Raw genomic sequence first — 43,337 nt, forward strand, 5'->3', positions numbered from 1 at the left:
AAGGAACGCAGACAAACATAACCTGCCCCTGCACAGGGGCAGAGTTACGAATCCTGGGTAACCTCAAGCGGAACTGCAAACAACGTAATGGGGCTATTTTCGCTTTCTAGGAAGCTTCAGCCTTACAGCTCGTCGGTGTTCGTGCTGCTCGGCGTTTTCGTCGGCGGTTTCGCTCTGCCCACCGAGCGCCTGGCGGTGGGATTCGGGAAGCTGCGGCAGGGCGGCCCGTGAGGGCATCGACCAGGTGATGAGGATCAGGCGCCCGAGGAGCTCCCCGTCCGACACGCCCACGACTCGGCGTAGCGGCCGCCCTTCGCCAGCAATTCATCGTGCGTGCCCCGTTCTGCGACCGTCCCGTCCTCCGAAAGCACGACGATGAGGTCGGCATCGCGGACGGTGTGCAGGCGATGGGCGACGACGATCACGGTGCGATCGCCGCGCAACGCCTCCATCGTGCCGACGATCGCCCGCTCAGTGGCCGCATCCAGCGAGGACGTCGGCTCGTCGAGAAGCACCACCGGGGAATCCTTCAGAAGCGCCCGGGCGATGGCGAGGCGCTGCCGCTCGCCTCCCGACAGCAGCGTCCCCTCCTCCCCCACCGGGGTATCCCACCCGGAAGGCAGCAGCTCCACGATGCGGTCCACCCCGGAACGCCGAGCGGCCTCGCGCAAGCGGTCCCCGTCACCGGGCCCGGAACCGAATTCGGGGTCGGCGAAGACCACGTTGTCCCGCACGGACGCGTCGAAAAGGAACGTCTCCTGGAACACCGGGGTCACCAGCGAGTTCACGCCGTCGGTGCCGATCCGAGGCAAGGGCACCCCGCCGATGAGGATCTCCCCCGAGTCCGGATCATGAAAACGCGACAGCAGCCGCATGACCGTCGTCTTGCCCGCCCCCGACGGTCCCACTACAGCAACCAGCGCTCCCTGAGGTGCACGGAAGCTGACGCCGTCGAGAACCTTCTTATCCCCGTACCCGAAGCTCACGCCGCGGAACTCCACGTCATGCCCGTTGGGCAGCTCCGGTGCGGTCGGTTCGGGAAGGGCGGGGATCGCCCGCAGGTCACGCAACGCAGCCAACGTGTTGCGGCCCGCACCGAAACCGCCGGACAACGCTCCCGCCGTGGTGATCGGTCCGGTGAACTGGACGACCACGATGAGCATTGGCGCCAACTGCGCCGGCGCCATCCCGCCCGTCGCGGCGACTGCTACGGCGACGATTACCGCCGCCGTGAACACCGCATGGACGACCGAACTCAACCGTCCGATGGCCGCCCCCTGCGTCGACGTCGCCTTCGCGAACGTATCGTGTTGGGCCCGGATCGCCTCATCCACCATCGCGTCCGCCGCCGAACCGTCGCTCGCGGCGCGAATCGCCTGCTGGCAGCGGGTGAACTCGATCAGCCTGCCGGAGACGGCAGCGACGGCGTCAGCATGCGCTTCGTCCGACTCCCCGCCGACCCGGCCAATGGCCCGGTAGGCGAAGAAGAGCACCGGCGCCGACGCGACGAGAACCAAACCGACGCGCCAATCCACCGCCAGAATTCCGAAGGCGATGACGGTCGGCGCAACCACCGCGGCGATGACGGGCCGCAGGATCACGTGCGGCACGGACGCCGCGAACGCGATACCCGACGACGCCATCTCCGAAAAGCGGCCGGCCGTGGACTTGGTGACGTACCCGAGTGGCAACGTCAGCACGCGTTTGCCCAGGGAACGCAGCAGGGACGACAGCACCGCTGCGGAATTCGCCCTGCCGACCGTCCCCGCGGCGAGGGACAGCACCGCATGGGCGACCGCGAGGCCGGCGATGACGCCGGTGAAACGCCACGCCGTCGCATCATCTCCCTCGGCCAGAGCCGACAGCAGCGGCAGCAGCGCGACGAACGCCGCTCCCTGGGCCAGCGAGGCAAGCGCGGCCAACGCAATGAGCCACGCCAGCGTCATTCTCGAGCGCCGATCCGTCATCGACCACAAGTCCCGAATCATCGGTTCCCCGCCTTTTCATCGTCTGATTCAGTGCCCCGCGGAGCGGATGGTTCGTCGTCGAGCGCGAACGCGCGCCACAAATCCCGGTAGCGGCCACCGCGCGCAAGCAACTCGTCGTGGGTACCCGCCTCCGCGACCGCTCCCCCATCGAGAACGAGGATGCGGTCGGCGTTGCGGATCGTGCTCAACCTGTGCGCGATCACAATCACCGTCCGCGAACGGGCCAAACGCTCGATTGCGGACTGGATGAGGGCCTCGGAAGCCGGATCCGCATAAGCGGTTGCCTCATCGAAGATGAGCACCGGCGCGTCCGTGACGATCGACCTCGCGATGGCCACGCGCTGCGCCTCACCGCCGGAAAAGGTCACGTCGACGTTGACCACCGAATCCAGACGCTTCGGCAGCGCCGCGATGACCGCATCGAGGTTCGCGAGCTTCGCGGCCGCCATGATTTCGCCGTCGGTGGCGTCTCTCCTGGCCAGCCGGATGTTCTCCCGCAACGGCAGCGTGAGCAACTGCGGATCTTGGAACACCACCGACACCGAGCGGTGCACGTCGCGCACGGCGATGTCGCGAAGATCGGCGCCGCCCAGCAGCACCGAGCCTTCAACGGGGTCGTGGAAACGCGCCAACAGCCGGGCGACGGTGGACTTTCCGGAACCGGAGGACCCCACCAGCGCAGTGAGGGTCCCCGGTTCGAACGTCGCGGACATCCCGTCGAGGACCCGCGGCCCATCGCCGTAGGAGAAGACCAGGTTCCGGACCTCGAGCGCGCCTCCGCGCACGGGCACCGGATCGGCGGGCTCGGCGATTGGCGGCGTGCCCAGCACCTCCGCGATGGACTTCAGGGCGGCAATCCCCGCGATGATGGGTTCGGAGTTCATGGCCACCCGCACGATCGCCGCGGAGAGTCCAAGGCTGAGAACCAGCCCGGCGACGAGACCCTCCGGTATGCCGCCCGCGGCGTCCCTCAGAGCGAGGCCGGCCCAGCACACCACTGCGAGAACTGTGATCGGGGACGTCACCACGTCGATGAACCCGAGATAGATGTTCGACTGCCGGGACCAGGCGGACCACGCGCGGACGAACGACAACGCCGCGGCATCGTAGCGACCCGCGCCCTGGTTGGCGCGTCCGAAGGACTTCATCACCGGGATACCGCGCACCAACTCGATGACCGCGGCCGTCACTCCTTCGGAGGCTCGCTCGTAGTCGCGCTGAAGACCGGCTCCGCGCGAAATCATCACGCCCATCAGGGCGAAGGTGACCAGCACCGGGACGATCGCCACCGCCGCGATCCGCCAATCCACCGCGACGAGCGCGATGAGGGAAAGCAGGGGAACCAGCACCGCCACCACGGTCTCACCGACGGTGTGGCCCATGAGCTGGTGGACAGCCGCGACGTCCTTCTCAACCGACCCGATGATTCCCGACGAGCGCCGGGCGTCCAGCCAGCCCAGCGGCAACTTCCGGATTTGGGCGACCAGCCGGCGCCGGAGGTGGAGCTGCAGGTCGTTATCCGCCCGGTGCGAGAGCATGCCGGCGGCGCCGTCCGCGGCCATGCGCACCGTTGCGGCGACGACGATGACAGCCACGGCCAACCACGTCCGATGCTCCGGGGCCTCCGGGTACGTCATCGCGATGTCGATGATGCCGACCAGCGAAGCGACGGTAGCCACCGACGACAGGACGGATAACGCGACCACCGCACGCATCCGCGTCCGGATCGGGGCGAGCAGCGACCACGGGCCTACGGTCCCGTCCACGGCGCTCACTTGCCCGCCTCCCCGATCGCGCTTTTCTTCGTGAGAGTGCAGAAGTACACCATGCCGGCGTGTGAGGCTCCGCCCAGCTTCAGCCCGTTGGCTTCGGCGAGGTCCTCGAGCTCGCTGCCCCGGAACACCCGGTGGCCCATCTTCGCCATGACGGCCATGTCGACCCGCTCGTTCACGTCGGGATCCTCGGCGAACGTCTGCACGTAAGCGATGCCGCCGTCGGCGAGCAGACCGGCGACCCTGCCGAGCGCGGCACCCGCATCCTTCATTTGGTGGAGCGCGCCGCACACCCAGATTTCATCGGTCCTGCCGGGCTCTCCCGCGAGCGGCGCGAGGACGTCGGCGACGTGGAATTCCGTCCGGGCCCCGAGCCTTTCGACGGCGGCGCGTTCGCGGGCGATGCGGATCGCATTGGGCGACAGGTCGTAGCCGACGATGTTCGCCCTGCGATAGCGAGGCTCGGCGGCGAGCATGCGGGCGAGCCACCCGGTTCCGCAACCGAGGTCGAGAACCCGGGCCGGCGCATCCGGCCCGGGATCCAGCGCACGGAGCTTCCGATACACGGCGGCGGCGTCCATCGGTTCACGCGCATAGCGGCTGAGGAACCTCGGCTGGACCTTGTCCTCGTAGGCCGCGAGGAGTCTGCGGTTGTTCTGGACGATCTGGGCAATCGACTTCATCTGGTTCTGTCTCCGGGGTGTGTGGGCCGCGTCCACGCGGCAGTTTCGGGTTAGGTGCTCGGGTTCGCGGGCCGTCGTCGGCGGCGCCGCTCCAGTGGACGTGCCCGTCATGCAGACTCCCCCGGCCTCGTTTTCACGGCGATGCCCCACGCCGCGAGCACGGCGATGCCTAAGAACCAGGCCGCGCAGACCACCAGACCCGCAGCCCCGGTGCCGTTGACGGCCTCGCCTGCCGCGGATACGGGGGTGTGCCCGGCGATTCCGCGCAGGAGGGGACGGAAGTGGTCGGCGGGCATGAGCACCGTGTTGACGAACATCGCAACGATGATTAACGGGATGAGGGCCACGGACCCCTGGGGGCTGGTGATGGAGAACGCGATGTACGTGCCGGTGCATGCGGCCGCCGCGGCAACCATCGCCCCGGTCACCGCGATCCTCCACCACCAGGACACCTCCGGGGGGCCGTCGGAAAGCAAGGCGGCCACCGCCGCGACGACGGCCGTCATCGCCATGATCCGGATGAACTCGGCAATGATCCGTGCGGCCGACACGGCCGCGTACGGTGACGGCATGGTGATTAACCGCTCGTGGAAGCCATTGCTGCGTTCAACGAACACGGTGGACGATCCCGTGATGGCCAGGATGAACGCCCACGCCGTCACGACCAGGATGACCGCGTTCCGGAGTTCGAACTCTCCGGTGAGCTGCCTGACCAGGCCACCGAACATGCGGTTGACGATGAACAGGTACACGAGCGGAGCAATGAACGTCATGAACCAGAAGTCGGGGCGCCGCAGCCAAATGTGGGCGATGCGCCGCAGATGCACGAAGATGGCGCCGATCATGATTCGCTCCTCGAGGTGAACCGGCGGATGAACAGGACGATTCCGGCGACCACCGCGACACCGAGCCACAGGGCTGCCTCTTCCCCGGCGCTATCCGGGAAGGCGTCCGGGGACGCCGCCCTGATCACCTCGATCATCGGCGAAAACGGCATGTGACGTACGACGTCGCGCAGGGAGCCGTCCAAAGCGGTCGCCGGAATGAACGCGGTGGAGAACATGAGCAGCAGCATTTCCAGCGCCTGGATCGATGAGGCCGTCGACACCGGGGCGGGCACCATCAGGATCACCCCGTCCGTGACCAGGGACAGGACCGCCGCGGCGAGCAGCGACCACAGGACAGTCCACGCGACGTCACCGACAGCCATGTCGAGGCCGCAGGCCCACGCGACGACCAGCAGCGCCGCGATCGACGCGGACATCCGCAGCACATCGGTGGCGAGCCTGCCGGCGACATAGCCGCCTGTGGCCCCGGGCAACACGCGCACGCGGTCAACGAGCCCGGATTCGACGTCCTGTCCCACCGCCATCGCCGACGCCGCGGCGGTGAACATCGCCGCCTGGAACAGGCAGCCGCCGAGCACGAAACGCAGGTACCCGAAGCCGGATTGCCCCGCCGAGTATCCAAACACCGCGTACAGGCACAGCAGGAAGAGCGGCGGAACTACGAACATGGAGATCAGCGACGCGGTGTTGCGTCGCAACAGCAGCAGATCCCGACGGAGAAACGCCGCGACCGACGTCGCACTCATCGCGCCGCACCCCCCGCGTTCATCGATATGAACACCTCGTTGAGGGTGGGCGACGACACGCTCAGCGAATCCGGCGACGCTTCCGAGGCCTCCATCGCCTGCGCCGCCGCCTCGAGGACCCGCGGTCCGGGGTCGACGTCGAGGGACACCGACTTCCCCGCGACGCGGGCGCCGTCTAGGCACGTTCCCCCGAGGCAGCGGGCGAACGCCTCCGCCTCGGCGGCGGTGGCGAAGGACACGCGGAGCACGTGCGACCCGAAGTCGCGGCGCAATTCCTCCGGCGTTCCGCTGGCGACGATGCGGCGATCCTTGAGCAGATGGACGTGGTCGGCCAGCGCCTCCGCCTCTTCCAGGTACTGGGTGGTCAGCACCAGGGTCATTCCGTCGTCGCGCAGTTGCCGGATGAAGCCCCACAGCTCTTCGCGGCTGACAGGGTCCAGCCCCGTCGTGGGTTCGTCGAGGAACAGCAGCCTGGGCACGACGCACAGCGACGCGGCGATGTCGAGACGGCGCCGCATGCCACCCGAATAGGCCGACGCCAGCGTCGAGGCACTGTCCGCGAGCGAGAATTGCGCGAGCAGTTCCGTCGCGCGGGCGGCCGCGGCGGCGCGGTCGAGTCCGCGCAGCCGCCCGAAGAACTCCAGGTTCTCCCGGCCGGTGAGGTTCTCGTCGATCGCCGCGAATTGGCCGGTGGTGGCAATGTCGGCGCGCACGCCCGCCAGGTCCTCTTTCACATCGCGCGAGAAGATGCTCACCTCGCCGGAGTCGGCGGTGATGAGCGTCGACAGGATTCGGATGAGGGTGGTCTTGCCTGCACCGTTGTGGCCGAGGAACGACACGATCGCCCCGGCGGGCACGGTAAAACTCACGCCGTCGAGCACATGCTTGCGCATCCGGGCGCCGCGCTTTCCCTTGCGCCCGCCGTCCGGCGGGGCACCTGCCCCGCCTTCGGGCGGGGTGCCCGCATTGCCCGCAATCGGGTAGCTCTTCGTGAGGTCGCGGACGACGATCGCCGCACCTCGTTCAGCTTGTTCCTTCATCGTTTCCCCTTTTCTTTGGTATCGCAGTGGGCCGCTGTCGGCAGCGGCCCCGTGGTCGAGTTGTCATGCGGCACCTCGATATGGATGCCCGCATCGCGGGCGAAGGCGAGGACCGGTTCGAGGAGCCGGGGGTGGCCGACGAGATCCCGGCACCCCGGCGCGACCGGCTTCCCCGCGACCGCCACAACGGTGGCGGCAGCAATCGCCGCGGTCATTTTGTAGGAACCCGGGCCGGTCGCCCGGACGACGGTCGTCTCGGCCGTCGGCCCCGCATCGCCCGCGCCGGCGGACGACAGTGCGACGACCAGCTCGGCGGGTTGCGGAGTGCCCTTCACCCGCGCCTTCCGCGATGTCACGGCCGCCCCGAGACGGGCGAGCAGACCGGAGACAACGGGCATCGCGTACAGTCTCGACGTGCAGATCTTCTCCACCGACTCATCGGGGAGAGCATCGAAGGCGACGTGGTAGGAATAGCCGCGGATCGAGGGGCACACCTCGCGTACGACGTCGATGTCCGGGCATTCATAGCCGATTCCGCTTTGCGACGACACCGGGTTGCGCCGCACTTCGACAATGGCGCCGCCGAGCATTGCGCGGTATCCGCCGCGAATGGTCCGGAACATCGACTCGACCGACGCGGCCCCGGATTCCTGGTCGGCGCCGATTCGCAGATCGACCCGCACATCGCGGACCTCTTCGACCCCCGCAGCGCGGGCCCCGAGAATCAACAATGCCGTCGACAAGCCCGGGCACAGGCCGAACCCGGTGAGCACGGGAACCCCCTCCCGCCGGGCATCCCCGTCGAGGGCCATGATTGCGCGGCGGGCGTCGATCGAATCGTTGACGTCGATGTACCCGGTACCTGAGTCGATGCAAGCACGGGCGAGTGAGTCTGCGTTCACCTCGAACGGGCCGGTGCAGTTGACCACCCAATCGTGTTTTCGGAAGACCCTGCAGATCTCGTTGTGGCCGGCGGCGATCCTCAGCGGGAAGTGCCGCCCCGGGCCATCGTCTGGCTTCTGCCGGGAAGTGTAGGCCAGCTCAATCCCGTCGACGACGCCGAGCATCCCCCGGACGAGCCGTCCGGTGACGCCGGTACCTCCGGCCACCAGCACTTTCACGGGTTCGCCCGCGTCGCGGTCCCGTGCTTCCCCGCCGTTTCGTCGGTCAGTCATTTTCCATCTCGTTTCCCCGGTCCCGCGACCGGTCGATTCCTTCGGACGACGGGTCCGCTGCCCTGTCGTCCGTTTCCGGCGCCCGGCGCCGGCGTTCGATGTACTCCCCGATGAGGGCCCCGGTCAACGCGGCATCCTCTCCGAGGACGAACGAATAGTGGTTTCCCGCGACGCCGGCGACGCAGAGGTCATCGACGAGGTGATCCCGCCACTGGTCGTGGTTGTGAGCCTCGCCGTCATCGGGGAGAACGAACAGCGCCTCCCTCACCCGCCCCCCGGGCCGGTACCGGGTGCGGGCATCGATGAGCGAGCGCAGCGAGTTGAACTCCGTCGCCGTCACCCGGTCGCCGGAAAGCCCAAGGTCCTCCAGGAGCGTCGGTGCGACCGCTGCGGCCAGGGCACGCAAACGGGCCCCCCGTTCCCCGTCGGTCTCGTCGACCCCGCCGAACTCCGCCCAGAGGCGGGCAACCGGCGTTCCGTGCGGGAGATCGGCGATCGAGGGCACCACCCGGGACAGCAGCCCCTTTTCGGATTCCGCGCCGAAATCCCCGACGTCGACCGCGATCCCCGGAGCCAGGCTGTCGAGAAACACCAGCGCGGGATCAAGATCGGCCAAACGGAGCACCATCTCGGCCGCGATGGTGCCGCCGAGGCTCCATCCGACGATCGCCGGGGCGGCACCGTCGACGAGCACCTCGCGGACCCGGCCCGAGTAGTGGGCCGCGATGTCGCCGATGCCGATGGCGTGGGGGAATGGTCTCTCGAACTCCGCGAAGCCGACGCCCCACACCTGCCCGCCACCGGGGATCGCGAGGGCCAGGTCTCGGTAGATGTCGACGGTGCCGAATCCGCCGTGGACGAGGAAGATCGGGCGCGCCTCATCGCCGCTGCGCAATAGGACCAGCGAATGGTCCGCGGCCGACGCGCCGGGGTCATCCACGTCCCGCCGGTCGGTCGGCGTGGCCGTCGACTGGCCGACGAGCTCGGCCACGCCACGTGGCGTCGGCTTGGCCAGCGCTTCCGCGAGCGGTACCGACGCCCCGGTGATGTCCTGGATCCGCTGCATCAGATTCACGAATCCCAGGGAGTCGTAGCCGAGGAGGAACAGGTCGTCGTCCGCGCCGGCTTCAGCGCCGCCTAGGTCGGCCCGGACCATCCCGGTGATGACCGTCAGGTATTCGCGAACTCGGCCCATCAGGTCCCCGGATGCGATCCTCGAGATCGAGCCCGACCTGTCGCGCTCCGCCGATGACGCGCCCGCGACGCCGTCGCCGATCGCCCCACCGCTGGAAGAAGTGCCCCCGACCGCCAGGCGCAGGCGCCGAACCTGGCCGACGCTCAGCGGCGCCGCTTCGGGGCAGCCCCCGGCGAAGCCCGACACCGACCTGATGTAGTGGTCGAAGATGTCCTCCACCAGTTCCGGTTCCAGGATCTGCTCGACGAAATCCCAGGCGACGTTGATACGCCCGCCGACCTCCATCACTTGGTTGTCCAACAGCACCTGCGGGGTCTGGGAGATGGCGTAATCGACGTCACCCAGGACGTGGGCATCCCTACCCGAGCCATCGCCTGCCGCGGAACCCTCGCCGAACAGCAACGAGGTGTACACGAACGGCGCGATGGCCTGTCCGACGGGCAGACCCCGGTGGCGCGCGATGGCGCCGAGCAACGACACCCCGGAGTACCCGGCCGCCATGTGCCCGAGCAGCCGGTCGCGCAGTTCCGCCGTCCACCAACGGAGCTCATAGTCGGCGGCCGCTTTCACCGGCATCAGAATGACGCCGGTGAAATCACCGAAGACGCCGGCGAAGTCGGCGATTTCGGGATCACGGTTGTACGTGGTGATGTTGATGCCGACCGAATCCCCCCTCGACCACAGCGACAGGCTCGTCGCATAGCAGGCGAGAAGCAGTGCGGACACGCTGCCGTCGGCGGCGCTGGCCCGTTCCCGCAACAGTGCGGTTTCCTCAGCGGTGAACGTGTGCGACAGGCGACGCATCCGCGGCACATCCACGTCCGCGGCCGCACCGATTGATGGAAGGGTGTTGCCGGGCGGGAAGTCCTCGACCACCGTCCGAGTCAACGTCTCATCGCCACGCCCGACCGCCGAAGCCTCCCGGCGCTTCATCTCCAAGACGTACGTGCGGTAGTCGCCGGTGACGGGCGGAAGCTCCGTTCCCCGGTACAGCTTGTCCAGGTCGTCGATGAAAATCCGTTGGCTCGCCCCGTCTCCGATGATCATGTCCACGCTGAAGAACAGGCGGTGCCTCCCGTCCGGGAGCGCGAACGCCGACAGATGAAACAAGGGCCAGCTGCCCAGATCGAATACCTGGTGGCTCAGCTCATCGCGCTTGCGCCGCACCGCCTCGACCACGGTCGCCTCATCGGCGGCCCGGTAGTCGGCGACGGCAATGCGGTAGCGCGGAACCTCCGGCAGAATCCGCTGCGCGGCTTGTGCGGTGAACACGACGCGCAGCATCGGATGCCTGCGGATGAGGTTGTCGAGGGCGTCCTCCAGGCGGTCGATGTCGGTACCGGGTTCGGTGACGGATTCGATGTAGTAGTGCTCGGTGACGCCGCCCAGCTCGAACCCGGAGTTCCGGCCGACGTAGTAGGCCTTCTGCATGTCGGTCAGGGGGAACGGCGCGTGGGGGTCGTCCCCGAATTGTTCCACCGGATCCTTCCCGTGGGCACTCGCGGAGGATTCTCGGGCACCTCCTGCGGCTGAACCGGCACCGCCGGCACAATCGAGGGAAGACACTGCCTCGGCGACGGCTTCAGACTCGGCACCGGACTCCCGCATGGCCTCCGAGACAAGGCCGGCGATGTGCGCGATGGTCGGGTCGGCGATGACGTCGCGGAAACGGAGCCGGACGCCCGTCTTCTGCCGGATCGCGCGCATCATAACCTGGAATTGCAGAGAATCGCCGCCACGGCGGAAGAAGGACTCTCCCGCGCCGCACGCCGGATCCGCCCCACTCGTCGACGGGGCTTCCCCGAGGATCTCGTCGAAGACTCCGGACACCAACTCGATCGCCCCGGGGGCGGCGACGGAACCAGCCGCGCCCGCGGCTCCGGCCTCCGCCCCGGCGACCTCGCCATCGGCCGTTGCCCCGCCGCCCGCGGCACCGACGTGCCTACGAATTTCCTCCTGATCCAGTTTCCCGTTGACGGTGACGGGCAGGTGCGCCACGGGCAGCAGGACCGTCGGTACCATGTACGCTGGCAAGCAGCGGGCGAGCTCGGCCCGGACGGCATCCCGCGAGCCGGTCATGTCGTCCGCCGGAACGTAAAGGCACGCCAGGAGTCCCCGACCGCCCGATTCGACGACCGCCGCCATCGACGCGGTCACCAGGCCGGACCGCTCGAGGACCGATTCGATTTCTCCGAGTTCGACGCGGAAGCCCGCGATTTTCACCTGACGATCGCGGCGGCCGAGAAATTCCACGAAACCCTCCGCGTTGAAGATGCCCACGTCTCCGGTCCGGTAGCAGCGCCCGATGCCTGGGACATCCCCGAAGGCGGCAGCGGTCCGCTCCGGATCGGCCGCATACCCCTGCGCGACGCCGAGACCGCTGATGTGGATTTCCCCCGGCACGCCGACGGGGCAATGCACCCCGTCGGGCGCGAGCACGTGGATGCCCTGGTTCGCCAGCGGGTACCCGTAGGGAATGCGGTTTTCCAGGCTGTCGCGTAGCAGCGGGCAGTGGATGGACCAAATGCTTCCTTCGGTCGCACCGCCGAGGCTATTGATCGACGCGTTCGGGAACATGTCCATGGCCCGCGCCGGAAGCCCCGCTGCGATGCGATCGCCGCTGAGCAATACGGTGCGCACATCCGGGAACACGTCGTCGTCCGCCGCCCGGACCAGGGCGAGCTCCAAAAGGGCGGGCGCGGAGTTCCACAGCGTGACCCGCTCTTCCCGCAAGACGTCGAGGATTTCATCGGCGTCGCGCTCGTCTCTGACCATCGTCACCGTCGCGCCTGCCGCGAACGCCCCGAACACGTCGTAGACCGACAGGTCGAATCCCAGCGACGACAATCCGATGATGCGATCGGCGGAGGTGACCCCATACCGCCGGTTCACGTCGAGGATGGTGTTGATGCAGTTGCGGTGACTGATTCGCACACCCTTTGGCCGGCCCGTCGTCCCCGAGGTGAAGATTACGTAGGCAAGGTCGTCAGGGGCAGTGCCAAGCGAAGGGTGCGCACCCGCGCTGCCCGCGCGGTCGCAGACTTCCGCGGCTGCGGGCTTGCCGACGCCCGCCACTCCGCTTTGGTCCAGTTCATCGATCACGCCGGTGTCCAGAATCGGGCCCGACGCACCTGAGGCTTCCACGACGTATTCCTGTCGCTGGGCCGGCATGCCCGCGTCGACGGGGACGAATGCGGCTCCCGCACGCAATGCGCCGACCATGTTAACGATGTCGTCGGGATGCTTGGTGTAGCGCACGATCACCGCGTCCCCCGCCCCGACGCCGGAATCTGAGAGATGGCGGGCGATGCGTCCGGCCCGGGCCCAGACCTCGGCGTAGGTGTACGAGATGCCCCGGGCGGCGAGGCGCACGGCCGGCGCGTCCGGAGTCGCCGCGTATGCGGCTTCGACAAGCGAAACCAGGGTGTCATCGTGGATCGGGCCCGCAGCGTCGTTGTAGCGGGCGACGGCCCCCTCCGTCTCCGCATGACGGATGGGCAGAGCCTCTCCCCCCTCCGCCACCACGTCCAGGGCCTCCGCAACGACCCCGAACATCGCATCTGCCGCAGGGAAGTAATCGTCGACCACGTCCCACGACAACGTCATCCCGCCCGATGCCGGCATCACTTGGATGTCGAGGCACACCTGCGCGGTTTGCGTGTAGATGCGTTCGATGACCGGGCTGCGCCCGCTGCCCCGCTCGCCGCCGAGGTAGCTGGTGAACACCACCGGAGCAGTGGCCTGGGTCTGATTGGCCGCGTCCCGGAGGAATCGCTGTAGCACCTCCACACCGGAAACGCCGCGGTGGGACAGCCCTTCACGGATGTCCAGGTCGATCGCCTCCGCCAACCCGTCGATGGTCGCAGCTCTCCCGGCGTCGACGCCGATGAGCATCGATGAAGTGAAATCTCCCATCACCCTCGTGCCCGCGGCGAGGCCGCTGCGTTCGCTGACAGTCACGTTGACCGTCAACGCCGATTCGGGCAGCCACCTGCAGACGACGGCGGCGTTGACGGCCATTACCAGCGACGACAGGGTAACTCCAATGCGGCGGGCCCGTTCGCCGAGCTTGGCGGTGATCTCCGCGTCGAGCACCGTGCCCAAGCGCCGGGTCGACCAATCGTCGTCACCCCTCACGGCCGCCGGGAACTCCGGGCGCCGCGGCAGATCTGCGGCCTTCTTCTCCCAATAGGCGAGGTCCTCGGCCCGTTTCCCTTCGCGCCGGCGCGCAGAGATTGCCGCCAGGGCATCCCCATATTTGGAAGCCGGAGCCGGCGGCTCCCCGGCCAGCAGAGATTCGAGCTCGTCGAAGAACAGGTACACCGAACCCGCATCCATGACGATCATGTTGAAGTAGATGAACATCCTGCACCCGCCCGCATCTGCGAGCAGCCTCGCGGCGACCATGGGACCGTCCTCGTTCGACGATCGCGCCGCGGTTCGCATGTCCCGACGGATCTCCCCCACCGCCGCGTCGACATCGTCGCCGGACCCGACTACCTCGACGGTGGCGAGGCACGCGCCGGTCGGGCTCAAGACCCCGGCATCGACGTCGAGCCGATGGAACAGTACGTCGTGACGCCCGAAGACCACCCGCACGGCCTCCTCCACCTGCGGCAACGAATAGTCGTGCCGGGATTCCGCGTAAATGTACGTCGCTTGGCCGCCAAGCTCGATGTCCTCGTCCGCGCCGAGCAGGTAGGCGGTCTGGATTGGATTGAGCGGGACCGCATCCGCGGGACCGGCCCCATTTTTGCCGGCACAGCCGTCATCCGACTCACCCGTCGCTACAGCGGGGTCGGCCCCGGCAGCGGCGCCTGCGGCAGATCCGGCATCAGCGCCACCCCGGGCGGCGTCGATGACGGCCGCCAAATCAGCGACCGTGACCCCGGGGTCCATCGCCGCGTAATCGATGGTCACCCCGTACTCGTCCTCCAGCGCCAGCAGCATCTGGAGGAAAGTCAGGGAGTTCGGGATGTGGTCGCGGAGTTTCACGTCCGCCGAATCCAGGTGCACGCCGATGGCGTCGGCGATGGACTCCGACAGCCGTTCGGGGGCGACTCGGTCCCCGGTGCGAGCTCCTCCCACGGCGGTAGATGCGACGGCCGGCGCGATCGTTTCATTGGTCATCGTCATCTCCTCAGAGCAAAGCCTCGAGCTTGCGGCGGAGCTTCTTGCCGTTCGACGCGACGGGCAGCTCGTCGACCCACAGAACCCGGGAGACGGGCACCCCGGCGACGCGCATCAGTTCGGTCGTCGCGGACCGGGCCACCGCCTGTTCAGAGATCGGAGGTTCATCCCCGTCCGATCGCCCGGCACCGGTCGCATCGTCGGCCTTACGATCGGTCGGGGTCCGCCTGGCCAAGAACACGGCGATCTCCTCTTCGCCCGTGGCTGGGTTGCTCCGGCCGAGAACGGCAACATCGCGGTCAAGCGCATTCTCCAGCACGGCTTCCAAATCAGCCGAATAGTAGTTCCGGCCGTTGACGAAGATGATGTCCTTCTTCCGGCCGAGGACGAACAACTCGCCGTCGCGGAGAATGCCCATGTCCCCCGTTGCGAACGCCCCGTCATCGGTGAGCTCGTGCTCCACGATCCCCTCTGCTGTGATCGCGGCTCGGGTCATCGGAGCGCCGGCGATGTGGATTTCACCGACGGTGCCGTCGCCGAGGACCCCGCCCCCGTCATCGCGGATGGTCAACGAGATCCCCGGGACGGCCTTGCCCAAGGCGACGAACTCAGCTCCGGACTCGCTCTCGATGTCCTCGAAACGCTGCCCCGTGGCGATGCCCGTCCGGTCAAGTCGCACCGTGGACAGACCCGAGTAGATGTCCCGGGTCGTAACCAGGAGGCAAGCTTCGGACATTCCGTAGGCGGAGGTCAGGGCATCCTCCCGGAGGCCCATGGCGGACATCGCCGCGAGGAACTTCCGGGCCAATGGAGCGTCGATGGGTTCAGAACCGCTCATCAGCTTCTGGACGTTGGAGAAGTCGTAACCGTGGTCATCCCCGAGGGGCCGGCGCTCGAGATGGTGCAGGAAATGCTTGAACGCGAAGTTCGGGCACACTGTCACCGTCGGCCGGTGCCTGGTCACGGCCTCGAACCACCTCGGGGGATCGGCGACCACCTCGGAAACCGGCAGCAACACCTGGTCGTACCCACGAAAAAGGGCGTAGACGTGGAAACCGATCAGCGAAAGGTTGTGGGTCAAAGGCAGCCACGTGAGCATCTTGTTCTCATACCGGTGCGCGTGGCGTGGGATCGTCGCGCGCAGACCGTTCAGCACGGACTCGTTGGTTACGATGACGCCCTTTGGCGATCCCGTGGAACCGGACGAAAACTGGATGAGGGCTTCGCCGACCGTCCCACCTCGCACCGGGAACGCGGGGACCGCCCCGGCGCCATCCCCGGAATCCACGTCCCCCGCCTGAGAGAAGTTCGATTCAGCATCACCCGGCATCGCCGCACCCGGTTCCGCGGCAGCGTCATTGACGATGGACACGTCGAGCAGCCGGTCCTCGCCCACGACCACGGCACCGTTTGCGCCGGTGAGCAGCGTGTGACTGCGTTCGTCGACCAGGATCGGGGCCCCGGGCATCATGTCCGAGAGCGTCCGCACCCTGTCGACGTCAACCGGGCCCGACACCGGCGGCGCAAGCGCCGGAACCGCGCCGGCGTAGACGCAGCCCCAGAACGCCCGGATGAGCCCGCGGTTCTCCGAAACTTGGAAGATCACGCGATCGCCGGGGCCGATGCCGGCTTCAGCCAACCGAGTCGCAGCCGCCACCGCCTCCGCGTGGACCCGGCCATACGGGACGAAGACGTCCCGCCGATTCTCGACGAAGGTGATCCCCTTTTTCGTCTCATCGGCCTTGTCCCGAAGCACGTCGCTGATGGTCCGGATCGTGTTCATTGGTACCTCTTTCGGTTGTCGGCGCCATGCCGGTGCCGGGCGGACCGGGCCCGCATGGCGTGACCCGGAGGATGTGTCTGAAGGGTTGAAAGGGTGAAGCAACTGGGTGGGGCGCGTCTCCGCACAAGCTCGGAAACGCTCGCGGGCCCGGGACCCGCCGGTTCCGGGTGCCCGTCAAGTCACTGCGGACACCAGGGCGGCGACGAAGGCCGCGGCGGACGCTGCGGCCGCGAACCCGTCACGCACTCGCCAGGGGTGATCGGTGCGGAAGGTGCGCCGCGGATGACGGCCGAAGTTGCGCATCGCCAGGGTCAGGGACAGCTTTTCGGCGCAGCGCACGGCGCTGACGAACAAGGGAAAGGCGATGCACGCGGGCGTCGTCGCGCGAATGAAGCCGGAGCGGAAAGACTGCCCCGGTCGCATCGAGCGCAATCTAATCGCCCATGTCAGATGGGGGATTTCGCTGCGCAGGAACGCCGCGATGCTCACCCCGGAAATCGCTATGGTGCACCATGTGTAGGGAACCCGGAGGCGTTGCACCATGGCGTCGAAAAGCTCCTCGACGCGCATGCACGCGGAGACCAGGACCGTCCCCGCGAACACGGCCGTCAGCAGCAGTCCGTGATGGATGCCGTGGCGGACGGCCTCCGCCGGATCCCCACCGCCGTAGAACTCGGAGCGCCACCCGAGCAGGCCGAAGAACACCCCGATCAACAGGACGAGGAGGACCTTCCCCGCCGTCGCCCGAACGTCGCGTTCCGCGATCGCAGCGAGTGCGAGGAACGCAACCCCCGTCAGCGCGAGAACGGCGTCTCCGCCGGAGAGCAGCCCGGCGACGAGGACGAGCATCACCGCCGCGACGATCGTGATGGCGTTCAACCCCGCGCGCCTCCGAGCGTCGGATTCACCGGTCCAGGGGCTTTCGTCCCCGGACGTCCGTGCGCCGGCCGCGGGCAGTGCGCGATCCCGCCGGGACGACTCCGGGGCAGCCGGCACGTCGGTCGCGGGACCGGACCAGGCGACCTTCCCTTCGGCGACGATGCTCGCCCGATCCGCCCACGTTCGCGCGACACGGCGGTCGTGGCACGTGAACACAACGGTTCCGCCGGCCCCGGCGTATTCCGCCAGCGCATCCAGCACGATGCGCGAGCTCGGCGAATCCAGGTGCGCCAACGGCTCGTCGAGAAGCAGCAAACGGCGATTGGCCGCCACCGCCAGGAAGATGCCCAACCGTCTTTTCTGTCCGCCCGACAGGACGAACGGCGAGACGGGATCAAGTGCCCGGGGGCACAGGGCTTCCCGCAGTTTCCGCAGCTCATCGGCGCCGAGTGGCCCGTGCGGGTCCGTGCCGGCCAGCGCGGAGTCGATTTCCGCGGCGACGGTCGCGCGGGTGAACTGGTGCTCGGGGTTCTGGAACGCCCACGACGCGAAGGCGTCGGGGGCGCGCCGGGCTGGCTCGCCGTCGATCCGGAGGTCCGCTCCCGCCTTCATCTGGCCCGACAGCACCGCCAGCAAGGTGGACTTACCGGCTCCGTTGGTGCCGACCAAGGCATGGATCTCGCCCCGTTCCAGTGTCAGATCGGCCCCGTTCAGGATCCGCTCCCTGCCCCGGGCCACATGGGCTCCGGTCAAGGCCAGCAGTGGAACGGCGTCCGCCTCCGATTCCGGATCGGCGCCATCCCCGGCTCCCCGGGGCCTTCGCCGCCGGTCCGGACTGAGACGGTCCGGTGCCCCCGTGCCCGGCGTACTGGCGTCCGGCGCTCCGGCGGTCGCGGCCGACGTCGCAATGCCCTTCACCGCGATGCCCTCCGGCGCTCCGTGCGCGGCGACGCTCCCGTCCGCATCGAGGATTGTCACCGTGTCGACCCACCCGTCGAACGGGCGGAGGTCGTGCTCGATGAGCAGGATGACGCGACCCGGGGCCCGCAAATCACGGATGGCGGCGAACAGCGACCGGCGACCGTCCTCGTCGACGTGGGCCGCGGGCTCGTCGAAGATCATGACCTCCGGCGCCCTGGCCACCGCACCGGCGATGGCCATCCGCTGGCGTTGCCCACCCGACAAAGCCCACGGATCCTTCTCCGCGAGCTCTGACAGCCCGAGCTCCGATAGGGCCTCGGCTGATCGCTTGGCGACGATGCCGGCTTCCACGAGGGAAAACTCGAGGGCCATGGACACGTCATCGACGACTCGGAGCGTGAGCACCTGCGTCGCCGGGTCTTGCCCGACGAAGGTGACCCGGTCCCCGTCCACGGGGCGTTCGGTGCCGTCGGCATCGACGATGTGCACGAATCCGGCATGGTCGATGGGGATGTGCGAGGGGATCAGTCCAGCGATAAGGTGGGCCAGGCTCGTCTTTCCGCATCCCACGGGTCCCGTGATGGCGTTGATCGTGCCGAAATCGAAGGAGAGATCCACCATGTCGGGTGCCCATCGCCCATCGGCATGCCGCACGCCCGCGCCACTAACCCGTAACCGGGCCGGGGCCGTCCCGCGTGTCGCACCGGCGCACGCGGGTGCTCCGGCGGTCACCGGGTGACCCCGCGGCTGCGAAGCCCCTTTGCGACGGCAAAGCCCAGGACCAAAAACACCAGGCTCGATGCCAAGGCTACGGCGAAGCTGATCAGGGCCATGGGCGTGGTCAGCGAGTCGACGCCGACTGCGCGCGGGGCCATCGTTCCCATCAGCGCGGAGAACAACATCGCCGACGCCACGAACTGGGGACGCGTCCACCGCCGGTACAGGGTGACCATGAACGGAAGCTCGATGAGCAATCCTTCCACAATCAGCGCCCCGATTGCGGCGACGCCGAATGGGGTGGTCGCCGCGGACACGACGCCCATGGCAAGGCATGCGATGAGGCTCGCGCCAGGCTTGCGGACGACGATGAGGGGAACAACGCACTGCAGGAACCACAACCCGAGCGTCGCCGCGACGAGATAAACGTGGGCGATGCCGGCAAACACCTGCAGGTAAGTCAGGGGCACGATGATGAGAGACCCCGCGACGCCAATCGCGGCGGCGACGAGCATGTCGCGGGTGGATGGTCGGCCACCCGCTGCGACTGGTGCGACGTGCACCAACCGCCCGTCATCCGTCTGCGACGCCACCGCGTCCCCGGCTCCCCCTCCGGAGAGGGGTTCTCCGGTCGATCCACGTTTTCCGTTCATCGTCGCCGCCTCGCTTCCGTTGCCGATTCCCGATCGGGAACACCACCTGAACCAGTATTAGGTTAGGCAATGCTTATCGCATTACGCAAGGCTCAATTTACTGACCTTACCCCCCTCACCCCCGTTACCGTGATGGTGCCCCTCACGGGGCGCGGTCACCGGGCCCGGTATGGCTTATCTGCGTGAACATTTCCATAATCCGGGGGTGTTGCCACCGGACACCGGGGACAACCGCTGACAGCTAATAGGGACACGGACCAAACAGAGGTCTCGTCGTAACGTGGGTGCCTGCAACGGATGTCCAAGACACCGGCGACCAGCCGCAACAGAAGGACACCACCATGGAACCGTCCACAACACCCGAAATCATCATCGGCCTCGACGTCGGCAAAACCGGCCACCATGCCTGCGCGCTGACCAACACCGGCGAGAGAATTTACGACAAACCACTGCCCCCAAGACGAAGCCGCACGGCGCGAAATCTTCGCGTCCATGCAAGCCCACGGCAGCGTTCTCATGGTCATCGATCAACCCAACACGATCGGCGCCCTGCCCATCGCCGTGGCCCGCGACTGCGGTTGCACGGTCGGAGACCTCCCCGACCTAGCCATGCGAAAAGCAGCCGATCTCTACCCTGGACGATCAAAAACCGCCGCCGGAATGCATTCATCATCGCCGACACCGCCCGCACCATGCCGCACACACTGCGGGCAGTCGACCGCGACGACGAGACACTAGCAGCGCTGAAGATGCTCGCCGGATTCCACGACGACATCGCCAAAGACGCCACCCGAACGAAAAACCGCCTTCGCAGCGTGCTCACACAGATTCACCCCGCACTCGAGCGCGTCTTTGCAGGCGAGATTCTCTCGCGCACGCTGGTGCTGGACTCGCTCATCCACTACGAAGGTTCGACAAAACTGGCCGCCGCAGGTCGAGGCCGGGTCCTGAAGTGGATGCGCAACCGCGCCAAGAAGGATCCTGCTTCCCTGGTTGACGCAATTTTCGCCGCCCTTGCCGAGCAAACTGTCACGGTCCCCGGCACTGCGGCAGCAGAATTGGTCATTCCCCAGCTGGCGGCGAACATCAAAGCGCTTCTAGCACAGCGCGACACGATCGCCGGACAAGTCGAGGAGATGCTCGAATCGTTCTCTCTTACCCAGGTCTTGATGTCGATGCCCGGCGTAGGCATCGAGACCGCCTCTAGCATCTTGTTGTCCATCGGCGATTGCCAGGACTTCGCCGACGCCGCGCACTTGGCCGCTTACGCCGGCATCGCGCCGACCACCCGGCAGTCGGGTACGTCGGCCCGCGGCGAGTTTCCCACCAAGGCCGACAATAAACAGTTGAAAAACGCGATGTTTCGATCGGCGTGGATCGCGTCGAACTGCCATCCCGCATCGCGCGACTACTACCTGCGTAAACGGGCTGAAGGACAGAAACACAATGCCGCGGTGATGTGGCTTGCCCGGAGCCGCTGCAACGTCATCTATGCACTGTTGACTCGGTGTGAGTTCTTCCGAGAAATCCCTGCTAGAACCATCGCCACGGCTGCGTAGGCCGCTGCGCTGATCACCGCCGGCCCGCACGATGCGGCCCGGCGATCAGTCATGGCTACCCCCATACGATGTACGTGAAAGTCTCGCCTGACTATTGACAATCCACATAGGGACCCCCACGCGAATCGGGACCGAGTGGCGGCCGACCCCTCGGCCCAACAGCGCCCGGGGCCGCGCAGAACCAGGTCCACCAGCGGTAGGCGATAGCGGCCTCCCGCACCGAAAGCTCCGTCCCCCTCCCCTGCCCTCCCCATAGCCTCACCCCCGTGATTTAGGAGGGGGAAGAGGGCGTTCGAGGGCTCAACAGCTCAAGCCCAGGACCGCCGACTTAGAGCTCGTCGATGTGCTTGCGCTTCGGGTAAACACGCGGGCGAGCACCGGCAATCTCCTCAGCGATGCGAACGACCTGGTTGGAGTAGCCAAACTCGTTGTCGTACCAGACGTAGAGCACCAAGTGCTTGCCGGAGGCGATGGTGGCGATGCCATCAACGATGCCGGCATTGGTATTGCCCACGAAGTCGCTAGAGACGACCTCTGGGGAGGCAATGTAGGAAATCTGCTGGCGCAGATCCGAATGCAGGGAGACATTGCGCAGGAAGTCATTGACCTCATCGCGGTCGACTTCTTGCTCCAGCTCTAGGTTAAGCACCGCCATGGACACGTCCGGGGTGGGAACGCGGATGGCGTTACCGGTCAGCTTGCCTTCGAACTCAGGCAGGGCCTTGGCCACGGCCTTGGCAGCACCGGTGGCGGCAAGCACCATGTTCAGGCCAGCGGCGCGGCCGCGGCGCTCGCCCTTGTGGTAGTTATCAATGAGGTTTTGGTCATTGGTAAACGAGTGCGCGGTTTCCACGTGGCCGTGCGCCACGCCGTAGCGGTCATTGATGACCTTGAGCACCGGGGTAATGCCGTTGGTGGTGCACGATGCGGCGGAGAGGATCTTATCGTCATCGGTAATGGCGGAATCATTGATGCCAAAGACGATGTTTTTAATATCTCCCTTGCCCGGTGCGGTCAGCAGCACGCGGGCCACTCCCTTGGCCTTAAGGTGCTGGGACAGGCCTTCCTTATCGCGCCAAACACCGGTGTTATCTACCAGCACGGCGTTGTTGATGCCGTATTCGGTGTAATCGATCGTGGCTGGGTCGTTGGCGTAGATCATCTGGATCTTCGTACCATTGGCCCAGATAACCTGTTCTTCCTCATCCACGCTGATGGTGCCGTTGAAGGCACCGTGGACGGAATCGCGGCGCAGGAGGCTGGCGCGCTTGATGATGTCCCCTTCGCCCTTATTGCGCACCACGATCGCGCGCAGGCGCACGCCGCCGTAAGCGGCTTCGCGGGCGACGAGGATGCGGGCAAGGAGGCGGCCGATGCGGCCAAAGCCGTAGAGCACGACATCGGTTGGGTCGATGTCCTCGCCGGCACCGACGATTTCCGTGAGTTCATCTTCGAGGTAGCGGCGCAGGTCATCTTCGCCCGACTCTTCAAAGCCCAAGAGGAGGCGCCCGACGTCGATGGACGCGGAGCTTAGGTTCATATCCGCTAACTCGAACAGGATGGGCAGGGTTTCTGCCGTGGAGAGCTGGCGCTGGGCAATGCGGCGTCCGTAGCGGTGGGACTTGATGATGTCGATATCGGTCTGCCCCACCAGCGGGCGGCCGAAGATGGTGGCGACGACGTTGTTGTTGCGGTGCAGTTGGTGGATGAGGGGAATCATCTGTTGCGCCAATTCGAGGCGCTCGTTCCAGTCATCATGTCCAATATGTGCGTTCGCAGTCACGAGGCTCCATCCATTTCTATTTCGGGGGTGGCTAGCAATCTTCGCCCCAAATTTTAGCGTGTATCAGTGTTTGTTTTGGCATAGAGAGTCCAGAATGTCTGCGACACTACCCCCGCGGATTTTGGCGGCCGGCTCACCTACGAGGCAGTAGGCTACGGCGTCATCGTGCTGCGCTCGGCGTTCCTTGAGCACGGAATTAAGCATGGGATATACCGGGGGTACATCGGGGTGGGCGCGGGTGTAGTCGTTTTCCAAGCCGCGCGCATGCCGCCCGGAAAAGGCGCGGGTGGATACGGTGGCCCCGCCGCGCTGGAGAAGCTTGCGGTTGTAGTCACTGGTTCCGGCTTCTTTAGTCAGCAAAAAGGCAGAGCCGCACGAAGCGGCAACCACGCCGGGCAGGCTTAATACCTGGGTTACCTCTACTGCCGTGCGCAGCCCACCTGCGGCAATCAGCGGGATGCTCGGTGCGACGGCGTGGACGGCTTCGTGGACGGCGGCGATGAGATCTGGGAGGGGTCGATCATCGGGAAGCGCCGTGCGGTCCCACGTGCCGCGGTGCCCGCCGGCAGCGGGCCCTTGTACGCACAGCGCGTCCACCCCCAGCGTGGCGGCGGCGCGGGCCTCGTCGGGCGTGGTGACGGTGGTCCAAGCCTCGGCACCAGCGGCGTGGATGCGGGCAAGCTGCTCAGAGTCAAAGGCGCCGAACATGGACCACACGACGCGCGCGCCGCCCTGGAGCGCCAGCTCGAGCTTGTCATGGAAGCCGAAGGAATAATCGGGATCCGGCAGCGTGGCACCTTCGGCCGCGGCCAGTTCCGCGGCGGCGGTCAACTGTGTGGGAGTTAACGGATCCTGCGGGCAAAACAGGTTCACTCCGAAGGGGATGCCGGCGCAGGCATCAATCTGGCTGCGGGCGGAGTCCACGCTGGCAGAGCCGAGCCCAAGGGTGCCAAAGGAACCGGCTGCATGCGCGGCGCGCACCAGATCCACGGTGGTAGGCCCGCCCGCCATGGGCGCTGGTATTACGGTTCGTCGCAAAGATTGAATAACCTGGCTCATAGGAAACTACTGTACCGAGCTAGAAAGGCGCATTCGTGGCAGCTTTGAAAGATTTTATTGCCCGGTTTTTCGGCGGGCCCCCGCAAGCGCAGCAGGGGCTGGATCCGGCCGAGTTAGAAGCAGACTGGCTCATCATTGGCCTGGGCAACCCCGGGGCGAAATACGCCGCCACGCGCCATAACGTGGGATACATGGCCGTGGACGATGTGCTGGCCCAAGGCGGCGACGTGCTCGAGCCGGTGCGCGGGATGGACCTCGAGGTAGCCCCGCTGCGCTGGGGCGATACCCGCGTCCTGGCGGTGCGCACGACAACGTTTATGAATCTCTCCGGTGATCCGATTGCCCCGCTGGCGCAAGCTTTGGGAATTGCGGCGGACCACATCATCGTCATTCACGATGAACTAGATCTGCCTGCCAATAAAATTCGACTAAAGCAAGGCGGCAATGAAAATGGGCACAACGGGCTGAAATCGCTGACGCACAACCTGGGCACGCGGGATTATGTGCGCGTGCGCATTGGCATTGCGCGCCCGCCGAAGGGTTCGTCGATTCCGGATTATGTCTTAGCGCCTGTCGATGCCGGCCCCGGCTTCGATACCGCCATTGCGTCCGCCGCCGAAGCCGCCCGGCTCATCGCCACGCACGGGCTCGTACAAGCGCAAAACCGCATTCATTCGCGCTAGGACTGGGAAAATTTCTCCAGCGCCTGTGGGCTGCCGGCGGCGACGATGAAGTCGGTGGGGGCGAGCTGGGTGGCATCGGCAAGCGGGGCCCAAGCACCCTCCGCCTGGCAGACCGACACCAACTGCACGTGGTGGGTGCGCCAAACCTCGCCCAAATCGAGCGGGCGGCCCGTGACCGAGGAGGGCGCGGCCATCTGGGTCACGCCGTAGTACGGGGCGATCTCAGCAAAGTCGCGGAAGCGCCCGCCCAAGAGGTAGGCTACGCGGCGGCCGGTATCGCGCTCGGGGCGGATGACGTGGTGGGCGCCAATCTGGCGCAGGATGCGCTCGTGGGCCTCCGAATTGGCCTTGGCCCAAATATCTTTGACCCCCAGCTCCACCAGGTTGGAGACAGTGAGGATGGACGCCTCCAGGTGCGAGCCGATGCCCACGATGACCCGCTCCACCTCGTCGATGCCCAGCTGGCGCAGCGCCGCCGGATCGGTGGTATCGGCCGAAATGGCCTCGGTTAAGTGCGGCGCTCGTTCGCGCACGATCTTTTCATCGGAGTCGATTCCAAGGACCTCTACCCCATGGCCCATGAGCTCGCTAGCCAGGGAGCAACCAAACCGCCCCAAGCCAATGACGACGACAGGGGCAATGTCGAGGGTGGCGCGGGAGTGGCCCAACGCCTTAAAAATGCTAGCCAATGAAGGGCCTTTCTTCGGGGTAGCTATAGCGGCGACTGAGGTTCTTGGCCGCCAACGCTGCTACCAGGGTGGTTGGACCAACGCGGCCCAGGTACATGATGAAACACAGCACGATTTGTGAGGGTGCGGACAAGCTGGCGGTAATCCCGGTGGATAGGCCCACGGTGGCAAAGGCGGACATGACCTCAAAGGAGACCTGATCACCGCTAAATTGCGGGTCGAAAAAGCGCAGTGCCGCCACGCCCAGGGTCACCACCAGCACGCCAGCAAAGCTCAATGCTAGCGCCTGTCGGGTCACACTATGGGGAAGGCTGCGGTGGTAGATGGAGGTCTTTTCCTTGCCCAAGAACTCAGCGGCCATGGCGGCCAATAGTACGCACGCGGTGGTGACCTTGATGCCGCCGGCGGTACCGGCCGAGCCGCCGCCGATAAACATCAAGATATCGGTGCCCATGAGCGTCACCGGGTGGACCTCGCCGTAGTCAAAGGTATTAAAACCGGCCGTGCGCGGGGATACGCTGGTAAAGAACGAGTTGAGGAGCTTGTCGCCCCACGCCATCGGTGCCAGTACGCCATTCCACTCCGTCAAGGCAAAAAATATCGTGCCGGCCACAATGAGCACGCCGGTTGCCGCCAGCGTCATCCGCGCGGTAATAGAGATGCGACGCGTCGCCTCCGACCCGCGCCGCAGGTGGCGCATCAATTCCGCCCAGACTGGAAAACCCAGCCCGCCGCCAATGACCGCTCCGGCCAGCGGCATTAGTATCCAGGCATCGCCCACAAAAGGCACGAGGTTATCGCTATTGGTGCTAAACCCGGCGTTATTGAACGCCGAAATGGCGTGGAAGATACCCTCCCATAACGCGCGCGGGAAGGAATACCCGTAGCCCACCATCAGGCGCGCGGTGACCGCCACCGCGATAATGCTTTCTACCACCGCGGTAAAGGCGAAGGTAAAAATCAGGGTGCGGCGGATGCCACCGGCGAGGATGGGCCGGCTTTCATAGGCGCCGGTCTTGCGCGCCTTAAAGCTAATCCGGCCGGTCAAGAGCAGTCCGGATAGCGAGGCCAGCGACATAATCCCCAAACCGCCCAGTTGGATAAGGGCCAAGATGACCACTTGCCCGGCTGGACTCCAGAAACTGCCGGTATCAACCACGACCAGCCCGGTCAACGAGACCGCGGAGGTCGCGGTAAAGAGGGCGGATAAAAACGAGGCGCGGGAATCTCCCGCCTCGGCGAACGGCAGCAATAACAAAACCGTTCCTATCAGGATGAGCAGTAGAAACCCGGTGGCGGTTAGCCGCGCTGGTCCCCATTGCCGCAGAAAAAGCAGGCGCTTCACAAGCCGGAAGTATAGACCTGTCCAGCCCCACGCGGAACTGTGCGGCGCGACGCCGCGGACAAATATCACGAACGAATGTCGCGGACGGATGTCGCGTCCATAGCTAGAATCTAGCCTATGACTTCGCCGTACTCCGCTGCTAGGACCATCGTGATCACCGGGGCATCGTCAGGCATTGGTGCCGCAGCCGCCCGGCAGATTCACCGCACCCGCCCGCAGGATAACCTCGTCATCATCGGCCGCAATCCGGACAAGACCAAGGCCGTTGCACAGGAAGTGGACGGGCAGTATTTCCTCGCCGATTTCGAATCGCTTGCTGAGGTCCGCCAACTGGCTGATGACCTGCAACAACTAGAGCGCATCGATGCCTTGGGCAATAATGCCGGCGGCATCTTCGATGGCCCTACCATGACCGCTGATGGGTTCGAGCGCACGTGGCAGGTCAATGTCGTCGCACCTTTCCTTTTGACATCTCTGTTGCAAGAAAAGCTGCGCGATAGTAGCGCCACCGTGGTCAATACGGCGTCGTTGGCCAATATGCTGATCTCAAATTTCGATCCGGCGGATCCCAATACGCTGGAGCATTTCAGCCCAGAGCGCGCATACGGCAATGCCAAGCTAGCGGATATCTTGCTCGCCCGCTTTATCGATGCCCACGGCATCAACGCGGTGTCCTTTCACCCAGGCGTTTTAGCCACCGAGTTTGGCAAGTCCTCTAAGGGGCTGACCGGCAAGTTGTACTCCGGGGTCATCGGCAAGGCCTTTGGCACCGCAGAGGCCGGCGGCGAGAACTTGGCCTACTTCCTCACCGGCACCGAGGGCATCCATTTTCAGTCCGGGGAATACTACAATAATAAACGCACGCTGGGCGTGCAGCGCCCGATTGCGAAGAATACCTCTGTGGCACACCGCGTCTTTGAGGATCTGGGCCGCCGCCTCAATGTGGAGTGGTAGCGGGAAACCACTAGACTATGGCGCATGAGTTCTGTCGCTTTTGAGGCCTCGCGCCGCCGCACGTTCGCCGTTATCGCCCACCCGGATGCCGGTAAGTCCACGCTGACGGAGGCGCTGGCGCTGCATGCGCACGTGATTAATGAGGCCGGCGCGGTCCACGGCAAGGGCAACCGCAAGTCCACCGTGTCTGACTGGATGGACATGGAGAAAAACCGCGGCATCTCCGTCGTCTCGTCCGCGCTGCAGTTTGAATACGCCCCGGAGGGACACGAGGGCGAGCCTTATATGATCAACCTGGTTGATACCCCAGGTCACGCGGACTTTTCGGAGGATACCTACCGCGTGCTCACCGCGGTAGATGCCGCAGTGATGCTTATCGATGCCGCCAAGGGCCTCGAGCCACAAACCCTCAAGCTCTTCCGCGTTTGTAAGGCGCGCGGGCTGCCCATCGTCACAGTGATCAACAAGTGGGACCGCGTGGGCCGCGAGCCACTCGAGCTCGTTGATGAAATCGTAAACGAAATCCAGTTGCAGCCCACCCCGCTGTACTGGCCGGTGGGCATCGCGGGCGATTTCCGCGGCCTGGCCCACATCAATGATGACGGCGAGGCCGATAACTACATCCACTTCATCCGCACCGCCGGTGGTTCCACCATCGCGCCGGAAGAGCACTACGATCCTGCGGCCGCTGAAGAAAAGGAAGAGGATGTGTGGGAAACCGCGGTAGAGGAAGCCGAGCTGCTTGCTGCCGATGGCGCCCTGCACGATCAAGAACTTTTTGAGCAGTGCGTGACCTCCCCGCTCATCTTCGCCTCGGCAATGCTGAACTTCGGTGTCCACCAGATCCTGGATACCTTGTGTGCCATCGCCCCAGCGCCGCATTCCCGCGAATCCGATCCCAAGGCCGTGGAGGCAGCCACCAGCGCCATCGATGAAGTCCGCGAGGTAGCCGATGATTTTTCCGGCGTCGTTTTCAAGGTGCAGGCGGGCATGGACCAAAAGCACCGCGATAACCTCGCGTTTATGCGCGTGGTCTCCGGCGAATTCGAGCGCGGCATGCAGGTTAACCACGCCCAATCCGGCCGCAGCTTTTCTACCAAGTATGCGCTGACGGTCTTTGGCCGCACCCGCGATACCGTGGATACCGCTTACCCAGGCGATATCGTGGGCCTCGTCAACGCGGGCGCGCTAGCACCCGGTGACACCATCTATTCCGGCAAAAAGGTGCAGTTCAGGCCCATGCCCCAATTCGCCCCGGAGGCCTTCCGCATCTTGCGCGCGAAATCGCTGGGCAAGTACAAGGCCTTCCGCAAGGGCTTGGAACAGCTCTCGGCCGAAGGCGTAGTGCAGGTCCTGCGCAACGATGCGCGCGGTGATGCTTCCCCGGTCATGGCGGCGGTCGGCCCCATGCAGTTCGAGGTCATGCAGGCCCGCATGGAATTCGAGTACAACGTCGAAACCGTCACCGAGCCCATCCCCTACTCCGTGGCGCGGCGCACCGATGCCGAATCCGCACCGGAACTCGGCCGCCAGCGCGGCGTGGAGATCTTCACCCGCCAAGACGGCGAGCTCATCGCCCTATTTGGCGATAAGTGGAAGCTCGCCTTCATTGAAAAGGAACACCCAGAGCTGACCATGGAGACCTTGGTCGCGGATTAATAGAGCGGCTGCCCCGTCAGAGCAGCATGACCGGGATGACCACGATCTTCATGAACTGCGCCACCACGATGGTGGAGGTATAGCCGGTAAGGATGCGCGAATCCGAGCTGGCACCCGTGGCGTAATTGACCACCGCGGGCTGGCCAAAAAGCCCGGAAATGCCGCCTGAGGTGCGGGTTTCGGATTGCCCCATAAAACGGCTGGCCACCGCGAAAATCCCGATGATAATAACGGCGATGATCGCGGCCAGCACCATGGATTTCAGACCCATCCAGGAAAAGGCGGTGGAGACAAAGGCCTCGCCGGAGGACAAGCCCACCGAAGCCAAGAAGATGGCAAGGCCCCACTGCTGGAATGCCGTATTGATCGGAGACGGAATCTGCCACGGAATGCGGCTGGTGCGGTGCAGGGCGCCGAGGACCAGTCCGGTGATCAGTGGGCCTAACGCGAACCCGAGCTCGAAGGACGCACCACCAGGCAGCGGAATCACGATGAGGGAAATCAGGTAGCCGACGGTCAGCCCACCGCCGAGTGCTACCCAATTAAGCTGCGAGTATGCCGTTACGGAATCACCAAAGTAATCGCGGACATCGCCCAAGCGGTCATGCTTGACCACGATTTCTAGGGCATCACCAGATTCCAAGTGGGTCTCGTTGGTGGCAAGGAATTCCTCATCGCCGCGGCGCACCCGCACAATCCGCGCGCCGTAGCGCGAAAAGAGGTTTAACTCCTTGACCTTGCGGCCCTCGATATCCTCGTTGGAGATGGCCACGGTCTCATTGACCAGGCGCTTATCCACAAACGGGGTTTGGGGCTGGCGCTTTCCCAGGGCACCCGTAAGCTCCTTAGCTTTAGCCTTGGTCACCAGCACGCGCAGGACATCGCCGCGGTGCAATTCCGGGTTATCGCCCGGCACGTCGATATCGCGGCCGCGGCGGATGGTGGCGATGATGAAATGATCCGCGAATTTCTCGCGCAGCTCGGCATAGGAAATATCGCGGGTGACCTTAATCGTCCGCGAGCGGAAAATCTTTTCCGCCGAGTGGTCTTGGTCCTTCTGCGCGGGCCAACTATGCCGCAGGATGAATGCCACGAGGAGGATGGCCACGGCCACGCCGACTGGATAGGCCAAGGAATAGCCCACGGCGGGCAGCTCCTCGCCGGATTGCTGCTGGGCCACGGCCAGCGATGCCGTGGACGTCGTCGCGCCGGAGAATACGCCGGTCACCGCCAGCGGCGATAGCCCCATGAGGCTGCCTATGCCCAGCGCCGCAGCCGCCGCGACTATTACCGCCACCGTAGCGAGCAACATGTGCTTTAGCTGGGTAGAAAAGCCCTTGAAGAAGGCCTCGCCGGCAGAGAGCCCCTGCATATAGATAAAGAGGCCCAAACCCAGCTCCTGCAAGGAACTGAGGATATTGTCATCCAGATCAATAAAGGATCCGAAGGCTAAGCCAACAAAAAGGGTACCCGCCGCACCGAAGCGCAGCGGGCCAAAGGGAATCATGCCAAAAAGCGTGCCGAGCACGATCATGAAGAAAATGCTCAGCCAAATATTGCCATCAAAAATCGCTAACACGCTGTGCAATCTTAGGAGCTTGGCGCGATTTAGCTAGCTGAGAAGGCTTGGCACCGTGCACCGAATACCGCCATTAGTGCAGCGCACGCGAATATCCCACCTGATGCCACAGAGAATCAGGAGGGCGATCTCACACCACCGCCCAGAGGTGAGCTAATCCAGCAGGAATTCTTTCCACTTCGGCCACTCGGCATGGGTTTGTGCCCTGCCCGCTTGATAATTCGCGCGCAGCTTATCCACGTTGCGCTCGGTGGAGGTCACCTGCATGTCTTCTGGGAAAAACAGCTGCGCCTTGCCCTGTCGCTCTAGCTTGAGGAGCCGGTCCTTGGCCGCGTTATAAATGGGCGGGCGGCCAATGAGGGCATCGGCAATAGCGGGGTACTTGCGGAAGATGCGGCGGGTAATCGCCGGGCGCGCCACCTCAGGGCGGACATACCCGCGCGGCTTGGAGCCGATGAAAAGGAATTTTTCGTAGCCAGCCTCTTCCGCCTGCTCGATGGTAATGCCGCCGGATGAGCCCAAGGCGCCGTCCACATAAGGCGAGCCATCGATGATGCGGATGGGCATAAGCAGCGGCAGCGTAGAGGAGGCGCGCACCCGCACATACAGATCTTCTGGTTCCTTCACATCATCGCGGGTCCAATACACGGATTCGCCGGTATCGGCCCGCGCAGCGGCGAGCACCATATCCGCTGGGTGCTTGCGGTACGCATCCCAGTCAAAGGGCATATCCTTATCCGCGGAGCGCTCATAGATATATTCCGCATTGAAATAGCCATTGCCGCGCACCAGCGAGCCCACGCCGCCAAAGCTGGGGTTATTGACAAAATCCGTGAAGGATTCCTCCGCGCGCTTGGCATCGTGCGAGAGGTAATTGACCGTGTGAGAGGCGCCGGCAGATACTCCGCCTACCCATCCAAAGGTGACGTTTTCTTGGATGAGTTTGACTATGCAGGCGGCGGTATAGGAATTGCGCATTCCGCCGCCTTCGATAACAAGGGCGGTGTTGCTGGCATCAATCATGGTCTCCCATAATACGCGCGGCGATGTTACGGCGGTCAACCCCGCTTCCTGGCTGCGCGGCTAGACTTAACGGCTATGGGATTATTGGACGCTCTTGCCAAACTTACCGGGAATGGGGCGCCGCACTTGGCGCGGCCTGATTCCGCCGCGACGACCGTGCAGGTGGACCGGCTAGATATTAGGACCGCCGGCCAGCTGATCATCATTATTACCGGCCAGCAGGGCGCGCGGGCCCTTGCTGAGCTCGCCGGTTCGCGCGAGTCCGCGACCCTTATCTCCCCCACCACCACGGCGCATTTTCCCGCCGTGACGAAGGATATGCTGCCGGTGAAAGACCCCAAGCACGGCTGGATCATCCCCATCACGCCGACGCTGGCGAGCGCGCTTTCTCAGGCCGAGCTTGCAGGGGCATCGCTTGCCGATGCCCCCAGCGAGTTCGAGCTGTCCCCCAGCCTCGCGGTGGTGGTGGAATAATGCCTATTTATCCCTTCCAAGGCGCGCGCCCGCGCATCCACCGCAGCGCTTGGATCGCGCCGAATGCCACCATCATTGGTGATGTGGAAATCGGCCCAGATTCTTCCGTATTTTATGGCTGCGTGCTGCGCGGCGATGTCGGCCCCATCCGCATTGGCAGTAGATGCAATATTCAGGACAATAGCGTTATCCACGTGGAACGGGAGGCGCCGTGCATCCTTGAAGACGATGTCACGGTAGGCCACATGGCCATGCTCCACGGCACCCATGTGGGCGCTGGCAGCCTGGTGGGCATGTCCGCTACCCTGCTATCTCGCTCCACCATCGGGCCCGGTTCGCTCATCGCCGCCGGCGCGCTGGTGCGCGAGGGCGCGGAAATCCCGGCCCGTTCCTTGGCCGCCGGCGTCCCGGCCACCGTGCGTCGCGAGCTTTCCGCCGAGCAATCCGCGGCGTTTATCCCGCACGCCGCGCGCTACGTGGACCTTGCACAACAGCAGTCTGCCTCTGAGCTCGCGCTTGATGATGTCTACTTTGACTAGCGCATCCCTATAGGTTCACGACACCCATGATGATAAGGAAGGCGGCAACTACATAGCCGCTGATAAGCGCAACCCGCGTGCTGTTTTCGCGCGCCGCCGCAAAGACTCGGCCCGCAGCTGAGTCTGGGTGGGCGCGCACCACGGCGATGAAAAGGCCACACACCACCGGCAGGGAAAGCGCCAGGGTGGCGTACCAGAGAAGGCCGCCGTATTGGGCGGCGAGCGACAGATCCTCGGTGGCTAAGAACATGAGGCCAAAATAAAACGGCACGGAGGTCAGCGATTGCACCACGCCCATCACGAACCCGATAAGCACGGTGGTGATAGAAGGCCTGCGCAGCGGTTGCAGCATGCGCCCGATCAAAGCATTGGGTTTTCCCTGGGAATGCCAGGCGGCAAAGGCCAGGGCGATGCCGACGATGATGAGGATGCCGCCGGCAATCGGTGACTCCAAAATGGCCGCTATCTGTTCGCGCACGCCCAATAGGACGAACATGACCACGGCCGCGGCGGTAAGAACTCCCAACCAATCGCCCAGGATGACTAGGCCGGCAATCCAGCGGTACTTCCCGCGCGGGAGCATGATGCCGATGGCCACGAGGATGCCAATGAGCAAGGCATTGACCGAATCCAAGAGAGCGAAACTTACCGCGTGAATCATGCGCGATAGTCTACCTATCCTTCGCGCCACCCTGTGCACTCTGGTCAGGGCTGGGTTATAGGTCACATTAAAGAGCTACTATGCCTACCTGCACCTTATTTTGCACCATTTCCGCAAGATTGCATAGACTATGCAAGGTTTTAGAAGCAGTGCCCACACCTCTCACGCATAAAGGAGCTCACCATGTCCAGATTCCTCTACCGGCTGGGAAGCTGGTCCTACCGCACGGTATGGCCCTTCCTTGCCTTCTGGCTCATCGTCTTGGTGGCGATGGTCGGCCTCACCGCCGGCTTTGCCAAAACCCCGAACCCCAACTTCGCCATGCCGGAGATGGACTCCACCACTACTCAAGAAGAGATGATGGAGCACTTCGATCAAGATACCGATGCCATGAGCGCCCCAGAGGGCACCGTGGTCATCCAGGCCCCTGCGGGCAAGGAGCTGAGCGATGCTGCCGTTGCCGGGGACATCGACAAGCTGCTCCAAGATCTCAAGGACACCGGTGCGCTGAAGAACGAGGATGAGTTGGTCAGCCCGGTCCTCGCCGCCGCTGGCATGGAAAAGCAAATGGGCGAGCAGATGCGGGCCCAAGGCATGCCCGAAGAGCAGGTTGCGAAGAACCTGCAGCAGCTTTCCCCGCTGAGCGAGGATAAGACCACCGGCACCGTCACCATCGCCTTCGATGCCGCTGATGTCATGGACATCAACGATGACGATATGGCTGCGGTAACGGATGTCCTGCACGAGCATGACGGCGAAGGCCTCTCCGTTAAGTACCAGGGCAATGCCTTTGCGATGGCCGAGGCTGGCATGAATGGCAGCGCCGAACTTATCGGCATGGTGGTTGCCGCCATCGTATTGCTGGTGACCTTCGGCTCCTTCGTAGCTGCCGGCATGCCGCTGATTTCCGCCGTCATCGGCGTGGGCATCGGCATCCTCGGCGTGCAGCTGGCCACCATCTTTACCGATACCGTCTCCGATATGACCCCGACGCTGGCCTCCATGATCGGCCTTGCCGTGGGCATCGACTACGCCCTGTTCATTGTCAACCGCTTCCGCAATGAGCTCATCACCTCCTCGGGCCTGAATAACCTGACACCAAAGGAACTGGCCAAGGAACTGAAGAAGATGGATAAGGGAACCCGCGCTCACGCCATGGGCATGGCGCTGGGCACCGCCGGCGGCTCCGTCGTCTTCGCCGGTACCACCGTGGTCATCGCCCTGGCGGCCCTAACCATTATCGGCATTCCATTCCTGTCCACCATGGCTATTGCCGCCGCGGGCACCGTGGTCATCGCCGTTCTAGTGGCCAATACTTTTATCCCCGCCGTGCTGGGCCTGCTGGGCACCAAGATCTTCGCCGGACGCGTGCCCGGCCCCAAGGTTCCAGACCCCGAGGACGAGAAGCCAACCATGGGCCTGCGCTGGGTCCGCCGCGTGCGCGCCCACCCGTGGCTGCACCTAGGCGTAGGCGTTATCGTGCTTGCCATCCTGGCCATCCCGTTTGCGAATATGCGCCTGGCTATGCCTACCGATGGCTCCGCTAAACCCGGCACCCCGCAGCGTGAGGCCTACGAGATGTCCGAGGAGGCCTTTGGTCCAGGCCGCAATGCCCCGATGATCGCCTTCGTCAATGTGGAAGACGTCTCCGAACAAGACCGCATGCCGGCCTTCCAGGATCTGCTCCACAAGTTCAACGACACCGAGGGCGTGGATAACGCCCAAATCATCCAAACCACGGATAATGGCGATGCCGCCCAGATCATGATCACGCCGACCACCGGCGCAACCGATGAGAAAACCACCGAGACCTTGGAGCGCCTGCGCGAGTATCAGGGCGAATTTTCTAAGGACGGCGGTTCCTACGGCATTACCGGCATCACCCCGATCTTCGACGATATTTCTGAGCGCCTGAGTAGCGTGCTCGTACCGTACGTGGCCATCGTCTTGGGCCTTGCCTTCATCGTCTTGATGCTGGTCTTCCGCTCCATTTGGGTTCCACTCATTGCCGCCGCGGGCTACGGGCTTTCCGTGGCCGCCACCTTCGGCATCACCGTTGGCATCTGGCAAGAGGGTATGTTCGGCCTCGTCAACGACCCGCAGCCGCTGCTATCCTTCCTGCCCATCATGCTCATCGGCCTAACCTTTGGCCTGGCCATGGACTACCAGGTCTTCTTGGTCACCCGCATGCGCGAGGGCTACGTCAGCGGCAAGACCGCCGCCAACGCAACCTCGAATGGCTTTAAGCACGGCGCGCGCGTGGTCACGGCCGCAGCGCTCATCATGATTTCGGTCTTCGCGGCATTCATCCTGATGGACGAGCCATTCATTAAGACCATGGGCTTTGCCCTGGCAATGGGCGTGCTTATCGATGCCTTCGTTATCCGCATGATGGTCATCCCCGCCACCATGTTCCTCTTGGGAGACAAGGCGTGGTGGTTCCCTAAGTGGTTGAATAAGATCGTGCCTAATATGGATATCGAGGGCGAGGCCCTACACAAGGAGCGCGAGGCACTCATGCGCTTTCAGCACGACAAGGTAGGAAAGGTTCATCGTGACTAGTTTGCGCGAATCCAAGAAGCGAGCAACGCGGCAGGCCATGTCTGATGCCGCGGCCCGCCTCGCCTTGGACAGCGGCGCTGAGGCGGTCACGGTCTCCAATATCACCAGCGCCGTCGGGGTCTCCCCGCGCACGTTCCACAATTATTTTTCTTCCGTGGCGGATTCCCTCTTGCACTACACCGCGGATGTCCTCGAGGCATTCGCAGAGGATATCCCCACCGCATTTCCCAGCGAGCCCATCTCTACGGTCTTGGAATACACGCTCATTGATGCCCTAGACAATGAAGACATGGAGCTGCGCTCGCTGCACAGCCTGTTCAAGATCGGCGAGGCGATGGAAAACCTCAGCCACACCGCCGAGGAAAAGAAGAAATTCGATAGCGTCACGCACCGTGTCGTCGTTGCCTTTCAAGAGCGCTACCCCGTATATTCGGCCTTCGAGCTCACCATCATCTTGAACGCGTGTGGCAGCGCTGGCAATGCCTGCCAGCAAGAGCTGAAAAGGCGCTGCGAAATGGGCAGGACCCCCAGCAAAAGGGAACGCGATGAGCTGGTCCACCACGCCTTTGCCACCCTGCGCGGCCTCGTATGAGGTTTCAGTATCCTCGTAGGTAATTATGGATACTTCGAATTCGCTTGCCCAGGCCACCCGCGATGCCTGCTTTATTCAGGCGGGCCTTGACGCCGCCTTCCGAGCCCGCTTGGGCGATACCACCGACGTGGAATTTAATTTCCTCACCCCCTCAACGAATTCCGAGGGGCGCCTTAACCACAATCAGCCCGTGGAGATCCGCTGCAGCTCTCCCTCCGGTGTCAAAGACTTCCGGGGCACGCGCATCGCCGTCATCGATCGCGCCGATTCGCCTACCTGGCAGTGGGCGATGCAAGCGGAGAACGACCTGCCGCAGGGCGGGGATGACCCGGCGAAGTTCATCCCCCTCGCCCGCCTCTTGGCCGGCAATGCCCCGGTACTGCGGGCACAACAAGGCGATCATGAGGCGATTATTGCTGTGGATTTTCACCCTCGCCTCGACTTTCCCACCAGCGTTGCAGCAGGCATTCGCCGCAGCGCGCCGGACATTGATGAGCAACGCGCGGTGCACGAACTCGCCCACCACTTAGGCATCACGGCCGCAGAGGTCGGCGCGGAATCTGCCGCGGACTCCACTGCGGAGTCCGTCGAGCATTTTTCCGATGGAACGACGCTGCATTTTTCTAGCGCAGTGGGCTCGCCGCAGATTACCGCCATCGAGCCGGGCATGAAGGATACCCGCATCATCGAGGATGCCTTTTATTACGGCATGGAGCACCAGATGTACTTCCAGGGCAATTTCCCCGAGGCCACGGTGCACGTCAATGCGGACGAGGCCACGGCGGAGATCCGCTATTCTGGTGGGAAGGCCGAGGCCACGGCGGTACTCATCGCCACCATTTCGGAGGAGCGATTCCTGTGGGCGTGGGCCGATCCTGAGGTCAAGGACACCGCAGCCGCGCAGGCTGCCGCGAACCTGTACCGCTTCGGCATCGATCACCAGGTGCCGGCGCTAATCCGGCCCGCGCTACCGCTGGACTACGCGCGCGCCCGGCAGATACCCCAGCTAGCCCTGCCCATCCTGGGCATGTGGACTTTGGTGGGCACCACGCTTGCCGATGGCCGCGTCGGCCTCGTCCTCCTCGATTCCGAAGCGCTGCATTTGCCGCAGCCCACATCCGCGGCCACGGAGGCAACGCTGGCGGCTACCCCACCCCGAGAGATCAATGAGGCGCGGGCCCGAGCAGCCTACGCCTCCTTCCGCGGGATCAATCTTTAGCTAATACATCGCGAATGGCGTCTACATCCACATCCGCGACGCTTGCCGGTTTGAACGCCGCATCATTGGATTTATCCACCAATACCGCGCGCACGCCATCGGAAAAGTCATCGCGGCGATACATATAGGCGCCGAGTTTCTTTTCCAGCTCAAGGGCCTCGCGAATGCTCGAGCACTCCGCCTCTGCTCGGTAGAGCTCCAGCGCGGCCACGATGGAGGTCGGGCAGGCCTGCGCGGTGAGCTTTTCTACCAGCTCCTTCAGTTCTGGGTACTCCTCTGCGGCAGCGGTGATGTCCTGCCAGGAATCGTGGCGGAAGCTAGCCTCGATCCCCTCGATGAGCTCCGCAAGCGGGGCCTCATCTTCCGGCTGCACGGAGTGCTGTTCCAGCGCAGCGTCAATACCTTTGTCAATGACTTCGCTGGCAAAGGCATCGCCGTCTTTTACGTAGTCAGTGGCCAGCCCGCTCCACACGAGGTCGGCGGCGTACATACGGTAGCCGGTAATCCCCCAGAACTTCGCGAGCTCTGGCGAGGCCTTACCGCGCATGCCTACGGCGTTTTGGGAGGCATACGCCATGCCCACATCCGTGACGTAGCCAATATTCATCTCCGGCATGGAAGCGAAAGTCTTATCCGTGACCACGCAGTGCGAGCCGTGCGCGGAGACACCAAGACCGCCGCCCATAGCGATGCCATCCACCAGCGCGATGACCGGCTTGGGGCATTCCGCGATATCCCCGTTGAGGGTGTATTCCGAGGCAAAGAAGTCATCCACCTCGTCGTATTTGCCGTCCACGATGCCGTCGCGGGCCAAGCGGACATCGCCGCCGGCGCAATAAGCCTTGGGGTTGGTAGAGGTCAAAAGGACCTGCTCTACCTCGTCATCATCACGCCACTTATCCAAAGCGGCGGCAATGAGATCGATCATTTCTGGGCTCAGGGAGTTGAGAGCCTTTGGGCGGTTGAGCTCAATGACTCCGGTATGGTTGCGGATTGAGGACACGATAGGTGCATCATTAGTCATATCCCCTATTGTGACACACAACTCATATACCTAGCTACCGTTTGCGACTTCACAGATAGGTCTTAATTTTGCTTCCACAGCTTATCGCCCTAGACATGGATGGCACCCTGCTCGATGGAAATGGCGACTTGCCGCCAGGATTCGCGGAGACTAGCCAGCGCGCAACCGAGCTTGGCGTCACCCTCGTTCCAGCATCGGGGCGTCAGCTCGCCACCCTGCAAGAGATGTTTCCTCATGAAGAGACCTTTATTGCGGAAAATGGCTCCGTGGTTGTGCACAATAACGAGCTGCTGAGCACTACGCCCCTGCCGTCATCGGCCGTCCACGCTGCGGTGAGAGCGCTCGACGCGGTAGCCCGACCCCACACCGTGGTGCTGTGCACGCCGGCAACGGCGTTTGTGGAAACGGGCATCGACGAGCAAGCCTCCGCCGAAATTTCCAAGTACTATAAATCCATCACCTGGGTGGATAACCTGCACGATCTGCTCGATGAGGACATTATCAAAATCGCGGCCTTCTGCGCCGATGGCAGCGAGAAACACCTCCACGATCCGCTGCGCGAGGCGGTGCCCGAGCACAATATTGCGGTATCTGGGGCAGTGTGGCTCGATGTGATGGCGGCCGGGGTCAATAAGGGGGTGGCGCTAGAAACCATGGCATCGCTGCTGGGTATCCCCCAATCTCGCACCGCGGCGTTTGGGGATTTCCTCAATGATTTCGAACTCCTCCAAGCCGCTGGCACCGCCATTGCCATGGACAATGCGCATCCTAAGCTCAAAGCCATTGCCGATACAATCGCCCCGCCCAATACCGAGTATGGGGTGCTGACAGTGCTGAATCAGCTTTTTGCCAGCCAATAGGATTAGACTCTTTTCTTTCACCATCTATCCGTTAAATATTGCCAATCTCCCGCGCCACGCCGTGCTCTCTACTTTGGGTAATGGCGCTGCTCGCGGTCTAAAATTGGCCGATTAGTACATTTTCGTAGTGCAATGGGAGTTCATGTGAATCGTTTTCTGCGCTCGCTGCTGGGGAAGAAAGATTCCGAGCGTAATGAGGCCACGCCGCCTTCGACGCGGCAAAAGGATGGGCCTACAGGTGATTCCTCCACTGAGGCTTCCACGCCTAAATCCACCGCACCCGCCGAACCGAATGCGGAAAGCCACACTGATAAAGGCGCGCGGAAGCAACAACAGGCTCCCCGCTCGAGTAGGCAAAACAGCAAGTCAACACCACAGGACAAAGGCAAGCAGGACAGTAAGAAAGCTGCACAAACAAAGCCTACGGACATCAACCGTGGTCTCGCGCGCCAGTCGCGCCAGATAGGTACGCCCACGCCGCAACAAAAGCAGGCAACTCGCACCCAAAATGCGAAGGGCGACAAATCCGCTCCAACTAAGGGCACTACACAAAACAAGCAAAACGGTTCCGCGCAGAAAAAAGCCGAAGCGAAAAAGCGCCAACCGATAAAGCCAGCCACGCCCAAAGGATCTAAGAAACCGCAGCAACCCGCGGCCGAGACGAAGGAATTCCCAGCGAGCCCCGGCGGTACGTCCAGCAGTCCTAGTACTTCCCGCCCTAAAAACTCCGCTAGCGCATCCCAGTCTTCCGGTACTACTCGGTCCTCCGACGCCGCTCGTCCTTCGGGTACGACTAAGCCTTCTGGCCCTGCAAAGCCTGCCGATGATTCGGCGAACGCCGCACAAGGAACCCCTGAATTTCCCACCCAGCAGTCTTGGCCCGCCCAAAAGCCCAAACAGCACACGCCTGAGCAAGCTAAGCCAAAACAGCACAAGCCTGAACAGCGCGCATCTAGTCACAAGCGACCAGAGCAGCGCCAAACCGCACAAGAATCCGCCGTGGCACAAGGCCCCGCCTCCGTCCAGGAGCCTGCCTCTAACCAGGGGCCCGCCTCTGCGCAAGAACAGAAACCTGGGAACCCAAGCGGAGAGAAGACCGCGCCCACGAAGGCCTTTCAGGCTAAGCGCCCTGCCGAAGAGAACACGCGAGAACAACAGCCTGCCGCCGATCACTCAGCGGAGAAGGCGTCTTCGCAGGGCAAGCAGGGCGCCAATAAATCGAAATATCCCTTGCAGAATCAACAAAACGACTCTGAAGTACTTGCAATACCGCCAGAGGATAAAAACGTGCGCAAGAAACGGCACGCGCGGCTACGCCAAGTCAAGGGCCTTGATGGCCTGCGCGGCCTAGCCGTTCTCGCCGTTGTCTTGTACCACTTTTTCGGCGACGCCCTACCCGGCGGTTACTTGGGCGTGGACATGTTCTTCGTCCTCTCCGGATTCCTTATTACGTCACTCCTCGTGCGCGAATATCGCACATCCGGGACGATTAGCCTGAAAGACTTTTGGGTCCGACGCTTTAGGCGCATCCTGCCGGCCGCCGTCGCCGTGCTCGTTTTCTGTACGGCAATCGTTGCGTGGGTTGGCGGCGATTTGGCCGTCGGCCTGCGTCAGCAATTCTTCGGCACCCTGTTCTTTGTAAATAACTGGACGCAGATTGCGACCTCGCAATCCTATTTCGCCGATAACGAGATCCAGGTATTCGCCCACTACTGGTCACTCGCCGTAGAAGAGCAGTTCTACCTCATCTGGCCACTGCTCATGCTGGGTATTTTCCGCATCTCGTCACGCCAGCCGCGCCGCCTTCCGGTCGTCGTCGCCAGCGTGCTGGGGCTTGCCTCCTTCGCGGCCATGTGGTTTATCTTTACGCCAGGCGAAGACCCCACCCGCGTGTACTACGGCACGGATACCCACGCTTTTGGCCTGTTGACCGGCGCTGTCCTCTCCTTGTTGGTGACCTCTACGAAGTCCGATCCCAACGCGGATTCTTGGGCATCCTCCGGCAAGGTAGAAACCCGTGCCGCCGGCATCATTGGCTTCTTGGCGCTCATCGGCTATGTCGCGCAGCTATTCCTCATGCCTGACGATGCCGAATTTACCTACCGCGGCGGACTCTTCCTCACCAGCATCCTGGGTGCCCTCATGGTGTGGGGTGTCATCCACGAGTACGGCCCGATGACGCCGCTGTTTAGGACGAAGGTCAGTCGGTGGCTCGGTCAGCGTTCCTTCTCGCTGTACCTGTGGCACTGGCCGGTCATCATGATTTTGGAGGCTCTGTTCCATGGCAATCAGAATTCTGAGAACACCTGGATTCTGGGTCTTGTCGCCGTCCCCATCTCCCTGATCCTCTCGGAGATCTCGTATCAGTTCATCGAGAATCCTTTCCGCCGCGGCGGGTACAAGAAGACGTGGAAGAACTACTGGGCCTCGCGCCCGAGCTTCAGCGAACTCAAGGATGGTTTTGGCAAGGCCATGTGGCCTGTCGTCCCGTTCTTGGTCGTCGCTTCTCTGGTGGGCGTTGTGTACGGCGTAGTTAATTCCAGCGACAAGACCGAATTGGAGCAGCAGCTCGACCAGCACCAGCAGCAAAACGAAAGCAATAACCCACCTCCACCGGAGGCATCCGCTCCGTCGACAGCATCAACTGAAGACGATGAAGACGAGGCGAAGGATGACGCCAAGACCCGCCCCATCCCGAAGGGAACGGACATTACCGCGATCGGTGACTCGGTGATGCTGGCGGCTAGCGATGCCCTCAGCCAACGTTTCCCCGGAATTTATATCGATGCCCAAGAATCCCGCCACTACACGGTGGGTATCCAAATCCTTCAACAAATGAAGGACGCCGGCACGTTGCGCGATACCGTATTCTTGGGCTTCGGCACCAACGGCGCCGCCCAGCCAAATCAAATCAGCCAGGCCATGGACATCATCGGCAAGGACCATACCGTGGTAATGGTTGTTCCCTACGGTGATCGCGAGTGGATGGCGCAGTCCCAGCAGGACGTCATCGACGCCGCCAAGGAATACGACAATGCCTATATCGCCGACTGGTGTGGCTATGCCGAAAATAATCCGGACATGCTCTACTCCGATGGCGTGCACCCGCTTCCCGAAGGCGCCACCGGATATTCCGACGCCTTCTATGACGCTTTGAAGCAATATTCCAAATACGACAAGAGCGTATCCTCACAATGCCAGGCTTAACGGAGAGCGCGGCCGGAGGTAGCTAGCACATCTGGGTCGGCCTCCTACCTCAGCCTCACCCTCGCCCGCCCTTCGCGCTCGCGGGCGGTTCATTCTCACGGGCGGGTTCCCCGCCCCGTGAGCGCGAAGGGCGGGGTTTATGTTCTGGCTCGTAGATGAACGCATAACTAAAGCCCGCACTCATGGTTGAACTGGCCCCCGAAAGTTGGACTGGTTTAATTCTAGGCGATGAGGGGTTCAAGGGTCTGATTCCGATATTGGGACCTGACCCCCTTTTGGTGGACACCTGATATCCAGCCTAGTCGGGCTGGGAAGAAAGGTAATCTACCACCATGC

The 43,337-nt window shown here is 63.8% G+C and carries 30 protein-coding genes; 11 read left to right on the plus strand and 19 right to left on the minus strand.

The window, feature by feature from the left end; genetic code table 11:
* Positions 1-254 precede the first annotated feature (254 nt).
* The 11 genes from ABRP98_RS07560 to ABRP98_RS07610 form a co-directional block, all read right to left on the minus strand.
* Complete coding sequence (locus ABRP98_RS07560; RefSeq protein ID WP_349858421.1) at positions 255-1,946, minus strand: ABC transporter ATP-binding protein; 1,692 nt, start codon at positions 1,944-1,946, stop codon at positions 255-257.
* A 38-nt stretch (positions 1,947-1,984) separates the two neighbouring features.
* Positions 1,985-3,763 carry an ABC transporter ATP-binding protein gene (locus ABRP98_RS07565; protein ID WP_284783413.1) on the minus strand — a complete coding sequence of 593 codons (1,779 nt, stop codon included), beginning with the start codon at positions 3,761-3,763 and terminating at the stop codon, positions 1,985-1,987.
* On the minus strand, positions 3,760-4,443 hold the full coding sequence (locus tag ABRP98_RS07570; RefSeq protein ID WP_284771094.1) for a class I SAM-dependent methyltransferase: 684 nt from the start codon (positions 4,441-4,443) through the stop codon (positions 3,760-3,762). The genes ABRP98_RS07565 and ABRP98_RS07570 overlap by 4 nt, the downstream gene beginning before the upstream one ends.
* A 107-nt stretch (positions 4,444-4,550) precedes the next feature.
* Positions 4,551-5,288, minus strand: a complete 738-nt coding sequence (locus ABRP98_RS07575) for an ABC transporter permease (protein ID WP_284771093.1) — start codon at positions 5,286-5,288, stop codon at positions 4,551-4,553.
* Positions 5,285-6,037, minus strand: a complete 753-nt coding sequence (locus ABRP98_RS07580; RefSeq protein WP_005510617.1) for an ABC transporter permease — start codon at positions 6,035-6,037, stop codon at positions 5,285-5,287. Before ABRP98_RS07580 ends, ABRP98_RS07575 begins: the two co-directional genes overlap by 4 nt.
* Complete coding sequence (locus tag ABRP98_RS07585) at positions 6,034-7,077, minus strand: ABC transporter ATP-binding protein (protein WP_349858424.1); 1,044 nt, start codon at positions 7,075-7,077, stop codon at positions 6,034-6,036. Before ABRP98_RS07585 ends, ABRP98_RS07580 begins: the two co-directional genes overlap by 4 nt.
* Complete coding sequence (locus tag ABRP98_RS07590) at positions 7,074-8,252, minus strand: saccharopine dehydrogenase (protein WP_349858426.1); 1,179 nt, start codon at positions 8,250-8,252, stop codon at positions 7,074-7,076. Before ABRP98_RS07590 ends, ABRP98_RS07585 begins: the two co-directional genes overlap by 4 nt.
* Positions 8,245-14,577, minus strand: coding sequence for a non-ribosomal peptide synthetase (locus tag ABRP98_RS07595; RefSeq protein ID WP_349858428.1), 6,333 nt, complete (start codon positions 14,575-14,577; stop codon positions 8,245-8,247). The genes ABRP98_RS07590 and ABRP98_RS07595 overlap by 8 nt, the downstream gene beginning before the upstream one ends.
* Positions 14,578-14,587: 10 nt before the next feature.
* Complete coding sequence (locus tag ABRP98_RS07600) at positions 14,588-16,360, minus strand: AMP-binding protein (RefSeq protein WP_349858430.1); 1,773 nt, start codon at positions 16,358-16,360, stop codon at positions 14,588-14,590.
* A 174-nt stretch (positions 16,361-16,534) separates the two neighbouring features.
* Entirely contained in the window at positions 16,535-18,781 is a 2,247-nt protein-coding gene (locus ABRP98_RS11805; protein WP_284854085.1) for an ATP-binding cassette domain-containing protein, read from the minus strand.
* Positions 18,782-18,888: 107 nt separating this feature from the next.
* Positions 18,889-19,392: an ECF transporter S component gene (locus ABRP98_RS07610; RefSeq protein ID WP_284819571.1), complete on the minus strand. Its 504-nt coding sequence runs from the start codon at positions 19,390-19,392 to the stop codon at positions 18,889-18,891.
* Between the two features lie 422 nt (positions 19,393-19,814).
* Between ABRP98_RS07610 and ABRP98_RS07615 the strand changes: the two genes are divergently transcribed.
* Complete coding sequence (locus ABRP98_RS07615; RefSeq protein ID WP_349858431.1) at positions 19,815-21,089, plus strand: IS110 family RNA-guided transposase; 1,275 nt, start codon at positions 19,815-19,817, stop codon at positions 21,087-21,089.
* A gap of 328 nt (positions 21,090-21,417) precedes the next feature.
* On the opposite strand, the gene ABRP98_RS07620 is transcribed toward ABRP98_RS07615, so the two are convergent.
* Positions 21,418-22,872 (minus strand): glyceraldehyde-3-phosphate dehydrogenase, encoded by a 1,455-nt coding sequence (locus tag ABRP98_RS07620; RefSeq protein WP_349858434.1) that lies wholly within the window; start codon positions 22,870-22,872, stop codon positions 21,418-21,420.
* 63 nt (positions 22,873-22,935) lie between these two features.
* Positions 22,936-23,931, minus strand: a complete 996-nt coding sequence (locus ABRP98_RS07625) for a nitronate monooxygenase (RefSeq protein ID WP_349858435.1) — start codon at positions 23,929-23,931, stop codon at positions 22,936-22,938.
* Positions 23,932-23,966: 35 nt separating this feature from the next.
* Here ABRP98_RS07625 and pth point away from each other — a divergent pair, with 35 nt between their 5' ends.
* Positions 23,967-24,614 (plus strand): aminoacyl-tRNA hydrolase, encoded by a 648-nt coding sequence (pth, locus tag ABRP98_RS07630; protein ID WP_349858437.1) that lies wholly within the window; start codon positions 23,967-23,969, stop codon positions 24,612-24,614.
* Here pth and ABRP98_RS07635 read toward each other — a convergent pair.
* Both ABRP98_RS07635 and ABRP98_RS07640 read right to left on the minus strand, forming a co-directional pair.
* Positions 24,611-25,303: a potassium channel family protein gene (locus ABRP98_RS07635; protein ID WP_005279976.1), complete on the minus strand. Its 693-nt coding sequence runs from the start codon at positions 25,301-25,303 to the stop codon at positions 24,611-24,613. The genes pth and ABRP98_RS07635 overlap by 4 nt on opposite strands.
* Entirely contained in the window at positions 25,296-26,648 is a 1,353-nt protein-coding gene (locus ABRP98_RS07640) for a TrkH family potassium uptake protein (protein ID WP_349858439.1), read from the minus strand. The genes ABRP98_RS07635 and ABRP98_RS07640 overlap by 8 nt, the downstream gene beginning before the upstream one ends.
* 117 nt (positions 26,649-26,765) lie before the next feature.
* Between ABRP98_RS07640 and ABRP98_RS07645 the strand changes: the two genes are divergently transcribed.
* Entirely contained in the window at positions 26,766-27,602 is an 837-nt protein-coding gene (locus ABRP98_RS07645; protein WP_296088434.1) for an SDR family NAD(P)-dependent oxidoreductase, read from the plus strand.
* 24 nt (positions 27,603-27,626) lie between these two features.
* Entirely contained in the window at positions 27,627-29,261 is a 1,635-nt protein-coding gene (locus ABRP98_RS07650; protein ID WP_349858441.1) for a peptide chain release factor 3, read from the plus strand.
* A gap of 16 nt (positions 29,262-29,277) precedes the next feature.
* On the opposite strand, the gene ABRP98_RS07655 is transcribed toward ABRP98_RS07650, so the two are convergent.
* A complete protein-coding gene (locus tag ABRP98_RS07655) occupies positions 29,278-30,840 on the minus strand; it encodes an aspartate:alanine exchanger family transporter (RefSeq protein ID WP_349858443.1) in 1,563 nt (520 codons plus the stop codon).
* A gap of 153 nt (positions 30,841-30,993) precedes the next feature.
* The gene (locus ABRP98_RS07660; protein WP_349858445.1) at positions 30,994-31,863 is read right to left on the minus strand and encodes a patatin-like phospholipase family protein; all 870 of its coding nucleotides are present in this window, start codon (positions 31,861-31,863) and stop codon (positions 30,994-30,996) included.
* A gap of 75 nt (positions 31,864-31,938) precedes the next feature.
* Between ABRP98_RS07660 and ABRP98_RS07665 the strand changes: the two genes are divergently transcribed.
* Together ABRP98_RS07665 and ABRP98_RS07670 are read left to right on the plus strand one after the other, a co-directional pair.
* Positions 31,939-32,337: a hypothetical protein gene (locus tag ABRP98_RS07665; RefSeq protein WP_284783379.1), complete on the plus strand. Its 399-nt coding sequence runs from the start codon at positions 31,939-31,941 to the stop codon at positions 32,335-32,337.
* Complete coding sequence (locus ABRP98_RS07670) at positions 32,337-32,876, plus strand: gamma carbonic anhydrase family protein (RefSeq protein ID WP_284771077.1); 540 nt, start codon at positions 32,337-32,339, stop codon at positions 32,874-32,876. The genes ABRP98_RS07665 and ABRP98_RS07670 overlap by 1 nt, the downstream gene beginning before the upstream one ends.
* Positions 32,877-32,883: 7 nt before the next feature.
* On the opposite strand, the gene ABRP98_RS07675 is transcribed toward ABRP98_RS07670, so the two are convergent.
* Positions 32,884-33,537: a hypothetical protein gene (locus ABRP98_RS07675; RefSeq protein WP_284783375.1), complete on the minus strand. Its 654-nt coding sequence runs from the start codon at positions 33,535-33,537 to the stop codon at positions 32,884-32,886.
* Positions 33,538-33,720: 183 nt separating this feature from the next.
* Between ABRP98_RS07675 and ABRP98_RS07680 the strand changes: the two genes are divergently transcribed.
* From ABRP98_RS07680 to ABRP98_RS07690, 3 genes are read left to right on the plus strand one after another with little or no spacing between them, the layout of a single operon-like run.
* On the plus strand, positions 33,721-36,099 hold the full coding sequence (locus ABRP98_RS07680; RefSeq protein WP_349858447.1) for an MMPL family transporter: 2,379 nt from the start codon (positions 33,721-33,723) through the stop codon (positions 36,097-36,099).
* Complete coding sequence (locus ABRP98_RS07685; RefSeq protein WP_349858449.1) at positions 36,092-36,691, plus strand: TetR/AcrR family transcriptional regulator; 600 nt, start codon at positions 36,092-36,094, stop codon at positions 36,689-36,691. Before ABRP98_RS07680 ends, ABRP98_RS07685 begins: the two co-directional genes overlap by 8 nt.
* A 25-nt stretch (positions 36,692-36,716) precedes the next feature.
* Positions 36,717-37,910: a DUF6882 domain-containing protein gene (locus ABRP98_RS07690; RefSeq protein ID WP_349858451.1), complete on the plus strand. Its 1,194-nt coding sequence runs from the start codon at positions 36,717-36,719 to the stop codon at positions 37,908-37,910.
* Here ABRP98_RS07690 and ABRP98_RS07695 read toward each other — a convergent pair.
* Positions 37,900-38,934, minus strand: a complete 1,035-nt coding sequence (locus ABRP98_RS07695; protein WP_349858452.1) for a 3-hydroxyisobutyryl-CoA hydrolase — start codon at positions 38,932-38,934, stop codon at positions 37,900-37,902. The two genes, ABRP98_RS07690 and ABRP98_RS07695, sit on opposite strands and share 11 nt — an antisense overlap.
* A 68-nt stretch (positions 38,935-39,002) precedes the next feature.
* Here ABRP98_RS07695 and ABRP98_RS07700 point away from each other — a divergent pair, with 68 nt between their 5' ends.
* Positions 39,003-39,794, plus strand: coding sequence for an HAD family hydrolase (locus ABRP98_RS07700; RefSeq protein ID WP_284850404.1), 792 nt, complete (start codon positions 39,003-39,005; stop codon positions 39,792-39,794).
* A gap of 144 nt (positions 39,795-39,938) precedes the next feature.
* Positions 39,939-43,001: an acyltransferase family protein gene (locus ABRP98_RS07705; protein WP_349858454.1), complete on the plus strand. Its 3,063-nt coding sequence runs from the start codon at positions 39,939-39,941 to the stop codon at positions 42,999-43,001.
* The last annotated feature ends 336 nt before the right edge of the window (positions 43,002-43,337 follow it).

The sequence above is a fragment of the Corynebacterium sp. KPL2838 genome, from assembly GCF_040225455.1.
In the GTDB taxonomy this organism is placed as follows: domain Bacteria; phylum Actinomycetota; class Actinomycetes; order Mycobacteriales; family Mycobacteriaceae; genus Corynebacterium; species Corynebacterium rhinophilum.

Excerpts from the sequence above, each read along its gene's own strand:
- ABRP98_RS11805 (WP_284854085.1), bottom strand. The coding sequence starts at position 18,781 with ATGGTGGATCTCTCCTTCGATTTCGGCACGATCAACGCCATCACGGGA.
- ABRP98_RS07595 (WP_349858428.1), bottom strand. The coding sequence starts at position 14,577 with ATGACCAATGAAACGATCGCGCCGGCCGTCGCATCTACCGCCGTGGGA.
- ABRP98_RS07610 (WP_284819571.1), bottom strand. The coding sequence starts at position 19,392 with ATGCTCGTCGCCGCCGCGATTGGCGTCGCGGGGTCTCTCATCATCGTG.
- ABRP98_RS07660 (WP_349858445.1), bottom strand. The coding sequence starts at position 31,863 with ATGATTGATGCCAGCAACACCGCCCTTGTTATCGAAGGCGGCGGAATG.
- ABRP98_RS07695 (WP_349858452.1), bottom strand. The coding sequence starts at position 38,934 with ATGACTAATGATGCACCTATCGTGTCCTCAATCCGCAACCATACCGGA.
- ABRP98_RS07580 (WP_005510617.1), bottom strand. The coding sequence starts at position 6,037 with ATGAGTGCGACGTCGGTCGCGGCGTTTCTCCGTCGGGATCTGCTGCTG.
- ABRP98_RS07625 (WP_349858435.1), bottom strand. The coding sequence starts at position 23,931 with ATGAGCCAGGTTATTCAATCTTTGCGACGAACCGTAATACCAGCGCCC.
- ABRP98_RS07590 (WP_349858426.1), bottom strand. The coding sequence starts at position 8,252 with ATGACTGACCGACGAAACGGCGGGGAAGCACGGGACCGCGACGCGGGC.
- ABRP98_RS07675 (WP_284783375.1), bottom strand. The coding sequence starts at position 33,537 with ATGATTCACGCGGTAAGTTTCGCTCTCTTGGATTCGGTCAATGCCTTG.
- ABRP98_RS07665 (WP_284783379.1), top strand. The coding sequence starts at position 31,939 with ATGGGATTATTGGACGCTCTTGCCAAACTTACCGGGAATGGGGCGCCG.
- ABRP98_RS07645 (WP_296088434.1), top strand. The coding sequence starts at position 26,766 with ATGACTTCGCCGTACTCCGCTGCTAGGACCATCGTGATCACCGGGGCA.
- ABRP98_RS07680 (WP_349858447.1), top strand. The coding sequence starts at position 33,721 with ATGTCCAGATTCCTCTACCGGCTGGGAAGCTGGTCCTACCGCACGGTA.
- ABRP98_RS07650 (WP_349858441.1), top strand. The coding sequence starts at position 27,627 with ATGAGTTCTGTCGCTTTTGAGGCCTCGCGCCGCCGCACGTTCGCCGTT.
- ABRP98_RS07560 (WP_349858421.1), bottom strand. The coding sequence starts at position 1,946 with ATGACGCTGGCGTGGCTCATTGCGTTGGCCGCGCTTGCCTCGCTGGCC.
- ABRP98_RS07570 (WP_284771094.1), bottom strand. The coding sequence starts at position 4,443 with ATGAAGTCGATTGCCCAGATCGTCCAGAACAACCGCAGACTCCTCGCG.
- ABRP98_RS07585 (WP_349858424.1), bottom strand. The coding sequence starts at position 7,077 with ATGAAGGAACAAGCTGAACGAGGTGCGGCGATCGTCGTCCGCGACCTC.
- ABRP98_RS07575 (WP_284771093.1), bottom strand. The coding sequence starts at position 5,288 with ATGATCGGCGCCATCTTCGTGCATCTGCGGCGCATCGCCCACATTTGG.
- ABRP98_RS07670 (WP_284771077.1), top strand. The coding sequence starts at position 32,337 with ATGCCTATTTATCCCTTCCAAGGCGCGCGCCCGCGCATCCACCGCAGC.
- ABRP98_RS07690 (WP_349858451.1), top strand. The coding sequence starts at position 36,717 with ATGGATACTTCGAATTCGCTTGCCCAGGCCACCCGCGATGCCTGCTTT.
- ABRP98_RS07600 (WP_349858430.1), bottom strand. The coding sequence starts at position 16,360 with ATGAACACGATCCGGACCATCAGCGACGTGCTTCGGGACAAGGCCGAT.